Below are 57,671 nucleotides of genomic sequence, written 5' to 3'. Positions count from 1 at the left end.
GCGCTCGCCTCCATGCTGTCGCCCGCGATCCAGCCGGCGCTGGTGACGAAGAAGGCGGACGGCACGCTCGCCGCGCTGGATCACAAGGAGTTCTACATTCCGGGCTCGGTGCTGAGGGCCTCGGTGGATCCCACCAAGCCGCTGGCCTATGGCATGGCGCCGGAAGTCGACCTCTTCTTCGACGAAAGCCAGTCGTTCACGCCTGCCGCCGGCCTCACCCCGATCGTGACCTACAACAGCGCGACGCCGCTGCGCAGCGGCTGGGCGGTCGGCCAGGAGAAACTGAAGGGCACCGTCGCCGTGGCGCAGACCGATCTTGGCAGCGGCAAGTTGTTCGCGATGGGCCCTGAAGTAACCCAGCGTGCGCAGCCCTATGCGTCGTTCAAGTTGCTGTTCAACGGCATCCTCTACGGCCCGGCAAGCACTGGCGTGAAGTAATCGTCCGACCCGTGTCACCCCTCCCTTGCGGTGGGGTGACACTGGCCAGTCTTATTCCGCTCGGTCGCAACATTTTGCTGTCGTTGCGACCACAAGATGACGCGCGCCCGCCGTCGCCCGCTGTTCTTGCGCGCGCCCAATCACACGCAATATCAATGTCGTGCGTTGCCATCTTCGCAAGATGAGCCAGCGACGGTCGCGCGACGGCGCCGGGCTCGTATCTTTCCGGCACCCTGTAACATTTTTTTCACGTGGGCTGGTGAGGGGCGCTGTTGCGTCCGCGTCTTGATCCTTGAGCCGCCCGACACGAGGCGGCGCTTCAAGGGAAAGACACGCCATGCACAAGCGCTTCGTGCTTCGCACGCTTTTGTTCGCCGGCAGCGCCGGCACCGCGCTGATCGCCGCACAGGCAGCGGCGCAGGTTTCGGTTCCGACGGAGGAAAACCCACCCGCCGCCACCGCCCAGGCGATCGCCGAAGCGCAGGATCCCGCCGGTCCGCCACCGGCGTCCGAGGACATCGTCGTCACTGGCAGCCGCATCGCGCGGCCCGATTATGTCGCCAATTCGCCGATCGTCTCGGTCGGCACCGCCGCCATCGAGAATACCGGCCGCGTCACCGTGGAAAGCACGCTGACCCAATTGCCGCAGTTCGCCGGGTCGTTCGGCCAGGGCAACACCGGCAGCACCTCGACCGGGCTTAACGGCGGTCAGGCCTATGCCTCGCTGCGCGGCCTTGGATCGAAGCGCACGCTGCTGCTGCTCGACGGGCGGCGTATTCAGCCGTCCAACCCCGATGGCTCCGTCGATCTCAACATCATTCCCGAAGCGTTGATCGAGAATATCGAAGTCATCACTGGCGGCGCTTCGACCACTTACGGCTCGGATGCGACCGCGGGCGTCGTCAACTTCCGCCTGAAGCGCCGCTTCTCCGGGCTGGAGCTCGCCGGGCAGACCGGCGTCAGCGATTACGGTGACGGCAAGAGCTATCGCATCACCGCCACCATGGGGTCGAGCTTCGCTGACGACCGCGGCAGCGCCGTCCTGTCGGTCGACTACACCAATCGCGGAACCGCGCTGCAAAGCGCACGTGATTATTATGCGTTCCGCACCTCGACCCCCGGCCTGTCGACCATTCCGCAAGGCACGGTGCTGTTCGGTGCCAATCTGCCGACGCTGGCAGCGGTCAACAATGTCTTCGTCGGCCAATATGCCACCCGGCCGCTCACTGGAAACGCCGCCGGCCGCTATACCGGCCAGATCGGCTTCAACACCGATCAGACTTTGTTCTCCACGTCGGGCGTGCCGGTCCTGAACTTCCGCGATCCCCAGACGGACGAGGCCTATATCGTCAATTCCGGGGCGAACTCGCAGCAGGTCAATTTCGGCTACAACGGCGGCACCGTTCAGTCCGATCTCGATCGCTGGTCGGTGTTCGGCAAGGTCGATTATGACGTCAGCGATGACGTGAAGGCGTTCGTCCAGGCGACCTATACCAGCTATTCCTCGCTCGGCATCACCAACCCGACCTTGGCCTCCAACGTCTATGGCCTGAGCGTTCCGGTCTCCAATCCGAACATTCCGGCCGCATTCCGCACCATCCTCGCCTCGCGCCCGACCCCCGGCGCGGACTTCACTTTCTACAAGGCCTTCAACATCCTCGGGCCGCGCTATCAGCAATATGATTATGAAGTCTGGCAGATCACCGCGGGGCTGTCGGGCAAGCTCGGCCTGGGTGACTGGACCTGGGACGTTTATGGCTCGACCAGCCAGGCCAAATTCTCGAACGAGCAGACCGGCGGCGCCAGCGCGAGTGCGCTTCGCAACCTGCTCTATTCGCCGACCGGCGGCACCGAATATTGCGCGGGCGGGTTCAACCCGTTCGGCAACGTCTCGGCATCGCAGGACTGCGTCGATTATATCTCCCGCCGCACGCTCAACACCAACGAGCTGAAGCAGCGCACCGTCGAGGGCAATCTCCAGGGCGCCTTGTTCGCGCTGCCGGCGGGCGACGTGCGGCTCGCGGTTGGCGCGGATTACCGCTACAACGAATATAGCTTCAATCCCGACAGCGCGCTCAACCAGGCGGGCGGGACCAGCGACATCCTTGGCTACAGTGTGCTGCGGCCCGCCTCCGGCTCCGTCAACACCAAGGAAATCTACGGCGAGCTGCTGGTGCCGGTGCTGCGCGATCTGCCGCTGATCAAGGAGCTCGAGTTCAACCTCGGCTATCGTTACTCCGACTATAATTCGGTCGGCGGCGTCCACGCCTATAAGGTCGACGCCAACTGGCGCGTGTTCGAGCCGCTGCGTCTGCGCGGCGGCTATAACCGCGCGATCCGCGCGCCAAGCGTCGGTGAGTTGTTCGCGCCGGTTTCGACCGGCTCGGTGGGCATCGGCACGGCGACACCGACCACCACCAACGGCGATCCGTGCGACGTGCGTTCCTCCTATCGCCAGGGCGCCAACGGCACGCAGGTGCGCGCGCTGTGTCTGGCGCAAGGCGTGCCGACCTCGATCATCGACAGCTATCAGCTCGGCACCGCGCAGGTGTTCGCGCTGACCGGCGGCAATCCGGAGCTTCAGGAGGAAACCGCCGACACCTATTCGGCCGGCGCGGTTCTGCAATCGCCGTTCTCGGGCATGTTCCGCAACATGTCGCTGTCGGTGGACTTCTATAAGATCAAGATCACCGATGCGGTTGGCCCGCTCTCCATCGCACAGGCATTCCAGTTCTGCTTCAACTCGGGCGGCAACAATCCCGCTTATGATCCGAACAATTATTATTGCTCGCTGATCACGCGCAACGGGGCCTCGGGCGTGCCGCTCAACCCCACGCAGCCGCTGCTCAACCTTGGCACCTACAACGTCCAGGGCATCGACATTCAGTTCGACTGGCGCTTCGACCTCGATTCTCTTGGCCTTGGCGGCGATTCCGGCACGATCGCGCTCAACACGGCGGTCAGCTATCTCGACAAGTTCGAGATTCAGGCACTGCCGGGCGCCGCGACCTATGATTATGCCGGCTCGATCGGTGTGGGCGTCGAAACCACGGCGGGAACGGCGCACCCGCGGTGGAAGGCGATCACTTCGCTCAACTACACGCTGGGGCAGGCGAGCATCGGGGTGCGCTGGCGCTATATCGATAGCATGATCAACTCGGCAAAGGTCGTGTCGCCGGCCAGCACCACGCGCGGCGTGACATCCTACAACGTGTTTGACCTCAATGCGCGGTTCGACGTGGACGACAACACCCAATTCCGTATGGGTGCCACCAATCTGTTGAACCGCAAGCCGCCGCAGGTGGGCGACACAGAGGGCAATTACGATGCGCAGAACTATGACGTGATCGGCCGGTATTTCTTTATCGGCGCCACCAAGAAGTTCTGAGCGAAGAGGGGGAATGACAATGAAGCGACGCACCATGATCATTGCCGCAGCGCTGGCGTCGGCGACGCCTGCGTTCGCGCAGAGCCTGCCAGCGGCTGACAGCCAGCAGATCCTGAGCAACGTCACCGCCAACGAAAAGGCGGTGGGTGATACCGCGCTCACGATCTGGAAATATGCCGAGGTCGGTTACAAGGAAACGCAAAGCTCCGCGCTGCTCCAGTCGAAGCTGAAGGCAGCCGGGTTCACGGTGAAGGCCGGCGTCGCTGGCGAGCCGACCGCCTTTGTCGCCAGCTTCAAGAACGGCGCTGGCCCGGTGATCGGGGTGCTGGCGGAATTCGACGCGCTGCCCGGCCTGTCGCAGCTGGCCCAGCCGACCAAGGCGAGCGCCGGCGGCGCGGCCGGCCACGGCTGCGGCCACAATCTGTTCGGCGCTGCCAGCACCTATGCCGCGATCGCCGTGAAGGACTGGATGGTGAAGAACAAGGTCGGCGGCGAGATCCGCCTGTACGGCACCCCGGCCGAGGAAGGCGGCTCGGGCAAGGTCTACATGGTCCGCGATGGCCTGTTCAACGATGTCGACACGGTGCTGCACTGGCATCCCGGCAACTCGAACTCGGCCGCGCAGGGGCCGTCGATGGCGAACATCTCCGGCAAGTTCCGCTTCCACGGCAAGTCCGCGCACGCCGCCGGCGGCCCGGACAAGGGCCGCTCGGCGCTGGACGGCGTCGAGGCGATGGACGCGATGGTCAACATGATGCGCGAGCACATCCCTGACCGCACCCGCATCCACTACGTGATCACCAAGGGCGGCAAGGCGCCCAACGTCGTGCCGGACGAGGCGGAGGTCTATTATTACGTCCGCCATACCGATCCCAAGATCGTCAAGGCGACGTGGGACTGGGTGACTCAGGCGGCGCAGGGCGCGGCAATGGGCACGCAGACCAAGGTCGATTGGGAAGTGACCGGCGGCGTTTATTCGCTGCTGCCCAACGAAGCGCTGATGAAGGTGATGGACGCCAGCCTCCAGACCGCCGGCACGATCACCTGGACCCCGGAAGAGGTCGCCTTCGGCAAGAAGATCCAGGAAACGCTGGTCAACCCGCCCTCGGTGGAAACGGTTGGGCGGATCGAGCCGGCGCGGATCCTGCCGGATGCGATGGGCGGCTCCACCGACGTCGCCGACGTCAGCTGGACCACGCCGACGGTTGGGTTGTCGACGGCCACGTTCGTGCCGGGCTCGGCCGGGCACAGCTGGCAGAATGTCGCCGCGGCAGGCTCCAGCATCGGCGTCAAGGGCGCGGTGCTCGCCACCAAGACGCTGGCCCTCGCGGCGGCGGATCTGTTCCGCAATCCGGCGACGATCGACGCGGCAAAGAAGGAGTTCGTGGCGCGGCGCGGCGCGGACTTCAAATATGAGGCGATGCTCGGCAACCGGCAGCCGCCGCTCGATTATCGCGACGGCGCGGTCGAGTGATCGACTGACCATCCGCCGACCCGGGCAGAACCGCTCCTCTCGGTTCTGCCCGGGGATTGCCCTTGAACCAGGGGTGCGGCTGATCGACGAACAAGCGCGGGCGCTGCACGGATCGTGCGGCGCCCGTTCGCTTTAGCGGGCGAGCGTCACGCTCTGGTCGGTGCGCGAGACCACGCGTGCCACGCCTGTCGCGGTCAGGCCCGTGACCAGCGCATCGGCGCCACCCTGGGCGGTGAAGGAGCCGCTATACGGCTGCCGCGCCAGCGCCGCGTCGGCGATGACGATCCGGCGCGTGGCATAACGGTTGAGCGCATCCGCCACCTCGCCCAGCGGCACGGCCGTGAAGTCCAGCCGCCCGGTCCGCCAGGCGACGCTCTCCTCGGCGCTTGTTCTCACCGCAACGGTGCCATTGCCGGCCCGCAGCGTCTCGCCCGGGCGCAATGTCCGCGTGCCCGCCGGCGTCTCGACCCGCACCGATCCCTCGATCAGCGCGACCATCGTATCGCGTCGCCCCAGCTCCACGCCGAACTGGGTGCCAAGCGCCGTGACCTTGTTCCCCCGCGCACTCACCACGAACGGCCGTGCCTTGTCCTTGGCGACCGTGAACACCGCGCGCCCCTCGTTCAGCGTCACGGCACGTACCGGACCAAGCGCCACGGTGGCGGCGGAACGCGCGTCGAGATACAGGGTCGATCCGTCGGCGAGCGCAATCGTCCGCGCCGACGCGCCCGCGCTATACTGCTGGCGCGCGGCCGCAACCGCAACCGCGGATGGCGGCGCCTCGACACCGCGAATGGCGAGCGGCAGCCCGACCGCCGCCGCCAGCGCCGCGGCCAGCCCAACCGCCAGCGGCCAGCGCCGACGCCCCGCATCCGCCGCCGGCACCGCTGCCACCGCCGCCCCGCGCGCCTCGCGGCGCAGCGCCATGATGGCGGGATCCTCGCTCACCTGGCCAAGCAGCGCGTTCAGCCGCCCGACCCGGTCCCAGGCCGTGGCATGTTCCGCATCCGCCCGGATCCACGCATCGAGCGCCGCCTGCTCCGCAGCCGTCATCTGCGCGCCCTGGGTGCGCGCGTACCACGTCGCCGCCGCATCCTGGGCGGACGGCTTCAACTGTTGCTCGATCATCAGTCGATGACCGGCGTCAGAATGCGGATGGCCTTCATGATGTGCTTCTCGACTGCGCTGACCGATATACCCAAATGCCGAGCGATCGCCGCGTAGCTCATCTCCTCGAACCGGTGAAGTACGAACGCCTGGCGAGTACGTTCCGGCAGCGCACCGATTGCGGCAACAAGCCTTGCAAGATCCTCCTTGCCTTGCAGGACGCGCTCGGGCGAGCAAACCTCAACGGGGTGGTGATTATCTTCCAGCGTCAGGTGCGCCGAGCGGTGCCGCACCTGGTTGCGCCGGGCATGATCGGTGACCACGCTGTGCGCCACCTGAAACACATAAGCGGCCGGATTGTTGATGCTCCCGCCGGCGCCCCGGCTGTGCAATCGCATGGCGACATCCTGCACCAGATCGTCGAGGTCGGCGGCGGCAACACGGCGGGCGAGGTAACGGCGCACCGTCGGCAGCAGCCGGGCGATCTCCATATCAGGCGCAACGCCTGGTGCTTCGCATACGTCGGCCTTGGGCAGCAACGATCGTCCCCCACGCAGCTTGGTCGCTGTCCTCTCCCCCATGCCCTTCTGTTTCCGGGGCAATAGCGCAATCGATCAGTTTGGCGGCCCGTCGTCAACCCGGCCGAAAGCGGATCATTATGGCTGGGCCTGGGCGGTTGTGCGGCCCGGCAATCACCGGCATGTTGGCGCCGGGGACGAATATTGGCGAACAAGGGCGCGGGCGATCGATCGATGATCCTGGGGGCGGCGGCGGCGTGCACGTTGCTTGCCCAGCCGGTCGCCGCTCAGACCGCCGGCCTTCAGCATGCCGTCGCGCCAGGCTCGCTTGACCATGTGCTTCACGCCATCGGGGCCGAGGGCGGTGTCCAGCTGCTGTTCGATCCCGCCATGGTCGCCGGCCACCGTGCGGAGGCGATTGCGCGGGGAACGCCGGTCCTGGACGCCCTCGATGCGGCGCTGACCGGCACCGGGCTGCGCGCCCGCAGCGTCGGGCCCGGCGTGATCGTCGTGGAGCGGCTGGCGACCTTTGAACGCGCGGCCGCCATTCCGGACAGCGACATCGTCGTCACGGCGCTTCGCCGGCCGACGCTGCTGCGCCAGACCGGGATGAGCCTGACGGTGGTGTCCGGCACCGCCATCAACGAACGGCGCACCCGCGACGTGCGCGGCCTCAGCCGTCTCGCGCCGGAGCTGAACGTGATCAACACCGGCCCGCTGCAACAACGCCTGTCGGTGCGCGGCGTCGTCGGCACGGGGGAGAGCACGGTCGGGATCTACTTCGGCGATGCACCGGTCAGCGCGCCGTCCGGCACCGGCTTCGATGCCGGCGCGATCACGCCGCATGTCGATCTCATCGATGTCGACCGGGTCGAGCTGCTCCGCGGCCCACAGGGCACGTTGTATGGCGCAGGATCGATGGGCGGCACGTTGCGCACGATCTTCAACGCCGCCGACCCCGGTGGCGCGACGGCCGACACCAATGTGGAACTGGGGATCACCGCCCATGGCGCGCCCAGCATGGCGGCGGAGGCGACCGTCAACCTGCCGCTGATCAGCGATCGTCTGGCGGTGCGCGGGGTGGTCGGGCGACGGCGCACGGGCGGCGTGATCGACAATGTCACCCTTGGCGTCGACGACACCGATCGGGTCGTTCGCGAAAGCGAGCGGCTCCTCGCCACCTGGATCCCCGGCGATAGCGTGCGGGTGGAGGCAACCTGGCTCAGCCAGCGCAACAGGATCGACGATGCCGGCGTGACGGATGGCGCGGCCCCGCGCCTGACGACCTTGGCGCCGGTCCGGGCACCCAATCGTGAACGGCTGTCGCTGCTGACGGCCACCCTGAACTGGGCGCCCGGCGCGATCCGGCTGACCGCCACGGCATCCCGCTACGTCTGGCGGATCGCCAAGCAGATCGATTATACCCGTGTCCTCGCCGCGCAACGCGACAGCACGGCGGCATGCACTCGCTTCAGCGTTGCCGCCGGCTCATCCGGGTGCAGCGAGGCGCAGCTCGCCGCCTATCGATCCTGGCTCGACACCCGGCTGCCCGGCGCGCTCTACCAGCCGATGATCGTCAAGGGCACCAGCGGGGAGCTTCGCCTCAGCAGCGTCGGCGGCGGCCCGAGCGGGTGGACCGCTGGCCTGTTTCTGGAACATCGCACCGATGCGGTATCCAGCTATGCCGTGCGTGCCGACCCCGACAGCGGCAAGATCGTCCAGCCGCTCGACGTCACCGGCCTGCGCCTGATCGACACCTCGCTCGACCAGCAGGCGCTGTTCGCGGAATATCGCCGCAGCATCACCTCGCGCCTCGCCCTCACGCTGGGTGGGCGCGTCTATCGCTACCACCGCACCGCGCGCGGCTCGACGCCGGTGCCCAACATCATCACCGGCACGGGCGCGATCACCAGCGGCGCCTTTCGCACCACCGAGACGGGCGGCAATGCGAAGGCGGAACTTGCCTGGACCCATTCAAACGGGCTGATGATCTATGCCCTGGCCGCCGAGGGCTTCCGGCCCGGCGGCGTCAACATCACGCCCGAGCTGGATCAGCGCCGGCGCAGTTATCGCGCCGATCATCTCTGGAGCTATGAGGTCGGCGTGCGGACGCCCTCCTTGGCTGGCCCGCTCACGGCCGAGCTGGCCGCCTATCACATCGACTGGCAGAACACGATCTTCGCCGCGAACAGCGCCAATGGTGCGTTCATCTACAACACCAACCTGTCCAGCGTGGCGATCGACGGGGGCGAGTTCCGGCTGCTGTGGAACGGGCCTCGGCTGCGCGCAACCGCGACGGCGGCGCTGGTCGATGCGCGATTGACCGCCGACACCTTGCTCGGAACGGGCGAGGGCGTCGGCCGTCGCGGGGACCGGCTGCCCAACGTCCCGCGCGTTTCCTATACGCTGCTGTGGGATTGGCGGCTGGGCAGCGGTATCGAGCCTGCCGCCTGGACGATCGGCGGCGCAGTGAGCGGCAATGGTCCGGTGCGATCGACCTTCAATCGTCAGAGCGCCTTTTACGAACGAACGCCCGGGCGCGTGCTTGCCGATGCCTATCTGCTCTACCGCAGCGGTCAGTGGAGCCTTCGCGTCGGCGTGGAAAACCTGTTCGACGCCTTGGCCCCTTCGCGAACCAGCTCCAGCATGTTCGGCCTGCGGCAAGGCTATCCGGCACGGCCGCGCACCGCGACATTGAGCATCGGGAAACGCATCCCTTAGTAACGGTCATCGGGGCCGTTCGACAGGAATGACAAAACTGACATTCCTGTGGCAGGAGGGAGCCGCTGGCGCGGGGGGTCGCGCCGGCATTGCTAACGGCCAGGGGGATCAGAACTTGCTCAGCCGTCGCCAGATCATCGCCGCCATGGGGGCCGTACCCGCACTGGCCGCCGCATCACGCGCGTTGGCTGCCCCGCCCACACCAATCACCGAGGTGCTGGAGCAGTTCATTCAAAAGGCGATGCGCAATTCGCCGCAGCTCCTGACGCTGATGGGCGCCGACAGCGGCCCCTTTGCCAAGGCACGAACCCAGCTTGACGATCGCTCACCGGCCGGCGTCGACCAGATGCGCACGCTGCTGTCCGAATTGTCGACGGCGCTGGACGCTTATGATCCGAAACAGCTGTCGGCGAGCGACTGGGTCAATCATCAGTCGGCGAAATATCTCGCCGCGACGAACCTCGACAGCTTCGGCTTTCCCTTCGGCGATCCCAATGTCGGCATCGCGGTGCCCTATACCGTCAGCCAGCTGACCGGATCGTATCAGAGTATTCCGTCGTTCCTGGCGACGCAGCACCGCATCGCGTCGGCGGACGATGCCGATGCCTATCTGTCGCGCCTCTCCGCCTTCGCCGTGGTGCTGGATCAGGAGACGGAGCGCTCGCGCGCCGATTATGCCCGCGGCGCCATTCCGCCGGCCTTTGTCCTGCGTCGCACCCTTGCGCAGCTCGACGCGCTGCTGGCGCCTGCGCCCGAGGCGTCCGAGCTGGTCACGAGCCTGGTGGAGCGCACCGCGGCGGAGAAGATCGCGGGTGACTGGCGCGTCCGCGCGGCGGCGGTGATGACAGGGGAGGTGAAGCCGGCCTTGTTGCGGCAGCGCGGCTTGCTTGCCGACGCGCTGCCGCGCGCAGGCGATGATGCGGGCGTCTGGAGGCTGCCGCGCGGCGGCGAATATTATCGCTACGCAATCCGCGCTGCGACCACCACCGACATGGCGCCGGAGGAGATCCACCGTTTCGGGCTGGAGCGGGTGGCCGAGCTGACCGGGCGGGCCGATGCCATTCTAAAGGCGCAGGGGATCACGGGCGGGACGGTGGCGGCCCGGCTGGCGCGGCTTCGCCGGGATCCGCGTCATCTTTATCCCAACGACGATGCCGGCCGAACTGCGCTGATCGCCGATCTCAACAAGCGGATCGACCAGATCAAGCCAAGGCTCCCCGATTACTTCGGGCACCTGCCGCGCGCCGGCGTGGAGATCCGCCGCACCCCGGCATCGGTGGAGGCAGGCGCGCCGGGCGGCACCTATCAACCGCCCAGCCTCGACGGCAGCCGGCCGGGGCTGTTCTCGATCAACCTGCGCGATCTCGCGGAATGGCCCCGGTTCGACTTGCCGACCCTCGTCTATCATGAGGCCATTCCCGGCCATCATCTCCAGAACGCCTCGATGATCGAGGCACCCGATGTGCCGACGCTTCGCCGATTGCCTTTGTTCTCCGGCTATTCGGAAGGCTGGGGCCTTTATGCCGAGCAGCTGGCGCAGGAGATGGGGGTCTATGCCGATGATCCCTTGGGCGAAGTGGGCTATCTCGCCTCCATGCTGTTCCGCGCGGCAAGGCTCGTGGTGGATTCCGGCCTGCACCACATGCGGTGGACCCGTGAGCGGGCGATCCGCTACATGGTCGACACGCTCGGCGATGCCGAAAGCACCGTCACCCGCGAGGTCGAGCGCTATTGCGTGCAGCCGGGGCAGGCTTCCAGCTACATGCTCGGCTGGCGCGTCTGGACCAGCGCGCGTGATCGGGCACAGGCTCGGCTCGGCGACCGCTTCGACATTCGCGAATTCCACAATCGCGGGCTGCTCGCCGGCTCGATTCCGCTCGACGTTCTCGCACGGGTGATCGACGACTGGCGATAGTGGCCGGGCGGTAACGCATGGAGGCCGCAGGGCGGCCGAAATGCGCCGGCAGGCGGCCGGGGGATGCCAGGTAACGGCCGCCAGTGCCCCGGCCGTCACGCCGGTTTTTCGCGCGGCGGCCGTGCCCGTTCCCGTATTCCACGCGTTCCATCCGGCCACAGGAGCCGTGCATGCCGGACCGGAACAGCGAAGCGAGCAGCGATCAACAAGAGGCCGAAGAACGCAGTGCCCCATCCGCCAGGGTGGTGCATGCAGCGGTCCTGGAACAGGGCGAGGACGAGCTGACCCGGCCAAGCTCGTCGCTCTTCTGGTCGGCCTTCGCGGCCGGAATCGCCATCACCGCCTCATTATGGGCGAGCGGCGCTTTGCACCATTTCCTGCCCGAAGCGACCTGGGCGGAGGCGGTCGCCGATCTCGGCTACCCCATCGGTTTCCTGATCGTTATTCTTGGCCGTCTTCAACTATTTACCGAGCACACCGCCGTCGCGGTTCTCCCCGTTATCCGCAAGCCCGGCGTCGCCGCGGCGGGGCGCCTGGCGAGGCTTTGGGCGATCGTGTTCGTGGCAAACATGCTGGGGGCTGCCGCCGCTGCGGCGCTGGTCGCTTATGGCCATGTGCAATCCGGCGAGACCCTGCGGGGAATGATCGCGGTCTCTACCAAATTGCTGGAGCGAACCCCCGTCGAAACAATGATGCAGGCAATCCCCGCCGGGTTCCTGATCGCCTCCATCGCCTTCATCCGATCCGCGATCGACGGGAGCGGTTTCTGGGTGGTGTTCGCGATCACCTACACCATCTCCCTCGCCGGTTTCGCGCATGTCGTGGCGGGCGCATCCGAGGCGTTCCTGCTGGCCTGGCTTGGCGAAGCAAGCTGGACGTGGGCGCTATCGGGCTTCGTCCTTCCCGCGCTGCTGGGCAATATCGTCGGCGGAACAGGGCTGTTCGCCGTCCTCGCCCATGCGCAGGTGAAGGACGAGATATAAAGCTGAGAATACAGCGAAGTTTTCGGCTCCCCTCCGTGGCGTCTACCGTCTTTCCTTCGAGAAAATGGTGAGTGTTACAGCTTTGTTAGGTCGTTGCGGTGCTTGGTAGCCATGAAGGATGGACATGGCCCATTGCGATGAAGAAGCGCGGCTGGACGCGTTGTACCAGCTGAACCTGCTCAACACGCCGCCGAGCGAGAGCTTCGATCGAATCACGCGAATGGCCAGCCAGCTGTTCGGCCTGCCCATTTCCGCGGTGTCGCTTACCGATCGTGATCGCCAGTGGTTCAAGTCGCGCGTGGGGGTCGAGCATAGCTCCATCCCGCGAGAGAAAGCGCCATGTGCTCAGGTGGCCGAGAGCGTGAAACCAGTTCTCATCCCTGACCTTTTGGCCGACGAATGCTATGCGGACAGCCTCCTCGCGGGGCAGGGGATCCGCTTCTATGCCGGCGCGCCCCTGACCACCCGTGACGGCTTCGGCCTGGGGGCGCTCTGCGTGCTGGGCACCGAACCGCGTGAAGCCACGGATGTGGAAATGGCCGCGCTGCACGATCTTGCGCAGATGGCGATGTCGCAGATCGAACTGCAACATGCGTTCGGCCGCGTCGACCCGCTCAGCGGGCTGCCGAACCTCACGCAGTTCCTCGACGATCTCGACGACCTTGGCCGTGACGAACCCGGCCGCGACCGGCTCGCGGTACTCATCGAACTCGCCCGCACGGAACAGATCAGCGCCGGGGTCCGCGTGCTGGGCACGGCCTTTTTCGAAGACATGGTGCAGGATGCCGCGCGGTCGCTACGCGCCGGCCTTGGGCCGCATCGCCGCGCCTATCACATCGCACCCACCCAGTTCGCGTATCTCGCGCTGCCCGAAAACAGCGGCGAGCCATATCTGCAGCAGTTGTCGGCCGGGCTGCAGCGGCCGCGAACCGGCCCCACGGCCCAGTTCCTGATGAGCGCCACCATCGGTGTCGCGCCATTCGTTACCGGGCGCACGCCACCCCGCGACGTCCTTCGCCATGCCCACAGCGCCGCGCTGGACGCGCGGGAGTCGCGGACCGGCGTCAGCCTTTATTCCGCCTCGGCAGACGCGGCGCACCGCCGGCGCTTTGCCCTTCTTCGCGATTTTGGCGCCGCGCTCGACTGCGACGATCAGCTCAGCCTGGTCTATCAGCCGCGCATCGATCTTCGTTCCGGGCGGTGCGTCGGCGCGGAAGCATTGCTGCGCTGGGCCCATCCGGTGCTCGGCGCGATTTCCCCGGCCGAGTTCATGCCCCTGGTGGAGCAAACCTCGCTGGCGCGCGCCACCACTGCCAAGGTGCTGGACACCGCATTGTCGCAACTCGGGCGGTGGCAGCGTGCAAACCTCGACATTCAATTATCCGTGAACGTCTCCGCCACCAACTTGAACGAGGACGATTTCTCCGGCCGGGTTCAGCTCCAGATGCTGAAACACCGGATTGTCCCGGCCAATCTCGAACTGGAAGTGACGGAAAGCGCCATCATGGGGGAAGCGGGCGCCGCAATCGCTCAGCTTGACGAGATCGCCGCGACCGGCGCCCGCCTCGCCATCGACGATTTCGGGACCGGGCACAGCAGCCTGGCGTATCTGCAGCGGCTTCCTGCCCATGTCGTGAAGATCGACCAGTCCTTCATTCGTGGCCTGGATGATGGCGAGCGGGAGCGCACTTTGGTGCGATCCATGATCTCGCTGTCCCACGATCTGGGGTATCGGGTCGTCGCGGAAGGCGTGGAAACCGCCGCAATCGCGGATTTGCTATGCCAAATGGGCTGCGACGAGGCGCAGGGCTTCTATTTCGCAAGACCTCTCTCGCCCGACGCCTTTGATGAATGGATGGCGACCCACAACCCGGCGCAAGCAGCCGCCTAGCGCTGTCGGCTGGGCAGGCGTGGGCCGGTGACAGGGCGGCGTGATCGGGCTCCCACGAGAGGTGCCCTCAGCTGCCGGTATCCTGCGCGCCCGACCCCGAGCTGATCGCCCGCTCAGCGCCCCTTCCCGGTGAACGTCGCAATCCGCTCCCGCATGTCGGGGCCGACACCTTCGTTCTCCATCACTTCCCATTGCAAGCCGGCATCGAGCGCCTGACCATCGGTGGCGTCCAGCAGGCGCTTGTTGGCGGCATGGCTGAACCCGGAATTGGCGGCGATGCGGCCCGCAAGCGCCGCGATCTCGCTGTCGAACTGATCAATCGGCACGACCGTTTCGACAAGGCCGATGCGCAGCGCTTCCGCTGCATCGAACATGTCGGCGGTGAACATCAGCCGCTTGGCCGTGGCAACGCCCACCCGGCGCGGCAGCCGCTGGCTCATGCCCCAGATCGGCGTCAGCGCCCATTTGGCATGGGTGTCGCCGAAGCGTGCATTGTCGGCCGCGATGATGAAGTCACAGGCCAGCGCGACCTCAAGCGCCCCGGTATAGCAATGGCCGTGAACCGCCGCGATGACCGGCATCGGCAGTTTTTCCATCAGCCGCAGAGTTTCGCTGTGCCAACCGCGCGATGGCACCTCCTCGCCGGAGGCGATGTCCGCCAGATCGTGCCCGGCGGAAAAGCATTTGCCCGCGCCGCGCAACACGACGCAGCGCACGTCCGAAGCGCGCTTCAGGTCGGCGACATGCGCACGCAGCTCGCGGAAGACATCAACGGTCAGCGCGTTCAGCTTCTCCGGCCGGTTCAGCGTCAGCAGCACCCAACCGTCGCGGTTCTCCCGCACCACGAGTTCGCCCATCATGCCCTCCCCATTGTTGTCGCCATTGCTTTCCCCCGACATGCCGCAGCGGAAGGCGCGGGTAAAGGCAACGGCTTGGGCCGCCCGGCGAACGATCGCCGCGCCGTTTGCGGCCGATCCCGGCTCTGCAGGGCTCAGCGGATGGTGAAGCGTACGTCGTCCAGGATCGTGCCTGCGGCATCCACCAGCCGGAGGCGGTGAAGACCGGGCGCTGCCGCGATCAGCGGCCGAGCGTCGGCAGGGCCGAGGTCGCGTTCATCAAGACGTAGGCGCGTCGCCGTCAGGTCGCCGGCCACTGCCACGGCGAAGCGCTGGCGGGCGGGCGGGATGTCAGGATCAATGGCGAAAACCGTGCCCGGCACCGGGCTCACGATACGGGGACGGCGCGCAACGGCCGGCGCTGCGGCGATCAGCCGCTGCCCGGTGCCGGCGAGGAAATATTCGCGGCGCGGCTGTTCGACGTGATTGGCGAAGGCGACCTGGCGCGCCTCGATGCCCGCAGGGACCGGCGGCGCACGGCCCGGTGCGCCGGCGTGGAGGGCAAGCATCAAATCCCGCCACACGGGCGCCGCCCCGCTGGTCCCCGACACGGCACGCATCGGATCACCCTCCAGGTTGCCGACCCAGACGGCAACGGTGAAGCGGTCGGAGAAGCCGATGCACCAGTTGTCGCGCATCGCCTTGGACGTACCCGTCTTCACTGCGGCCCAAAATGGTAGCCGCAAGGCCGAATCCAGCCCGAACGTGGCCGCGCGGGCGGTCGGATCGGCCATCATGTCAGCCACCAGCCAGGCGGCGGCGGGGCTGGTGACTGGCCGCGACGCCGGGCGAACGTCGGTTGCGAGCAGCCGCAGCGGAGACCAACGGCCGCCCAGCGCCAGGCTCCGGTAAGCGGCCGCCTGTTCGAGCAGCGTCACCTCGGCAGAGCCCAGCGCGAGCGAAAAGCCGTAATACTGGCCGTCCTCGGTCAAACCGCGATAGCCAGTGTCCCACAGGCGATCGCGAAAGGGATCCGTGCCGACGAGCAGAAGCGTGCGGATAGCAGGTATGTTGAGCGACCCGGCAAGCGCGGTTCGCGCGGAAACCGGGCCGTTGAAACCGCGATTGTAGTTCTGCGGGACGTAAAGGCCGGAGGCGGTGTCGAGCTGAATGGGAGAATCGTCGAGCATCGATGCAGGCGTCAAATAGCCGCGCTCGATCGCCTGGGCGTATAGGAATGGCTTCAATGTCGAACCAGCCTGGCGATAGCTGTTCGCGCCATCGACGGCAGGCGCAGTGGAAGCCCCGCCTACGCCGCCGACATAGGCCAGCACGTCGCCGCTACTGTTGTCGACCACCAACACGGCGCCATCGCGGGCGCGGGTGCCGCCCAGCCCTTGAAGCTGGCGCCGGAGGGCAGCGACCGCCAGCCGCTGGATCCTGGCGTCCAGCGTGGTGCGGACGTGCGCGCCGGCGGTGCGGAGCAACCGTTCGGACAGATGCGGCGCAAGCCCCGGATCAAGCGCGAGGCTGCGCGCCGGGCCGAGCATCGATGCTGCCCCCGCTTCTAAGCGTCTGCAATCGCTGGCGTGACTGCGCCGACACGCACGAGCGGCGACGCGGGCAGGGGAGGCTTGCGGATCGGGCAGTAGCGCGGCGAGCAGGATCGCGTCCTCGCGGGAAAGCGCGGCAGGGGTCTTGCCGAACAGGCCAAGCGCCGCGGCCCCGACGCCCTGCGCCTCGCCGCGGAACGGCGCGAGGTTGAGATAGGCCTCCAGGATCTGCTGCTTGGTCCAGCGGCTCTCCAGACGGCGGGCGGCGCGCATCTGGCGGAGCTTGTCGCGCCAGCTGCGCGCGCCCGGCGGTGCCAGCTCGGGATCGAGGAAGCCGGCGAGTTGCATGGTGATCGTGCTCGCGCCGCGTGAGGGCTGGCCGGAAAGGCGGGCCCGGAGCGCGCCGGCGAGCGCAAGCCAATCGACCCCGCCGTGCTGGGCGAAACGGTGATCCTCGGCGGCGATGATGTTTTCGCGAACAGCAGGCGCGATCTCGTCCAGCGGCGTCCAGGCGAGGCGCCGCTTTTCGAAGTCGACGCGGGAACTGTCGATCAACACGCCATGGCGATCGTAGAGCCATGCCTCCGACGGATGGTACGCACCGCGGGCCGCCGCATGGTCCGGAAGCGGCGGCGGATAGGTGGCGTAATCGATCGTGACGAAGGCTGCCGCGATCGCCAGTATCACCGCCATTGCCACCCGGACGTTCACTGGGGCGCGACCACCACGGGGGCATTGGGAACAGCGGCGCGGATCGCCGGCGAATACATCGCCTCCACCCGGCTGGGCGGCAGGCTGAACCGCCCTGCGCCGTTCAGCCGAAGCGTGTAGGACACGGTGAAACGGCCGCGCGGCACCCAGGCGAAATAGCCGCGCCAGGCGTCGCGACCACGCTCCACATACGCCGGCTGCACCCCGTCACCATCGCTGGCCTGAAGCATGGCGGATTGGCCGCCGAGATCGCCGATGATCGTTGCGCCAGCGGGGATCGGATCGTTGACCACCACCCAGTTGCGCTCCGCCGAGGCCTCAACCGAGATCGTCACCTTGAGGACGTCGCCACGGGTGAGGCGCCCGGGCGTCCGCGCCTGAACCACCGAGACCTGGCGAGTCATGCGATAACCGGCGGCGAGCGGACGGGTCAGCGGAACCGCCGCGGAGACGGAGACGGTCGCCCAGGGGCCCGCACCGCCCGACTGGGCAAGGCGCAGCGGCATGGGCGTGGGCGCCAGCGGAAAGGCGAGACTGCGCTGCTCGCTCGCGAGTGGCCAGTCCCGGGCGGTCCGGCGCGCGCCATAAGCGAGCATCGTGGTGCCGGCGACCGCGTCCGCAGGGTAGAGGGCGGCGAACCTGCGGGCCGCAATGACGCCCCAGGCGTTGGCCGTGGTCGTATCCCAATGGCCGCGCGACTGGCGCAGCGCCGTGCCCATCATCATCCGCGCGCTGTCATCCTCCCAGCCGGGACGGCCGAGCGTGACGAGCGTGGCCTTGATCGCAGCCTCGTCGCCGGAGGACATCAGCCACCAGGGTTGCGCCGCCTGATCGGAAAGGTCCAGCCGCGTGCCCTCATAGACGAGACGGGTGCGCAAGATGCGCTCGCCCTCGGCGCGCAGGGCAGGAGCGTTGCCAAGGCCGGGAATGCGATCAAGCGCGGCGAGATAGTCGGCCAGCGTGGCGGTAGGCATTTCGGCAAGCGGCAGGCCGATCTGACCAAGCATGGCGGGGGTTGCAGCGCCGGCGCGCGCGAGCGCGGTGAGCGCGGCGACACGCTGGAGACGCACATCGCCATAATCCTCGCGACGCAGGCGCCCGTCGAGCACGGCCTTCATCGCCTCGATCATGCGGGTCCGTGCCGTATCCGGGATGGACAGCCCCGCTTCGCCCGTGATCGACAGGACGTAGGCCGTGAGCGCTTCCGACCCGCTGAGCTGGTCGCCCGGGAAGTAGCGCAACAGGCCGTCGGGCGCCTGATAGGTGGGAAGCTCGGCCGCCAGCGTCGCCCAGCCGGCGGCGTCGCCATGAACGACGATCCGCGACAGGCGCTGTTCGAAACACTGGTAGGGATAAGCGGCCATATAGTCCCGAACACCCTGCAGGGGCGGTGCGAGGCTGTCGTCGAGACGGATCGAGACGCTGCCCCGGCCCGGCAATGCGCCGCTGGGTGGCGCGATCGGGATCTGTGAACCCGCGCCAATGCGGGTGAGCGTCGCCGCCCACACCTCGACGGGGACGGCCGGGATCACATCCTGCGTCACCGTCAGCCGATCGGCAGCGCGGCCATCGGCAGCGCGGGCGCTGACTTGCCAGCGCAGGCGATCGTGCCCCTCGGGCGCGATAAGGTTCCAGGCCACCGCCTTGGCGCCGCCCGCCGGGATCGTCACGGTAAGCGGCCGGCCGACTGCGACCCGCGGGAACACGTCGACATTGGCCGTAACCGTCATCGGCTTGGCGGAACCGTTGTGCAGCGTGAAGGCGGCCGCGTAGCTGTCGCCGCTGCGCACCATCGGCGGCAGTCCCGCATATAGCGACAGATCCTGCGCGGTGCGGATGGCTGCGGTGCCGGTGCCGAACAACTGCGCACCATCCGTGGCAATCGCCACCAGCTTGAACGACGACAGCGCGTCCGACAGCGGAACGGGCAGCCGCGCCTTGCCCGCCGCGTCCAGCGCAACTCGGCCGCGCCATAGCAGCACCGGTTGGAAGTTCTCGCGGTTCAGTCCCGAGGCGTCGCCGCCGCCACCGCCGGCCTCCACCGCCTTGCGGCCATAGTGGCGTTTGCCGACCACCTGAGTCTGGGCCGTCGCGGTGAGTACGGAAAGCGGACGCTCGCCCATCATTGCGGTCAGGACATCCCAGCTTTCGTTGGGGGCAAGCTGCAACAGCGCCTGATCGACCGCGGCGAAGGCAAGGTCCGCGGTGCGGGCGGGACTGCCATCAGGCTTGCGCACCTGCACCGCCACTTGCGCCACGTCCCTCGGTGCATAACGCTCCCGATCGGCGCTGACCGCGACCTGGAGCTGATGCGCTTCCCAGCCAACCTTTATCTTGGCGATACCCATCCGATAGGCCGGTTTGGCGAGGTCAACCAGCGCGGTCGGCTCCTGCGCCTCGTCCGGCGTGTTCGACAGGCCCAGCGTGCGCGCGATGCGATGGACCCAGGTCCAGAAGCCACTTTCGACACGGCCACGGACGACCATCACCGAAACGAACACGTCGGGCGCATACATGCCCTGCAGCGGCACGGAAACGACCGGATCATTGCCCGACAGTTGCGTGACGAAGCTCGACATCACGCCTTCGCGCTCCACCGTCACCAGCGCGGTTGCCTGGCGAAATGGCATGCGAACCTGGAAGCGGGCGGTGTCGCCGGATTTGTAGGCGAGCTGTTCGGGCACGACATCCATGCGGTCGCCATTGTCGCCGCCGAACCACCAGTCCTCGTCACCCGCCAGCCACACGCTGCGCACCGCGCGGGCGACATTGCCGTCGCCGTCGGTCGTCGTGGCGACGGCATAGACCTCCCCGGCAACGCCGGGATCCACGCTGCATTGCGCCAGGCCCTGCGCATCCGTGATGGCGGCGCATGACGCGGTGAGCCTGGTCGTGCGCAGCTGATTGTCATAGGCGTAAAAGCCGCCGATCAGCCGCCGGCGCGCGGTCAGGATTTCGCGGCTGTAGAGCGCAACCGCGATCTTCTGGCCCTTGATCGGCTTGCCCGCGGTGTCGAGCGCGACAAAGCGCAGGCGCAGGTCGTCCTGCTTCATCAGCCAGCCATCGGTGCGAATGCCGAGCTGCACGCCCGACGCAAAGATCGGGATGGTGCGCGACGCCGTCAGCGTTTCGCCATTGGCATCCTGATAATCCATTTCGACCTGCATGTCGGCCGTGCCGTCGAGCGATCGCGGCACCTGGATCGTCTGCCGCGCGGTGCCATCGCCGCCGAGCCGCGCCGGCAGCATCTGCGTTGGTGGCAGCTCGGCGCGTTCCTCCTCGCCATCGCCGTTCAGCGGGCGTACGCCTTCGCTGACGGCGCGGCCGCCAAAGGTGAAATTCTCATAGCCGCTCGGCGCCGACTGGCGCGCGAACCACCCGATGCGCACATCCACCGGCAGGTTGGAGGCGCCGCCCCCCGAAAGATAGCCGACATAAAGGTCGAGGGGCAGGCTGGTCGGGCGGATCGCAGCCGCCTTTGGCCCGGTCACGGTCGCCCGCATCGTCGGTAGACGGTATTCGTCGACACGGAATGACTGGCTCAGTTCGATCGTGCGGTTCTCCGCGACGATCGACAGGTCGTAATCGCCCATCGGAGCACCTTGCGGGGCGGTCCAACTATTCTCCCCGATACCATTGGCGTCGATCGCCAGCGGAAGCTCGAACTCCGTGTCCGAGCCGCGATGCGACAGCTTCAGCACGCCCCTGACACTCGGCGCCAGCGCGAAGCCGGTGCCGACCGGGCGGCGCAGGATGTGCTTCATGTGGATCGTCTCGCCCTGACGAACCAGCGCGCGATCGAAGATGGTGTGAACGGTCTCCGCCCGTGCCGAATAGCCATAGGGCAGCTCGAAATCATACGGGCGGATGCCTTCGCCCCATTCGGTCAGCGTGAAGCTGTAATCGTCGCCGCGCCGCGCCGAGATCATCAGGGGATGCGGGCTGCCGTCATAATCGCAGCTGCCATAGGTTTCCGGTTCGGGGAGACCCGCGGGGACGAACAGCCCGCCGCTACGGTCGGTGACGCCGCGTGCCAGCAACTTGCCCGTGCAACTATCCGTGATGCGGACCTCGGCATTGGCAGCGGGCTTGCCGTCGGACAATTGCGTCACCCATGCGAGGCTGCGCTCGCGGCCCCATTTGAAATGGACCGCCATGTCGGTAACGAGCGCTGATGTGGCGACGTAGCGCGGCGTGTCGCGACCCAGCAGCGCGCGGCCGAGCATCGGGCTGGCGAGCTCGACGACGTAAAAGCCGGGCTTGCCGAGGGGAATGCCCACCACCTCGAAATCCTTGCCCTTGCCCGGCAGATCCACCTTCATCGCTTCGCCGGCGCGCGGCCCCAGGATCGGCTTCTCGCCGGTGCGATTGATGCGGATCGTCCGGTTGCCGCGGGTGATCTCTTCGATGTTGGTGCGGTCCGCCGCGGCCACGGTGCGGAGCCATTTGGCCACGTCCGCGTCACTTCCGGCCACGCGCACACGCTGCCCGGCCACACCCAGGTTGCGCCCCTGAATCGCCGGCTCGACGTTGCGCACGGTGACCGGCAGCACGCCGCCCTGCTTCGCCTCCAGGATGCCGAAGCCAGCCGCGAACTTCACCAGCGGCGGCGCCTGGTCGAAGCGGACGTCCAGCGGGAAGCGCTCGCCGTTGGCGAGCACACGGCCGCTTTCGTCCTTGATCCCCTGAGGCATGACGAGCCGTGCGCTCGTCGCCGCAGGAAGCGGCGCGGCGAAGGTGACATCGGAAGTGGTCGCCTTGCGCCGGTCGCCCTCCTCGAACGTCGGTGCAATCGATTTCCCGTCTGCCGTTTCAATACGGATCTTTGCCGCTTCGCTCATCGGCACCGGGGCGGTGAAGCGCACATACGCTTTCTCAACCGGATTGCAGCCGGCCTGCGGACCAACGCGGCCGCATTCAAAGCGCGCCGTGAAGGGCTTGCGCACGGTATAGTCGAAGCGCTGGTCGGCGCCTGCGCGCTTCCCACCCGCACCGGCGATCCCAGCGCCCCAGACAAGCGCCATGTCCCGGCCGGGCGGCAGCGGCCGGCGGCACTTCAGGGCTGTGACACCGGCAAAGGCCTCGCGACGATCGGCAGCTTCCGCAGGGACCGCGGTGGGCAGGCCGGCGTTTTCAAGGAAGTTGCGCACTTCCCACCGATCGGCACCCATCTTTGCCAGCAACTCGCCCGGCATGTCGGCCGGCAGCACGTCAACGGCGATCTTCTCGCCGATGCCGTCGACCGCGCAATAAGCATTGGCAGCGATCGATTGCGGGGTGGCGGGCATGTTCGCCGCGACCAGGAACACCTGGTCCTCCTCGATCTCCTCATGCGTGCCGGGCAGGACCGCACGGGCGGTCGGCCCGCCGGCGCTCACGGTGAAGCTGCGCGCATCCTGCAGCGCATAGCCGCCAGCGCTTTTCAGCCCCTCCCGGGTCTTCACCTCGCACGTGGTTCCGCCGGGAAGCGCGCTGGCGAATTCCCAGACATAGGTCTGCTGATCGACCCAGCGTCCCTCGCCATTGACGCTGCAGGTGACGTTGATGGGCCCGGTCGCACGCGGATCGCCGAGCGCGACCATCGCCTGGCTGAAGCGGATGGTGAACCGTTCAACCGCCCCGCCATTGCCCCCCGGCGTAGCCAGCACGACCTGCGGGCTGCTGTTGCCGGCAACGGTCGTGGGAATGAGGAGCAATGCCAACAGCGACAGACCAACTGCCGGCTTCATTCACACACCCCGCGATCTGCCCCGTTACGGATTAATCCAGGCTAATGTCGATGGCGGCTGTGTCCAGCACGTTGCGCCATCACGGCGCAAAGTGAGCCTTTGTCAGTGATGGCGGCAATGCTTCCGCTCAGTGTGCCCTGACCCGCCAAATGGCAGGCGCGGCGATCAGTAATGCCACGACAGGATGACGCCGTAGGTGGCGGGCATGCCGGTATAGCGCCCGAGAATATCATTCGTGTGGACCGCCGACGTCCAATACCATTCGTTGGTCACGTTGCGCCCATAGGCCTGCAGCCGCCACGGCCCACGCTCGATCCCGGCACGCAGATCCAGCAGCGTCCGGCCAGGAACGCGAAGCAGGTCGCGCGGCTGTACCGGGTTCGGACCCTGGTCGTAGAAGAACGTCCGGGTAAAGCTCTGATAGTTCACCGTCGCGCCCAGGAAGGCGTTGATATCGGCGGTCAACGGCCATTCATATTGAAGATCGGCATAGGCCTGCCACGGCGGCGAGCTGGGGAATGGCTCGCCGCGGAAATTCACCGGGACAGGCGAGAAGGGGTCGAAGTTGAAATAATCGCCGCGCACCTTGCTCTTGGCGTAGCTGGCACCTGCCGAAAGGGTGAGCCTTTGCGTCGGGCGAGCAACCGCGGACACTTCAAAGCCGATCACTTCCGACTTGGGGACGTTCACCAGCGCCGGCAGCGCGCCGAATACCGGGTCGTTAAGGCTGCCGAGGATCTGCTTGTCCTTGTAGTCATAATAGAAACCGGCTGCGTTCAGCTGTAGCCGGCGGTCGAAAAGCGTCGACTTGGCGCCGATTTCGTAGGCCGTCAGCTGCTCCTGCACCGCCGGTTCGAGCTGGGTGAACGAGGAGGTCGCCACCGTCGGGAAGCCGCCTGCTTTGAAGCCGCGTGACACGTTGGCGTAAACCAGCGTGTCCGGCACAACCTTCCAGTCGACGCCGACGCGGAAGGAGACATTGTCCTGGTTCAGCTGGGACCGGAAATCGGGAACGGCTGGGTTGAAGGTCGGGGCGGGGCCAGTGGTGGCGCAGGCGCCCGGCCCGACATTGATGCCCGGCCCCTGGCCTGCGGCATATTGCGCCGGGGTGATGAAGCCATTCACCAGAGCGAGCAGGTTCTGGATCGCCTGCGATGCCGCCGACCACGTGCCGTCGCCGGAATCATGGGCGCAGCCGGCGTAATCCTTGTCGACCTTCGTATAGCGAGCGCCGGCGTGAACCGAGAGGCTGTCGGTGATGGGGAATTCTGCATTGGCGAACACCGCGTAGGTGCTCGTCTTCTGCCGATTGCGCGGGTTGGTCGGTCCCAGCAGCACCCCCAGCGTTGGCACCGCGGAGGAGCCGCCATAGCTCTGAAGGAAATTGTCGTACGTCCTGTCACGCTCGTAATTGGCGCCGACGATCCAATTGCCCCGCCCGCCGAAATCCCCGCCGAGCCGCAGTTCCTGGTAAATGCTCTCAATGAACCCGCGCTGCTGGGATTCGTAATTCTGATAGATGATGCCGTCCCCCTCGACCGGCTGGTCGCGATCATAGCGCTCGAACGCGCTGAGCGAGGTAAGGGTGATGCCTTCGGTCAGATCATATTCCATGCGCAGCGAGGCGGCGTAGAAGCCGATGTCCCGCGCCAGGGTGGTGCAATTGTCCGCCGTGGTCGGTCGCGGATAGCCGTAAGGCGGCGGGATTTGGTTGAAGGGCTCGTTGAATGGCGAGTTGTTGATGCAGATGCTGCGATCGGCCGCGCGCGGGTTATGCGGCGCGAGCGGGTAGTTGAGGATGCGCGGATCGACGCCGTTCACCGGATTGAGCGCGACCACACCGAACAGCTGCGGCACGGGGGTGTCGCTGCGATCACGCCAGCCGTTGACGTTCAGCAGCGCGCGAAAGGAATCGGACGGCTCCCATTCCAGCAGCAGGCGGCCGATCCAGATGTCCTGCTGACCCGCAGTAAGCGGCGTGGTGTAGCCCCGCTGCCAGTCGCTCATCGACTGGCGCCGCACCGCGAAGCGGAAGCCCAGCGTCTCGCTGATGGGCGCAGAGACGAAGGCCTGCAGGTCAAGCTGATCGAAGCGCCCGTAGCTGATCGACACGCCCGCCTGAAAATCCGGTGTCGGCCTGTTGGCGATATAGTTGATCGCGCCGCCGGTGGCATTTTGGCCGAACAGGATGCCCTGCGGCCCCTTCAGCACTTCCACCCGCTGAACATCCAGCGCGGCGCCCAGCGTCATGACCGAAAAGGGCAGGGGCACTTCGTCGGTATAAACGCTGACGGTCGGGCTGGCTGCTAGCGAGGTATCCTGAAAGCCGACACCGCGGATGGTATAGATCGGCGTGCCATAGGCGCTGGGTGTGAAGTTCAGGCCGGGCGTGACCTTCGCAAGGCTGGCGGTATCGGTGATGCCAAGCTGGGTCAGCTGTTCACCCGACTGCACCTGGATCGACATGCCGACGTCATTGATGCGCTGTTCGCGCTTCTCGGCAGTAACGATGATGTCTTCCAGGGCGCTGGTGTTGGCGGCCGCGGCGTCGGGCGCCTGTGTCGTTCCGTTGGGGGAAGATGGCGGTGGTGATTGTGCGGCCTGACCGCTGGCGCTGTTTGCGGTGACGATGGAACAAACGGATGCGCCAAGCAGCGCCCAATCGCGAGCCTTCATCGGTCCTCCCCTGCCGTCTTTGACGGCGGTTCCGACCAGTCTGGCGCTCCGCTTTGCGAAATCGTGCCCGACATGACCCGTTTGCGCGGGCTGTGCCGGCTATCCACCTGTGTCGGTTAGGCAAGTCTAACCCGAGTCGTAAATTATCGCAACCATCCCGAAGTGTTAGCCGGCACTTGGTGGGTATGCTTTTATCCTGGCGCGACGGGTGCCTAGGTGATTGTACTGCCAATCACCGCAACTCGACTTGTCGATAAAGCTGGTGGGGATCTTGTTCTGGCAGTCTGGCCTTCGCGGAAGATTGAGTTCTTCGCGTAATGTCATCCCCCGGCAGGAAGCGCCGGCGCGCCTGGTCGCGCCGGCGCTTCACCCGGTCAGGCGAACAGGAAGTCCGCCGACGAAAGATGAGCCGCGCTCAGCGTGCCCGACGGGTCGGCCAGGTGAATGGAGAAGGTCGCACCGCTCGACGTGACAACATCGAGCGCGACATCGCCATTAGCCAGATCATGCGCGAACACCGTGCCCGGTGCCCCGCCGCTGCGGAACGCAGTGACGCCCAGCTTTTCCAGCACGATGCGGTCGATGCCATCCTGGAAGTCCATGATGGTGTCGCCGCCATCCAGCGCCCCGGCGCCCTTGAAAACGAACCAGTCCGCGCCGGCATCGCCCCACATCTGGTCAGCGCCCGCTTCCCCGAACAGCTTGTCGGCCCCCACGCCGCCGTGCATCCGGTCCGCCCCGGCGCCGCCCAGCATGTAATCGTCGCCGGCATCACCGAACATCTGGTCGTCGCCGGCCTCTCCGTTCATGTTGTCGGCGTCATTGCCGCCTTCGAGATAGTCGTTGCCGGCGCCTGCCTGCATATTGTCCCGGCCGTCACCGCCGAGCAGGACGTCCACGCCATATTCGGCGGAGATGATGTCGTCGCCGCTGCCGCCTTCCAGCCAATTGTCACCGTCCCCCCCATCGACGCGGTCATTGCCGTTGCCACCATAGACCTTGTCGTTGCCCGACTGGCCCTTCAGCTTGTCATTGCCGTCTTCGCCGTAGATCGTGTCGTTGCCGGCACCGCCGCCAACCGCCATTGTCGTCAGCTTGCCGGTGGCCGGGTTGATCTCGTTGAGGAACCCGTCATCGCCCGCGCCGGCATAGATGACGTCATCGCCATAGCCGCCGTCGAGATAGTCACGGCCGTCGCCGCCATAGATGATGTCGTTGCCGGCATCGCCCAGGATCTGGTCGTGGCCCAGCCCGCCCTCGATCGTGTCGCCGTCCTCGCCGCCGGAGATGATGTCATTGCCGTCCGCGCCGATCAGGCGATCAGCGCCCCAGCCGCCGTCGAGCCGATCGTTGCCGTTCTCGCCGTAGAGGAAGTCGATCCCCGCGCCGCCGAGCAGGAAATCGTCGCCGTCGCCGCCATAGATGTCGTCATCACCGTCGCCGCTCTCAACCCGATCCGCCCCGGCCAGCGCACGGATGAGATCGTTGAGATTGGTCCCTCGGATGGTGTCGTCGTTCGTTGTACCGCTGTTCGTTCTGGCAAAAGTACGCATTAGTCCCTGCTACCCTGATACTCGAATTTATGTTCTTATCAGGCGAATCGTGCCCGACGCCGCAGCCCCTCGCGGCTCGACGGGCGGTGAACCATCGTCTTTCGACCGCCGGAGTGCCCGGCGAGCCAGGCCGCGCGCGTTGAGCCCGAGTATTGTCGCGGTTTCATGAACTTGCGCAGGAGCGGCGTTACTTGGGGATGCAGGAGGACTGCTGGCGCGCGCTCCACCAAATAGCGGATGGCCTTTGCAGTACCGTCCGCTTCACTGCACGCCAAAACGCCCGGATCGTGGACCGGACAGGACATCGGCAGACATCCTACTTCTGAAAGACGCCACAAGTGAGCTTATTGGGGTAAGACTTGTCGACGGAATAGTGGATATAGCGATAGTCGTAATCACACCCATTTACACAGACGGCGTACTTTCTCGCACCGAGCTTATTATTCATTGGCGTCTGGCACTTCGACCGAAGGGTCATCCTCGATTGCGAAGCCCCCCGTGTCACTCGATCTTCTCCTCGCGCTCCTGCTAGTGTCCGGAAGCGAGCAACCGAGCACCTCGCGGGATCACGATGCCATGCTGAGCATCATTTGCGTCCGCGTCAGATCGCACGGCTGATCCGTCATCTTTCCGAAAGTCTTGGACGGAACGTCGACAGCCTGATCATCTGCCGAGCCCCTGGCTTCGAAGGCGGCGCAGCGATGGATGCTCTCCATCGGCACTATTCACGGGATCAGCACCGGCCGCCCACGAATCCCGCCTGCGGCCAGGGCCTGTTGTGCCGCCGCAACCTCGTCCAGCGGGAACTCGCCTGCAACGCGCAGCCTGATCGTGCCGTCCTCCGCGAAGGTGCGCAGCGCGTCGAGCCAGTCGGTTCGATCGAGTACCTTGCTCACCCAGACCGGCTTTACCTGAATGCCGCGCTCGCTGTCCTTGGCCCATCCCCGCACGGGAAGATACACGCCGCCGTCGCGAATGGCCGCAAACCCGCGCTCGCCCAACAAAGCGGTGTCGAGCAGGGCGTCGGCGCCGTCCGGAAACTGCTGCCGCACGGCGCCGGCGAAGTCGTCACTTCGCGCCACGACTGTTGTTGCGCCATAGCTTCGAACCAGATCCCGCTCCTCGGGCTTCGCGTCCGCCACCACGGTGATGCCGCGGCGGTTGGCGATGGCGATGGCATAAGAGGCGAGCAGACCCGCACCGCCGCTGACCGCCAGAACCTGTCCTTCAGACAATCCCGCATTCTCCAGCGCGTGAAGCGCGGTCAGGCCGTTCATCGGCAAGGTCGCGGCGGCTTCGATGGACGTATCGGCGGGGATTTTCACCACCGACGCTTCGGGCACGACGATATAGGTCGCCTGTGCGCCACCCTCCGGTCGGGCCGGAAGGACGGCGGCCATGACCTGATCTCCGATCGCAAGGCGAGACACGCCGGGGCCGACAGCCTCCACGATGCCTGCCGCATCCATGCCGGGCGTGAGCGGCCAATGCCCATCGGGGCGACCAGGATCGCGCCACGCGATGTCGGTCGGGTTCACCGCCGCAGCCTGTACCCTCAAGCGCACCTCGCCGGCGGCGGGCGGGCGAACCGTGCGGTTGGTGATCGCGATCACTTCGGGTCCACCGATGCCGGAATAGCTGACCGCCCTGGCTGCCACCGCCGGAGCATCGCCGGGCGTGCCATTGTTGGTTGAGGGCATGCTTCTCTCCATTTGGTAGCCGCCAGCCTTGTTTCGGCTCGCGTGATCCGCGAACTCACGTACCGAACATAGGCATCGAAGAAGACACCAAGCCAGCCGGTTTCTTCACATGCCCGACGCCTCGCCGCGGGAATGAGACCAACGCCCGCGACTGCCGGCCCGATCTTATGGACCGGCGGATGCCCGCCGACCCGTCAGCGACGGGCGAGCGCGCGAATTTCCGGCACGTGATGCACGTACACGCCTGGCGCAGTGTGGGTTGCGAGCTGAGCGATCGCCGCGGCGACCACGTCCGCGTCCACGGCGCCATAGCGGGCGAGCGGGCCGACGAGGAAAGGGTTGAGCAGCGGCGCCAGCCGCTGCCCCAGGAACTCCGCGGGGCGCCGATCAGCTCGCGGCCCCAGGAGGAGGCTCGGCCGCATGATGTCCACCCGATCGAAGCCAAGCGACCGGATGGCGCTTTCGGTGTCGCCCTTGGTGGCCAGGTAAAGCCCGCTGCCACCCGCGCCGACCGAACTGACGAGAATGAACCGCTTCGCGCCGGAACGACGCGCCAGCTTCGCGAACGCGACGACGAAGTCGTGGTCGACGCGGCGGAACGCGTCCGGCGATCCCGCTGCTCGGCGGGTTGTACCAAGACAGGAGACGCCAACTTCCGCCCGTCCGCTTTCGATCGCGCTACCGTCAGCAGCCAGCGCATCGAAATCGATCCTGCGCTCGCACGGCAGCGTCGGCGATCGCACCAGGCTGTCCAGTGCAACGTCGCTACGCCGCAGAAGACGGCGGGTGAGGAGGCCGCCGATCAGCCCGGTGCCGCCAGCCATGAGGATGCGGATGGTCATGTGCCAAGGTTAGCCACCGCGCCGGCGCCTGTCATCGAACATGATGCGCAAGCCGAGAGGTCACTGACCCTCGGGACTTTACGAAGTGCGGCGCCCATGCGCGGGTGCAAAGAACAGCGAATGCGAAGTCTTCAGGCCCATACCGAACGGCACAGCGTGGAGCGTATCGGTTGGCTGCGCGCGGCCGTGCTCGGCGCCAATGATGGCATCGTCTCTACGGGCAGCCTGATTGTCGGCGTGGCCGCGTCCGACACGGGCAGCGCGGGCGTACTGCTCGCCGGGGTGGCCGCGCTGGTTGCGGGCGCGATGTCGATGGCAGCCGGGGAATATGTCTCGGTCAGTTCGCAATCCGACAGCGAACGAGCCAATCTGGCGACCGAACGCCGCGAGCTTGCCGAACAGCCAGCGTTCGAGCGTGAGGAGCTGGCGCAGATCTATGTCGGGCGCGGGCTTGATCTGGAGCTGGCGCGAAAGGTCGCGGACCAGTTGATGGCCAGGGACGCGCTTGGCGCTCACGCCCGTGACGAACTGGGATTATCCGATCTGTCGATGGCTCGCCCGCTTCAGGCAGCACTGACGTCTGCGGCGACCTTCAGCGCCGGTGCCGCCGCACCGCTTCTGGCGGCTGCGTTCGCGCCGGAGCGGCTGCTCATCGTGCTGGTGTCCCTGGTCTCGCTGCTCTGTCTCGCCGTGCTGGGCGCGCTTGGTGCGATCGCTGGAGACGCATCGCCGTGGCGCTCGGTCGTGCGGGTTACTTTCTGGGGCGCGTTGGCGATGACGGTGACCGCCGGCATTGGCAGGCTGATCGGTACGTCGGTTTGAACGCGAGGGCCGGCAACGCCGTTGAAGCAGCGCCGACGTGCCTCCGCCGCCCTGGGTTCAGCCGGGCTTTGCCTCGTGGAAAAGCTGCCGCGCCGTGTCGATCAGCACCTGTCCCGCGCCGCGATCGCCTTTCACGATCGAGGACATGAAAGCCTTGGCCTGCTCGAAGGTCAGGTGCGGCGGGAAGGGGGCCACTTCGGGATCGACCTTTACCTCCAGCACCACCGGCCGATCCGCCGCCAGTGCCTCCGCCCATGCACCAGCGAGCGCATCCGGCGTCGCGACATAGATGCCTTGCAGGCCGATCAGCTCGGCGAACCTGGCATAAGGCACGTCCGGCAGGTCCTGCGTCGTCGCAAAGCGCGGATTGCCCTCCATCACGCGCTGTTCCCAGGTGACCTCGTTCAGGTCCTGGTTGTTGAAGACGCAAACGATGAACCGCGGGTCGGCCCAGCGCTGCCAGTATTTCTGCACCGTGATCAGCTCGGCCATGTTGTTCATCTGCATCGCGCCGTCACCGACCAGCGCAACGACGGGCCGCGTGGGATGCGCAAACTTCGCGCCGATCGCATAAGGGACGGCAGCACCCATGGAGGCGAGACCGCCCGACAGCGACGCTCGCTGCCCCGCCTTCACCCGGTAATCGCGCGCATACCAATTGGCGCAGGAGCCGGAATCGGATGTGACGATCGCGTCGGCCGGTAATTGCGGCGACATTTCCCAGACCACGCGCTGCGGGTTGACCGGGTTGGCCGGCGCCATCGCGCGATCCTCCAGCGTTTGCCACCATGTGGCCACGCTCGCTTCGATCCCGTCGCGCCATTCGCGATCCGCCTGGCGCTGCAGGAGCGGGAGCAAGGCGCGCAACGTCTCGGCGGCATCGCCGTGCAGGTTGACCTCGACGGGATAGCGAAGCCCCAGCATCTCGGGCGCAATGTCGATCTGCACCGCCCGCGCTTGCCCGTCGGGCGGCAGGAACTCGGCCCAGGGAAAGCCGGTGCCGATCATCAACAATGTGTCGCAGCCGCTTATCATGTCCGACGAAGGCTTGGTGCCGAGCAGGCCGATGGCGCCGGTGACGAACGGCAGGTCATCGGGCAGAACGTCCTTGCCGAGCAGCGCCTTCGCAATGCCCGCGCCCAAGGTTTCGGCGGCCGCAATCACCTCATCGGCCGCGTCTCGCGCACCGGCGCCGATCAGGATGGCGACCTTGCGGCCGGCGTTCAGCACCTCGGCGGCGCGGCGCAGGTCGCTTTCCTGCGGGACCACGCGGGGACGGGAATAGCCGGGGCCGGAGCGCGTGAAGCCATGTGCGACCTTTGGCTCCTCCCACGGCTCGTCCTGCACATCCTTGGGCAGCACCAGCGCGGTGACGCCGTTGCGCGCGATCGCCACGCGTATGCCGCGGTCGACGAGGTGGCGCAGCTGCGCCGGCGATGAACATTCCTGCGTGAAATCCGCGACATCGGCAAACAGCCGGTCGAGGTTCAGCTCCTGCTGGTAGCTCGCGCCGCGCACCGTGGTCTCGGCCTGGCCGGCGATCGCCAGCACCGGCACGTGATCGGCCTTCGCATCGTAAAGGCCGGTCACGAGGTGAGTCGCGCCGGGGCCGCCGGTGGAGAGGCAGACGCCGAGTTCGCCGGTGAACTTGGCATGTGCCACTGCCATGAAGGCGGCCATCTCCTCGTGCCGGACCTGGATGAATTCGATGGCGTCGTCGGATCCTTCGTCCCGCTGAAGTGCGCCCAGCACGCCGTTGATGCCGTCGCCGGAATAGCCGTAGATGCGGGTGACGCCCCACGCCTTCAGCCGCTCGACGAAGAAGTCGCTCGTCATCTTGCTCATCGCATCGCTCCCGCAAAGGGTCAGGCGGACGGCTCCAGCTTCACCTTGATCCAGCCGGGCTGCCGCTCGTCGAATGCCTTGTAGGCCTCGATCGCCCCGGTCATCGGCTCGACTTCGGTCAGGATCTTGGCCGGATCGAGCCGGCCGGAGCGCACGTGGTCGATCAGCACGTCATAATAACGGCGATGGTTCGCATTCCCCATGCGAAGCGTCAGGTTCTTGTTCATCGCCTGCCCGATCGGGAAATGGGTGTCGGTCGGCGGATAAACGCCGATGATCGCCAGCGTCCCGCCTTTGGCGACTGCCTCAACCGCCCAGTTCAGCACCTGATTGGGGCTGTTGCCGGCGATGAAGTGCTTGCCCAGCGTCCTGGCGGTAGGTTCGATCAGCCGCTGCTCGACGGCATCGGCCACCTTGCCGATCAGGCCGGGCTTGGCGGGTCCGCCATGGGCATGCTCTGCATCGACGCCGACCGCGTCGATGATCCGCCGCGCGCCATCGCCATTGGTCAGCTTGCGAATGGCCTCCACTGGCTCGACCTCGTCGAAGTTGATCGTCTCGGCTCCCTGTCGCTTCGCCATCGCCAGGCGATCGGGCAGGCGGTCCACCGCGATCACCTTGCCACCCATCAGCCTGGCCGAAGCAATCACGAGCTGGCCGACCGGGCCGCAACCGAACACCACCACATGGTCGCCTTCCTCGATCTCGGCGAGGTCGGCGCCGAACCAGGCGGTCGGCAGGATGTCGCTCATCAACAAAGCGGTGTCGTCGTCGATCTCGTCGGGGATCGGCACCAGGTTGGTATCCGCCCAGGGCACTCGTGCCTTCTCCGCCTGAAGGCCCTTGTAACCGCCAGCGGCGGCCGGGCCCCCGAAGAAGGACGTACCGGCCAGCTTTCCGCCGGGATTGGCATTGTCACACTGCGCAAAAAAGCCGTTGTCGCAGAACTGGCAATGGCCGCAGCCGATCGTGGAAGGGATGATCACCCGCTGCCCGACCTTGATCGTCGTCACTTGTCCGCCGACGCTTTCGACGATGCCAACGCCTTCATGGCCAAGGATCTGGCCCTTTTCGACGCCGGAGAAGGTGCCCCGCACGAAATGCAGGTCGGTGCCGCAGATTGCGCTGGCGGTCAGCCGAACGATCGCATCGGTCGGCGCTTCGACCTGGGGCTCGGGCACGTCCTCGACGCGAATATCACCAATGGCGTGGAAGACGACTGCTTTCATGGGGTAGCTCCTTCAGGCGCGGCTGGAATGCGGCTCCGGGATCGGGCGGCATGTCCCTGCGCCTTCAACCCAGAACGGGCGCGTCGGTTCACAACAGAACGACGGTCGTCGTGAGGCGAGGCGAAGGGCTGGAGAGGGGCCGCAGCGCGCATCCGGTCGGGACGCCGCAGGGCGCGACCGACTGTTGATCCGGCGCCGCCGTTCAGCTTCCACGCGTCGCGCGCCACACCATCGGGAACGTTGACGCACCATTTGGGGTTTGCCTATGCCGGCGACGGCGAAGACCTGGCTGAAGTCACGCGCCCGGCAACAACCTCTTGCATGGCATCGCGCGCATGACCCCATCGCTACGGCCATCGCTGGTAAATGACCGCTTCGGCGATCCCGCCGTGTTCGTCGAAGTCGCGCATGAGCGCGGCGCCGTGCTGTTCGACCTTGGCGACCTGTCCGCGCTGAGCGCGCGCGACTTGCTGCGCGTACGCGCCGTCGGCGTGTCGCACATGCACATGGACCATCTGATCGGGTTCGACACCTTGTTGCGGGTCAACGTCGGCCGGGCCGCGCAGATCGATCTTGTCGGGCCGGCCGGTCTTGCCGAATGCATCGGTCACAAGCTGGCCGGCTATACCTGGGATCTCGTCGGGCGCTACGACACCGAACTGCTGTTCACCGTGCGGGAACTGGTGGCGCCGGGCACGACCGCGGAAACCCATTTCCGCTTCTCCACCGGCTTCGCACCCGAACCCCGGGGCGAAAGCACAACAAGCGACGGCATCATGCTCGAAGGCCCCCACTGGCGCCTGCGCGCCGCGATCCTGCAACATCATGGACCGTGCCTCGGCTTCGCGCTGGAGGAGGCGTGCCACGTCAACGTGTGGCGCAATCGCGTGGAGGAAGCGGGCCTCACGGTTGGTGCATGGCTCAAGGATCTTAAGGCCGCCGTTCGCGAGAACCTTCCCGACGATACCGCGATTGATCTGCCGAACGGCACGGCCGCCCCGCTCGGCCAGTTACGCTCGCTAGTCAGCGTCGAGCGCGGGCAGAAGATCGGGTATGTCACCGATGTTGCCGACACGCCCGCCAATCGCCGGGCAATCGCGTCCCTGTGTCGCGAGGCCGACCTGCTCTTCATCGAGGCCAGCTTCGCATCGGAGGATGCCGCCCGTGCCGCCGCGCGGGCCCATCTGACCACCACGGCGGCCGGTGAGATCGGGCGCGAATGCGGCGCCCGCCGACTGGAGCCCTTTCACTTTTCGCCGCGCTACGAGGAACAGGAAGACCGCCTCCTCGCCGAAGTGGCGCAGGCTTTCGCCGGCTGATCCCAAGCGCGCCTTGTCGGCGGAAACCACGGCACGGTTATTCGCCGAACGGATAGGTTTCCGGCATCCCGCGGTGATGCTCCGGCCCCAGCGGCGTCACCGCCTTGGTTTCGTCGAACCACAGATAAGCGTCGAACTGCTCGGGCAGCACCGCCTGGCTGTAATGGCTCCAGAGTTCGGTATCGGGCCGGTAGATGACGCCTATGAAGCGCTCCAGCCGCGACTCCGTCAGCGCGCGTCGCAGTGCCTCGTGCCGGCCAGGGGAGAGATCGAGCAGGAACCGGCCTTGGCCGCTGTCGTGGAACAGCCGCTCGTAACTGTCGCGGCGGGACGGGTTGACGCGCTTGACCTCCATGTCGCCATCCCAGTCGGTGGCGGCCGCGACGGTGCCGGTGTGCGTGCCGAGACCGACGAGCGCGACCTGCTTTCCCCATTCCTCGCGGCAGAGCTGACCGATGTTGAGCTCGTCGCGCATCAGGCCCATGTCAGTGTGGCGCGCATCGCCGATATGGCTGTTGTGGGCCCAGACGACCGCTTTCGCATCTGGCCCGCGCGCCTCCAGAAGGTTGCGGAGCGTCTCGAACATGTGAGTGTCACGCAGGTTCCAGCTTTCCGCGCCGCCATAATACATGATGCGATAATATCGCTCGGCCGACGCGATCAGCCGGGCGTTTTGCGCCGCATCGAGAAACGCGTCTCCGTCGCCGCCGGCATAATCTAGCTGCTTGCGGAGCAATTCGCGGCATTGGTCGATCACGACCTGCTCACATTGCGCATAGCCGCGGTTCAGGGTCGCCCGGCCGTAGGTCGCGGGATCGTTCTGCCACGGCGTCAGGCAACCATAGCGTTCGCGCGCGATCCCGGCCGCCTCCGGATCGACCCGGTCGAGATAGTCGAGCACTGCCTCGATCGATCCGGACATGTTGTAGATGTCTAGGCCGTAGAAGCCCGCGCGTCGCTCCATCTGCGGAATGGCGGCATTGTGATCGTGCAACCAGTGGATCAGCGCCTGAATGTCGGTGTTGCGCCACATCCAGGTGGGGAAGCGCTGAAACGGCTTTTCGGCGCCGCTGCGCGGCTCGCGATGACGGACATAGCGATCCACCGTCGCTGCGTCTGGCCAGTCGGCTTCGACAGCGACAATGGTGAAGCCATGATGCTCGATCAGGTGACGGGTGATCGCGGCCCGCGCCTGGTAGAACTCGCTGGTGCCGTGGCTTGCCTCGCCGAGCAGGACGACGCGGCGGTCGGCAAAGCGATCGAACAGCCGGCCAAAGGCAGGATCATCGAAATCGGGAAGCGGCTCGGCAGCGTCGGCGATCAGTTCGGGCAGGCTTTGCTTGCGCGCGGCGCCCGGGCGGTGGTTGCTCGCGGCCCGGCTGCCGTCCTCCTGCCAGCCCTGCTGGCCGACCAGCGGCACGAAGCTCACCGCGCCCAGGTCCTGCCGCTCGATGCCATCGCTGGTGCGCGTCAGCTTGCACAAGGATTGCTGATCCGGCGGGCCGACCGGGATGATCAGCCGGCCGCCGATCGCCAGTTGATCCCGAAGCGCCGCCGGAATGTCGGGGCTGCCTGCGGCCACCAGGATTGCATCAAATGGCGCGTCATCAGGCGCGCCGAGCGTGCCATCGCCTTCGCGGATGCTGACATTGGCATAGCCAAGCTCCGCCATCCGCTGCCTGGCCAAGGCGGCGAGTTCGCTGCGGCACTCGATGGAAATGACCTCGGCCGCGATCTCGCCCAGCACTGCCGCCGCATAGCCGGAGCCGCCGCCCACCTCGAGCACGCGGTCCTCCGGGCCGATCTCCGCCGCCTCGGCCATCGCCGCCACGACATAGGGCTGGGAAATGGTCTGATCCGCTTCGATCGGCAGGGGCGAATCCTCATAGGCGAACTCGACCAGCCGCTCGGGCACGAAGCGCTCCCGCGGAACGGTGCGCAGCGCCTCCAGCACCGCTGCGTCGCGGATACCGCGCCGCGCGATCTGCACATCCACCATGCGGCGGCGCGCCTTCAGGAAGTCAGCCACGACCCGGTCCTTCGCGGCACATCGCAGGGGTGCCATGCGCTCGACGCGGGCATGGTGCGCGGGCCGCTGGCTCGGCTGGCATGTGACCTCTCCGCATTATTGCCTGCCGTCAACGCGTCGGGCGTGCGCTGGTGCCGCAGAAGCGGGCCGGGCGCGAAACGCCGGCCGAGCGCACTTCGCTCGGCCGGCGCATGTCAGGCCGTCCGGATCATTCCGCGGCGACCGCGGCTGCCTCCGCCTTGTCCCAGCCCATCAGGGCTTCGTAATTGCGGCGGTAGAAATGATCCTTCGCATCCTCATCGAGGTCGCCCATCGACTTCTCGAACTTGCCGATCGGATCGCGCGTCCCTTCGGGATGCGGATAGTCGGACGTGAACAGGAACAGCTCCGGCCCTGCATCCTTGATCATGATGCCGACATCCTCATCGGGGAAGGGCGAAACCTTGATCGCGCGGCGGATATATTCCGACGGTGACAGGTCCATCTGCTGCAGGCTCGGGTCGGTCTTCTTGAACGACTTGTAGCCATGGTCCAGCTGGCGCAGGAAATCGGGCATCCAGCCAGCGCCTGCCTCCAGCACTGCGCCGCGCAGCGTCGGGTGGCGCTGGAACACGCCGTCATAGACCATCGCGGTAAGGAACATCTGGGGCGCATACCAAAGCGTCAGATAATCCGGGAAGCGCAGGTTCTCGCCACCGCCGTGGAGGTCGGGCGCCCGTTGGCGGCCATTGTTGTGATAGGCCGTCGGCTGCTTCATCGTGCCCGGGCCGATGTGGATCACGAACGGCAAGTCGTGGTCGGTGAGCTTTTGCCAGAACGGGTCGAAATCCGGGTGGCCGGGCGAGCGTTCGTTGCCCGGCGGGTTGGAGCCGACCATGACGGCGCCAGCGCCCAGCGCGATCGCCTTGTCGAGAATGTCGAGCGCGAGCGCCGGATCATCGAGCGGGGTGAACGCAACAAAGATCATGCGCTTGTCCGCGCTGCAGAAATCCGCCTGCGCCTGATTCAGCGCATGAACCGCCTTGTACAGGCTGGCCGTATCCTTGGCGCGCTTGACCAGCCCAAGGCCATAGGTCGGGAAAACCAGCTGGCTCTTGAAGCCAAGCCAGTCGAGCGCCTTCACCCGTTCTTCCTTGTCAAAGGCGCCATAACCGCCCCAGCCCTTGGCCCCCGAAATGATGTTCTCGCGCGCGGCGGCATCCTTTTCGGCGTTGATCTTGCGCTGACGGGCGTCGTCGATGATGCTGAGGATCCGCTTGCCCGGGTCCGGCGTGCCGTACAGCTGGCCCAGCTGCTCCTTCAGATCATCGTCCAGATAGGGCGCGAGCCACTCGTTGGTTTCCATCGTGTGGGCGTCGGCATCGTGAATGATGCGGCCTTTCGAATAGGTCATGGCAAATCCTCTTCTCGCGTCAGGTCAGCAGTCGCAAAAACGATGTGCTCACGATCGCTGCCGCACGAATATGGAATCGTTATGGTGCGCGAGTCAAATCTAATCTCGCCCTGTTCAGCCCGTGTTCTTTGCGCAAGGGCGGAACGTTGGACGGCTTGTGGTGGCCGCTCCGCACACCGGGTGCAGGGCACAAGGAAACGGCCCGCGGCCGCGCCCCTCTCGATATAACTAGAGCGTCAGTCAGGAGTCGCCAGCGCTGAACCCTTGTCACCGAAAGCGTCACCCTGCATGGCTTACCGCCTCTTCAGGGCTTACAGATGACCAATCCGACCGGCAGCTCGCGCGAGGAAGCGCGGGCACCCCGCAAGAAGGCCTCGGATCGCGTGGCGGAGATGCTCGACATCGTCGACGCGAGCCTCAACGCCGGCCGCACCGCGAACTTCTCCATGAGGGATATCGGCACCGCCGCGGGGGCGAGCCGCGCGCTGGTCTATGCCTATTTCGACGATCAATTTCAGCTGCTGGATGCCGTGCTGGATCGTCATGTCGAGTTGCTGTGCACCGCCGGGCTCGAGACCGCCGTATCGCAGGGAACGCTGACGCAACGCTGCGCCAAAGCGGGCGAGATCTACCTGCGCCATGTCGCGGCGCATGGCATGGCGCTCGAGATCGTGCTGCGCGAAAAGCCGGTGGCGCGGCAGCTTTCCGGCCGGGCCCGCCCGTTTCGCGCTGCGATCCTGCGCCGCCTCGCCACCATGGCCGCCAGGGAATTGGCGATGGGCACGAACGAAGCGCTGACGCTGGTGCAATTGCTGGCGGTGATCCCGGGCGACGCTGGCCGGCTGGTCTATGAAGGCACGCTCTCGCTGGACGATGGCCTGGAGCTCAACGAGCGGCTGATGGCGGCCAGCATCGATTCACTGCGCCCCGCCCCCGCGCCGCCGGTCCGAGCCGACAGGCCGCATTCTCAGCCGTAATCCGGCTGGGAAGCGGGCGCGTTGCTGCGCGCGCCGGCGATCACGATCGGCAGGCACAGGCGCTCGGCGGTGGCAAAGCTGATCTTGCCCGCGGCGAGCAGGCCGCCTGCCCGAAGGCAGATCGCCGTCAGCACCGCATTCGTGCCCATCGCACGCGCTTCGGAGATCCCGTAGCGCGCCACCATCGAATCCAGCACTGGCTGGCGTGCCGCGCGCGCCATGGTGGCGCGTTCCTCGCGCAGCGCCGCACGCACGCCGGGCACCGTCAGCAATGCCTGGAGCAGGGGGCCACGCGCCTGCGCATCGTGCAGATAGTTGATCGTGGACAACACCACGCGCGTCAGCGGGTTCGATCCGCGGGACACCGCCCCCCGACGGCTCGCCTCCACCTGCGCCACTTCGCGGCGGGTCAGCTCGACGAGCAGGTCGATCCGCTTGGCAAAGCAATTATGCGCCTGCGCCTCGCTGATCCCGACTTCACGCGCCAGGCGCTTCATCGTCACTTCCTGCGGCCCTTCGGCGACCACGATCAGGGCCGCGGCATTCAGCAATTGCGCCCGGCGATCATCAAGCGACAGGCGCGTGCGTTCGCGGCGCGGCTGTGGCCGCTCGCTCAGGATGATTTCCTCATCCACCCCCGCTGGGGCGGGCGGCAGCGCGGGCCGCAGCGCGGCGCGCTCCTCCGGCGGGAGCAGCCAGTAACTGCGCTTGGGCCGCGGGATGTCGAGCCGGTCGCACAGCTTGGCAAGGCCGTTGGCGCTCATCCCTACCTCGCCCGCTACCCGGGCGAGTGGGTCATTCCATACCCGCTCCAGCAAGGATGCGCGGGTGATACTGCTGGCATGATCGGCGCGGCGCATGGTGAACTGGTGTCACACCGCGCCGCGCATCGCAATGAAGTCGCACGTCCTCAGGCGATCTTCGCCTGTTCTCAGAAGCGACCTTCCAGCTTCAGGCCGACGTGACGGAAGGAATCCGGGCTGAAGAACTGGATGGAACCGCTGGGGTTGATCGCCGGGGTGGGGGAGGGGCTGAGGTTCGCCGCCCACACCTTGTTCAGGATGTTGCTACCGTAGATCGAGACGCGCCAGCTGTTGTCGTCCGCACCAACGCCGATCTGCCCGCCCAGCAATCCATAACCTTCCTGGAAGGTGAGCGGATTGTTGTTCGCTGAATAATAGACGCTCGTCCGGTAGGACCAGTCCGCGTTCACGAAGCCGGTGAAGTTGCCGAACAGCGCCTTCGGCTCCCAGCCGGTGCGCGCATAATATTGGAACTTGGGGGCGTTATCGACGCGGTTGCCGCGCACGTTGACGAGCCCGCCGACGCATCCGGGCTGCGGCGTGGTGGCCGTCGGGTTGGTCGGCGTCGGGGTATAGAGCGTGTAGCAGGATACGCCCGGGAAGTTGCCGAACTTCGCCTTCAGATACGTGCCACCGAAATCGAAGAACACGTCGGGCGCCGGACGGGTGGTGATGGCGAACTCGACGCCCCGAACGAACACTTCGCCGGCATTTGCAATGCGCGACACGAACTGCCCGTTCTGCGGCGTCGTGACCTGCGCCTGGAAATTCTCGTAGCGCGTGCGGAAGGCCGCGATGTTGAACGAAATACGGCGATCGAACAGGTCGCCCTTGGCGCCGACTTCCAGCGAATAGGGGATTTCCGGCGCGATCCGCTGATCCGCGGTGCCGTTGATGATGTTGGTGGGCAGGATCGAAAGGCCGCTGAAGCCAGGCCCCTTATACCCGCGTGACCATGTGCCATAGACCATGACGTTGGACGTCACATCCGCCTTCAGCGTGGCGCGGTAGGAGAAGTTTTCCGCATCGTTCGATTGGCGGATCGCATCGAAGCAGTTCGGATAGGCGGGCCGGGCCGCTTCGCGTACGCACGGCGTCACATAAGGACCGTCGAAGCCGATATAACCAGTCGACGGGATCCCGGTCGCCGGATAGCCGAAGCGGAGCGGCAGGCTGGGATCGAGGAACGAACCCGAACGGAACTGCAGGTTCAGCCGGTCAACCGTATAGCGTCCGCCCAGCTGCAGCTCGATCCGGTCGGTAAGGTGCAGGTTTGCCTGCCCGAAAGCGGCGTAATTGTTGTTCGTCACGACGGATCGGCTCGCGCTCGTCTGCCGCACCGCGTTGGCGGGCAGGGTGGTGGGTGCCAGCGCCGGCGAATTTGGAAAATACCCGGTCGAGCCGATAATGCCGTCGTTCTTGGACCAGTAATAATAAAGCCCGGCGACGAAATCGACAAAGTTGCCGGTGGGGGAGGTGATCCGGGTTTCGGCGCTGAAATTCTGGTTCCTGGTGTCGCCGCCGTTGCTGTTCACATAGTTATAATCGATGAAGTCGGCGTCGTAGAAATTGCGCTTGTGGCTCTTTCGATAGGCAAGGATCGTCGTCCAGCCATAATCGCCCAGGCCCACGTCGGATGTCAGCGACAGGCCGCCGGCGCGGCCAAATCCGTCGCCCCGCGCATCGACTGCGTTCTTGAAATTCTTCGGCCCTGCCTCGATGCCGTATTTCGCATTGACGATCGCCGCAGCGCTGCCCGCCCAGGGCACGGTGCGCAGCACTTGCTGGCAGCAGAATTTGTCAGTGAAGTTATAGTCGCCCGACAGCAGCAGCGACACGTCGCTCGACGGCTCCCACAGCAACTTGCCCGAGAAGCCATTGTTGTCGATCGGGTTCAGGTCTTCCTTCAACACGGGGCTGTACACCCAGCCGTCCAGATGGTTGTGAACCGCGGTCAGGCGCACCGCGAGATTGTCGGTGATCGGCGCGTTCAGGATGCCTTGAATGATCCGCTCGTTGTTTTCGCCAAGCGAAACGCGCGCCTGCGCCTCCACTTTGTCGAACCGCGGCTTGTGGGTGTAGATTGCCACCACGCCGGACGATGCGTTCTTGCCGAACAACATGCCCTGCGGACCGCGCAGGATCTCGATCCGCTCCACGTCGGTCAGCGATTGCAGCGCCGAGGGATCGCCGAACACCACGCCGTCCACCACCGTCGACACGCTCTGCTCGATGCCGGTCGAGAAGCTGGACGTGCCGATCCCGCGGATCGCGAAGGCAGAGGAGCCCGCCCCGGTGCTGACGCGGAAGTTCAGGCTGGGGTCGATCGTCTTCAGGCTTTGCAGGTTGACGATGTTCTGACGGTCGAGCTGCTCGCCCGAGGTTGCGGATACCGCGATCGGCACGTCGTTCAGGCGCTCCGCCCGGCGTGACGCAGTGACGATGATGTCACCGCCCGCCGTCGTCGGCGCGCCGCCGCCCGATTGAAGCTCCGGCGCCGTCCCTGCCTGGGCTGCCGCCGGCTCTGCGGGATCGGTTGCGCCCGTCGCGCTCCCGGCGCCCTCCGTGGTGAGGGGCGCACGCTCCGCCACTGGCTGAAGGTCCGGCGCGCTGGTCGTATGGACGGCCGCGACATCGATGTGGCCAATCGACTCCGCCGCGCTCTTCGCCGCGGCCGATACCAGGCCAAAGGTTTCCGCTGCAGCGCCCGGCGAGGCCAGAACTGCCGCCAAAGCGGCCGAGGCCGTCAGCGCGGCGCGCTGTTGAAAACCAAATCCCATCGGGGTCCTCCTCCTAATCAATCGGCTCGCTATCGCGATACTCACGAGCTCTCGTGCCTGTGAGTAGTGCGTGCGTCAATTTGTTTTATGCATGAGGCAAGGCTTCTGAAGCCCACAACGCCCCGTAAGTCGCTCGACTTGATCCCCAAGCACCCGATTGCCAAGCAAACGCCATTATCGTATTGGTGCGCCTATCAAGGCGTAAAAGCGCTGAAGGGGGGAGAGGTCATGCGGCAGACAGGCGAACAGGCGACACCGCAATCCCCTGCCTCCCTCCCTTCCATCAACCCCGACGCCTTCCTCCCCCTCGCCGGGCGGGGTTTGCTCTTCTCTTGTTGGGCGCATCGCCAGCCTGAGCTGACCGCGATCCACTCCCCGCGTGGCAACAGGACCTTTGGCGAACTCAACGCCAATGCGAACCGGCTGCTTGGCGTCTTCCGGCAATCCGGCCTTTGTGTCGGAGACAGCGTGGCAGCGCTTTGCGGCAATATCCCGCAGTTCATCGAAGCGATGCTCGCCTGCCAGCGCGGCGGATTGCGCTTCGTCCCGATCAACTGGCATCTCGCATCGGAAGAGATCGCCTATATCGTCGCGGATTGCGAAGCCGAGGCGATCGATGCCGACGCGGCCTTCGCCAAAAGCCTGGCATCGATCGACCTGTCGGCGGTGCGCTGTCGGCTGGCAATCGACGGCTTAAGCCCCGGCTTTCTCCCTTACGGCCCGGCGCTCTGCGACCACTCCGCCGACGATCCGGCAGACGCCACGCCGGGGCGCACGATGCTCTACACGTCGGGTACCACTGGCCGGCCCAAAGGCGTCACCAAGCCCGCAGGCCCGCCCATGATGCCACTGCGCGAAGGGTCGACGTTCGACTATCGCGACGGCGACGTGAACCTGCTCTGCGGGCCAGCCTATCACGGCGGGCCAATGGCCTTCGACCTGCTGTTTCCGTTGTCGTCGGGTGCCGCCATCGTGATGATGGAGCGGTTCGATCCCGAACAGGCGCTCCAATTGATCGAGCGGCACCGCGTTACCCACACGCACATGGTCGCAACCATGTTTCAGCGACTGCTGGCGCTGCCGGACGAAATTCGCCGACGCTACGACCTGTCGAGCCTGCGCATGGTCATCCATTGCGCCGCACCGACGCCGCCAGCGGTGAAGCGGGCGATGATAGATTGGCTGGGCCCGATCCTCTGGGAATATTACGCCGCGACCGAAATCGCGACCCGCATCAACATCACATCTGCCGAATGGCTGCGCAAACCGGGCAGCGTCGGCAAGTTGCCCGACACATCGGGTGTGGCGATCGTGGATGATGATGGCGTGCCGTGTCCCACGGGGACACCTGGGCGGGTCTGCTTCCCAAATACGGCGCAAACAGCGCGCTACCATAATGCGCCGGACAAGAATGGCGAAGTATTCAGCGGCGCGTACTTCAGCATCGGCGACATCGGCTACGTCGATGATGAGGGCTATCTGTTCCTCACCGGCCGCTCGGCGGAAACGATCATCTCGGGCGGGGTCAACATCTATCCCCAGGAAGTCGACAACGTCCTGATGCTTCACCCGGCGGTGGCACAGAGTTGCACGGTCGGCGTGCCCGACCTCGAATGGGGAGAGGCGGTGAGGGGCGTGGTCTCACTGGCGCCGGGATATCAGCGGTCCGCGGAGCTGGAACGCGAATTGATCGACTTCGCCCGCGCTCGCATTGCCCATTACAAGGCGCCTCGCCGGATCGACTTCGTAGCTACCATCCCTGAGTCGGTCGCAGGCAAGGTGCTGCGCGCCCAGGTCCGTCAACGGTACTGGCAGGATCATGACCGTGCCATCTGAACGGCCAGCTGTTGGCCGCGCAACGCGCGGGTCCTCACCGCAATGGTTCGCCGCGTGATCCATGCCGAAGTCTTCGCGGCCGCGGTTTCGCGCTTTGCCCGGGCGGGAATGGTTTTGACGGCCGCTTGGCGCGGGCGACGTCATGCCGTGGTGCTCACAACCGGGCAGATCCTCGCGGCAGATCCCGCACCCATCATGGTGTCTGTCGACCGGCGGCATCAGATCTATTCTGCGATCATGCGCTCCCGCGCGCTGGCCCTCAACATTCTTGGTGACGATCGGACAGCACTCGCCGCCAACCAGCGCGAACATGCAGATGCGGATGAAGATCAGCTGTTTGCGGCCGGCGAATGGGGAATGTCAGAGGCTGGCCTGCCAACACTGGTCGACGCGGCGGCTACGCTCGAATGCCATGTCGAAACGACCACCGGCATAGGACCGCACGTCATCCTCGCTTGCCGCGTTGAAGCGATCAGGCTCGTGGAGGCCAACGCTGCCTTGCCGCAGGCCGGCTTGGCGTCGGTTCGGGCGTGACCGGGCCTTTGCCTCTTCATGTGCGATTGCCGCGCCATTGCAGCTGCGGCTGGCACTCGCACCCGCGCGCCGTACCGGCGCTTGCAGGCAAGCACGCCTCAGCACCCCAGCAACCACAGCGCGGCCGAGCCGCCCCAGTCAGGATGCCCTAATCATGGCCTCGAGAACGATCGAGCAATCAGTGGCGAACGATCGCGCGCCACCGCTTGCGCCCGGAGCTGCGATGGAGACTGCGCCGCCGCTCAGTCGCTTGCTGCGCGTCAGCTACGGGGTGGGGGCAATTGCCAATGGCGTAAAGAACGTCTCGTTTTCCGCCTATCTGATGTTCTTCTACAATCAGGTGGTCGGCGTTCCCGCAGCGATTGTTGCCGCGGCACTTGCGCTGACGCTGGTGATCGACGCGATCGCCGATCCATTCCTCGGCCGCTGGTCGGACATCACGCGCACCCGCTGGGGGCGCCGGCACCCGTTTATCTATGTATCCGCCGTTCCAACGGCCCTCTTCTTCGTCCTGGTCTGGATGCCGCCGAACGGGCTTTCCCCGGTCCAGATCGGCATGTGGGTGTTCGTGACCGCCATGCTTACGCGGGTCTCGATCAGTGCGTTCGAGATCAACACACAAGCAATGACGGCGGAACTCACCGACGATTATGGCGAGCGGACCCGTCTGTTCTCGCTCCGCTATTGGTTCCTCTACATGGGGCAATATGGGTTCAGTGCGATCGCTTTGCTGGTGTTTTTCGCCGCCACGCCGGAGTTTCCGCGCGGTCAGTTGAACCCTGACAGCTACGTCGGTTTCGCATGGCTCGGCGGCGGGATGATCCTCTTCTCGATGCTGGCGTGCGGGCTCGGCACCCACGAGCGGATCCCCTATCTGCGGCAAGCGGAAAGCCGGGCAGGGCGCATCCCAGCGAAGACTCATTTCCGCGAGATGTTCACCGCCTTTCGCAACCGTGCCTTTCTGGCGATCTTCGGCTTTGGCGTCTTCAAGTTCACTGCGATCGGGCTCTATGCGGCCACTGCGCTGTACTTCAACACCTATCTATTCGGCCTGACATCCGCACAGCTGGCGCTGTTGACGCTCGACAGCGTGGTGGCCGCTTCGCTGGCGGCGCCGCTCGCACCGGTGATGTCGCGGCGACTTGGCAAGCGGACCAGTTCGATGCTCTTCGCATTGGCCGGTGTCGCCCTAAGTCTGTCGCCACTCGTTCTCGCCTATCTCGACCTGTTCTTTGCGCGCGGCGATCCGCGCTTGCTCCCGACGCTTTTTGCGATCGGAGCCATCTACGGCGCGATGGTCGCGATCTCGCTGATCAACACCTCCTCGATGCTGGCGGACGTGGTGGAAGACAGTGCGGTTCGCACCGGGCGCTACGAAGCCGGCACGTTTTTCGCGGCGGCGAGCTTCATGCAGCAATGCTCCACCGCGATCGGCCTCGCCGTCAACGGGGTTATCCTGACCTGGGCAAGCTTCCCGGCCAAGGTGAAGATCGACCAGGTGAGCGATGCGATGCTCGACAGCCTCATCATTCACTATGTTCCCGTCTCTTTCGGTCTTTGGGCGATCGGATGCGCAATGCTGGTATTCTACCCAATAGATCGGGCGCGTCATGAGAGTAACGTCGAAGCGTTGAAGTCGAAGCGACATGCTGCGGGTTCGTCCCACCGTCCGCTCAAATGAGAAAGAATACAGCAGCGTCTGCAAAGAAGTCGGCTTCGGATGCACAGCTGCGTTCCCGATCAAGCCGCCGATGCAGGCCAACATCTACCCCGTTGTCGACGAAGAATACCTTCACATAGGCGCCGCACGGCGATCGCGCGTCGCGAGCGGAGCGCCGAAGTCCCGGCGCGTCAGGCGCCGGGAATCGCAAATCGTACTAACCTCGATCTAGGGGCGGAAACCAAGAAGGTCGGCAAGTATTTCAACGACATGCCGTCCTTCTCCTTCCACCTCTGTACGCCCGGAAACAGCCGCGCCATCCAGAACTGCCGGCATGAGTTCCCGGACCTCGGCGCCGCGATGGCGGAGGCCAATCGCATCGGCTGCAGCATGATCCGCCAACAAGCACCCAAGCAGCCGTGCCAGCTGCGCTCGCATCTCGACGTTCGTGATGAGGGCGAAGCTCTGGTGGCGCGGATCCTGCTGGCAGAGCTCGCCCACCAGATCTCCTGAAAGCCCCCTTATGACCGAGCCTGAGTCCGCGGCCGGGGAAATCCCCGTGCCGGCGCCTGAAGACGTGCCGTTCCCCGGGTGCATCGCCCTCCATGTCGACGCCCGCGATGTGGATCGCCGAATCCTTCGCGTGCGGGAAGTCATTCCGGTTGTGCAGCCGGGCATCCTCACCCTGCTGTTTCCCGAATGGCTGCCGGGCTATCACGCGCCGCAGGCGTCGATCGAGCTGTTTGCCGGTCTGACGATCAAGGCCGGCGAACAGGAGCTGTCGTGGAAACGCCATCCCGTGAAAGTTCACGCCTTTCATGTGGATGTGCCTGCCGGCGTGAAGGAGCTGGAGGTCCACTTTCAGTTCTTGTCACCCACCGACGACGCGCAGGGCCGCGTCGTTGTCGGGGCCGAGATGTTGAGCGTCCAATGGAACGGCGTGCTTCTTTATCCCGCCGGCCATTATGCGCGGCAGATCCTGTTCGACGCGCACCTGACGCTTCCCGACGGATGGCAGCAGGCGTGCGCACTTGCGGCGGTCGGTGCGGAGGACTCAACCGTTCGGTACGAGACGGTACCGCTGGACGTGCTGGTGGACTCGCCAGTATTCGCGGGCCGTTTCATGGAGCGGTTGGCGCTGGACGACGCAGCGCAAGTCCACCTCAACATCTTCGCCGACAGACCAGATCTGATAGCGCTCACCCCCGAGAAGGTTGCGCCCCACAAGATGGTCGTCACACAGGCGGAAAAGCTGTTCGGCCCTCCCGCCTTTGACCGCTACGAAGTGCTGCTCGCGCTCAGCGACGAGCTCGGCAGCATCGGCGTGGAGCATCACCGATCCTGCGAGGTGGTGACGCTGCCAACCTATTTCAGCGAATGGGAGAATACCTTCTCCCGGCGCGACTCTGTTCCGCACGAATTCATCCACAGCTGGAACGGCAAGCACCGGCGCGGAGACGATAGCTGGACGCCCAGCTTCGATCGTCCGATCCGCAACAGCCTGATGTGGGTCTATGAGGGGCAGACCCAATATTGGGATCGCGTGCTGTGCGCGCGCTCCGGCCTCTGGTCTGCCGATGTGGCGATGCAGGCGATCGCGTTGACCGCAGCCACGCACGAGGTGCGCGCCGGTAGCAGGTGGCGGCCGATGAGCGATACCACCCGGGACCCGATCATCGCCGCACGCGCCCAGCTCCCCTGGCCGAGTTGGCAGCGTAGCGAGGACTATTATTCCGAAGGCTCGCTCGTCTGGCTCGATGTCGACACGCGCATCCGGGAGCTTTCGGGCGACACGCGCTCGCTCGATGATTTCGCTTGCACCTTCTTCGCCGCGGAGCAGCCGGGCAGCGCGACGACAAACACCTACCGCTTCGACGATGTGGTGGCGGCGCTCCAGAGCCTGGCGCCCTTTGACTGGTCGGGGTTCCTGCGCGACAAGATCGAACGCAAGCACCAGGACGCCCCGCTGCAGGGGATCGAGCGCGGCGGTTTCCGGCTGGTCTATCGCGAAAACCCCAGCGATTATCTTGCCAACGCCGAAAAGGTCGCCGGGAACGTCAACCTGATGTTTTCGCTTGGCCTTGTGGTTGATGAACAGGGCCGGCTGGAGGAGGTCCTTTGGGAAGGGCCGGCGTTCGATGCGGCGCTTACGGTGGGCATGACGATGCTGGAAGTGGAGGGCGAGCCGTTCTCAGCTAGGGCGCTGCGGGACGCAGTGGCAATGGCGAAAGGCCCGGACGGACGCGTGCGATTGAAAGTGCAGGCGGGCGCCCGCGAGAAAGCGGTGGAGATCCGCTGCACGCACGGCCATCGCTATCCGCATCTGGAAGCCTGTGATGGCGCCCGGCCGAGACTGCTCGAGATCCTCGCGCCGCGCGACTAGCATCTAGGTGACAGTCAAGCGCATCCTCGAACCAGGAAAGCACAACGCCTTTGATGCGGGCCGATTCGACGCCAGCGAACGATCGATCCCGCTTCGAGTTCAAGGGATTGATCGGGGCTGAGCCGGCTGGCGGAATGGTTACGGCCTTGTTCGGTGCGGGTGGAACGCGGACTGCGATAATCGACGCTTAGGGCGGCGGGACCGCATTGGGTTCGCTGGCGCAGTCTTCAGTAACAAGAATACCATGGCAAAACCATCATGGCGTTCACGTCACTGATAATGAAGACCGCCCCCGGTTATAACAATCGCTGCGAGTTGCCTCGCATTTTCCAGCGATTGGAAACCGTTCATCATGCCTAGGAACATCATCGCGAGCCTTGTCGCCGCGACCGCAACCTTACTGCCCGGCGCCGTAATCGCGCAGACTGCCGGGATGCAGCACCACACCGATCCCAACACCCGGGTGACGCTGGCAGAGTGGACCCAACGCATGCAGACGGAGCTTCAGCGTCAGATGGTCGCACCCACAGGAGTCTATGACCAGCTGTCGGAGGGCGCGGTCCGTATCAAGTTCAACTGCTCGGAAGATGGCCGCCCCAGCAAGGTCACGCTGCTCAAGAGCTCCGGCCGGCCTGCGGTTGATCGGGCTGCGCTGCGTGCCGTCCGCTCCATGGCCTCGCTTCACCCACTCCCGACCGGGTTCACGCCGGAAACCCGCTACGAAGCGATCGTCCTGTTTGCGAACGATACCTGGGACCGCCGCATCGCCCTGAACGATGCCGAGCGGATCAAGCGCAACAGCTGGTATCACGATCCTGTGAGCACGCCGGCACAGGTTCAGGTGTTGGACCGGTAGACTGCCTGCTCTGAACCCAAGGAGCCGCTAGCAACCTCTTCCATCGCCGTCGCCACAGATACCGCGCGCGACGGCGATGGCCACCATGTGGCAACGATTATGTGCGGCGAGCTTCATCTTCATATGGCCGATATAGCTTTCCACCGTATGCGGCCTCAGCCCCATGTCGCAGGCGATCTGCTTGGACGACTGCCCTGCACACACTCCGGCCAGTACCTGGAGCTCGCGGTGAGTCAGATGGACGTCATCACGCGACGGCGGCAAGATAGGGGAGGCGACCATACACCCATCCACGTCGTGAGAGGGTCACGCCCTTGCGGCGGTCGTACCGACTCGAGCCTCATGGGCACCCGTTCTTACCATGTTTGTCGGGCGGCGACATAGGGGAGAAACGCGCGGCGGGAGACCGTCGGACCGTTTGGACCCGAGTGTGGGTGCCGTGCACGGCGACGATCTCGAGCTGCGGCGCCCATGCCGGTGCAACGGTTGGCATTGCTTCTGGTTAGACCCCTCGCAACGCACAGGCTGCTGAAATCGCGCGCCAAGGTGGTAAGGGCCGCGCGAACGACCGACCATGACCAAGGACCATGAAGCACTTCCGTCTTGATGCCTGTAAGAATGCGGTTCCCTGCTCGCGAGAGGAATGGGCTTCCATGTTTCGCGATTTCGCAGGCCGCATGGTTGCCGAGACGCAGGTCGCGCCGGGCATTTCGGTGAGGACCATGTTCATCGGGCTCGATCACGACCATGACAAGGAAGGCCCGCCGGAAGTCTTCGAGACGATGGTTTTTGACGGGTACCGCAATGCTAGCACCTTCCGGCACCGCAGCTGGGCGGAGGCGGAGGAGCAGCATGTTAAGTTCCGCCAGCAGCTACAGGCAAAGCACGGTCGCAGCCAAGATCGCTGACGCGGCGCACTTCGTCCGCAGGGGCGATCTTGCGGTTCGCGGTTCGCGCAAAGGCGCCGTATAGGAATCCAATGACCGATCGCCTGAATGTCCTCCTGCAAAATCTGCTGCCGAAACAGAAGCTGACCATTGCCGCCGGCCGCGTCGCGGGCGCGCGGGGAGGGGCACTGACGACCCTGCTGATCCGCTGGTTCGTGCGCAAATATGGTGTCGACATGAGCGAGGCGGCGAACCCGGACCTCGCGAGTTACAAGAGCTTCAACGACTTCTTCGGCCGCCCGCTCAAGCCGGGCGCTCGCCCCTTGGCGGCCGCTGATTTCGTTTCCCCGGTTGATGGCGCGATCAGCCAGCTCGGCGCGATTGACGATCACCACATCCTGCAGGCGAAGCACCACCGTTTCACCACGACCGAGCTGGTCGGCGGCGACGCAGCCCTTGCCGCCGAGTTCCGGCATGGCAGCTTCGCCAATCTTTACCTGTCACCCAAGGATTACCACCGCCTCCACATGCCGTGTGACGGCAGGCTGACGCGCATGATCTACGTCCCGGGTGCGCTATTCTCTGTGAACCCGGTCACTGCGCGGGGCGTGCCAAATCTGTTTGCCCGCAACGAGCGCATCGTCTGCGTGTTCGACTCCCCCGAACATGGCACGTTCGTGATGGTGCTGGTCGGGGCCACCATCGTCGGCAGCATGGCCACCGTCTGGCACGGCGTGGTCAACCCGAAGCGTACCGGCGTCATCAACGAATGGACTTATGCAGACCAGGATATTGTCCTGCGACAGGGCGAGGAAATGGGCCGGTTCCTGCTCGGCTCCACGGTGGTGATGCTGTTCAAACGCAACACGATCACCTTCAATGAAGACTGGACGCCGGAGCGGCCGGTGCGCCTCGGCGAGAGAATGGGCCAGCGTCCCGCCTGACGGCCTCGTTGCGCGGGGGAGAAGTCGCACGAACAAACTGGAGCGGCGCCGCACAATCGATAATAAGTGTTATGTTAAGCGCAACGCTTCGCCGTCATGCTGCCGTGTGTGAACAGCCCAGGTCGGGCGGCGGCGGCGGTCGCATGAAAAGTTTCGGTGTCTCCGGCCGCGGCTTCGCCAGCTCCCCTGATCGCCCGGCGGGACGAGCATTCGCCCTGTCTCGCCGGGCTGCCCTTCAGAAGCCGTAGCTCAGGCGGACGTAACCGAACCGTCCCGGCACGTCATACGTGGTCGGATCGTAATTGTTGAGGCTGCATGAGAAACAGGCCGGCGGGTCGGTGTCGAACACATTGTTGACGCCCAGTGTCAGCCCAAGCCTGTTTTCCATCCAGCTCGGCCGGAAAGTTAATTGAACGTCGCCGTAGAAGCGGCTCTTCAGCTTGTTGAAGACCCCAGGGCTCACCGTCTCGGTGACGTCATCAATGTAGCGGCCAGTGATCGCCGCCGCGACCGGACCCAGATCCCAGTCGAGCGTCGCTTGGCCCTTGAAGTGCGGATACGCCTGGTCGGGGCTGCCGCGCTCCGTGCCGCGATAGTCGGTGCTGGTGAAGCCGTCTGTCGCCGGCACGATTTCCTCATATTTCAGTAGGTAGTTCCCGGTTACTGAGAGCCCGAACGAACCAATTCCGGTCTCCCTGCTGCGCACATTGAACGTCACGTCGATGCCGCGGGTGCGGATCCCGCCGGTATTCAGCAGCACCCCGTTGATGGACGTGATGAAGCCGCTGGCCGTGCGCACCACGGCGCCGCAGGAAAGAGCATCCCCCGTCTGCGCACAGCGATCCAGCAGCACCGCGGCGGGTATGGACGCGATCGCGCCCTCCACCTTGATGTCGTAGTAATTGACCTCAAGGCTCAAGGCACGGGCGAAGCCCTCGCGTGCCCAGGCAGGACTGTACACGCCGCCAAACAACCATGTCTTGGCCGTCTCGGGCTGCAGGTCGGCATTTCCGCCGGTCAGGATCGAGATTTGCCCGCCCTGCGGCTCCACATAGCTGCCGTTGGCCGGCACGCCATTGGCGATGCAGTTCGTGCGTACAGTCGCGTTGCTCTGAAACAACCCGCCGGCCGCGCTCGTGCAGGGATCGTTCAGCGCCGCGTCGAAGCGCGATTGTGCGCCATAAAGCTCCCCGATCGTCGCCGCGCGGAAGCTCTCCGCATAGGAGCCGCGCAACAGCAGGTCGGCCACTGGCTTCCACAGCACACTGCCGGACAGGGTCGTGTTGCCGCCAAACGTCGAATAATCGGAATAGCGCGCCGCACCTGACAGCTCGAGCGAGTCGAGAAGCAGCACGTCCTTCACCAGCGGCAGGCGGATTTCGCCATACACCTCGTCCACCTTGAACGAACCTTGGGCGAATTGCGCCGGAATGTCGGCGCCCAAACCCGCCTGGATCGTCGGGTCGGGGGTGAAGCTCCCCTGCTGATAACGATGTTCGTAGCCGACAGCGACGCCGACCGGTCCACCAGGCAGGTCGAACAACTCACCCGACACGTTGAAAGTGAAGTTCGACAGCCGCTGCTGGCTGCGCGACCGCTCGTCAAAGGCGATGAAATCGAGCATCTCCGGCGTCACGGAGCCGACGCCGCCAAAGAAATTGAACGGCACGCACGGGCCGGTGCACTGGCTGACCGGGCCCAGCGCCTGTTGAAGGCGGGCCGAATTGATGTTCCCGGTGAACAACTGATGCGCGTCGTTCCAGCCGAACGAAGCATTGGCGTCGTAATACCAGTTTTTACCGAACAGATCGAAACGGCCATCGACCGTGCCGGTGACAGACCAGGTGTCCACCGTCTGGTTATAGGTGCGTTGGCCATTCTCGATCAGGCGCCGGAAAATGCCGGTGTAATTGTCTCCCGGGACCAGTGTCACGCCGAACGGATTATAGGGGTTCGTTGCGTCCACCGAGATCGTGTCGAGCAGATTGCCATTGCCGACGTCCGGCCCGATCCCCAGCGGCAGGAACGCGGCGCGGTTCTGGGATTCCCGGTGATTCCAGATGGTTCGAACGCGAACGTTGAACAGGTCTGAGAATTCGGCGCGAACGTTGGCGAAGCCGCCATAGCGCTCGTTGGGCGTCAGGAAGTAGTTGAGCGGCGCGAAATTGTAGCGGTCCGCGCTGGTGAAGGCCTTGAAATCACCGCCAGCCAACGTCGGATCATATACCGGCACTCGCCCGATCACTGGCCCGCGGAGCGTGAGGTTCTGCCTGTTGACGAGAAAGCGGCCCAGCGGCGTGAAGCTGGAACAGCCGCCGATCGGATCGGAACAGCTCGTCTGCCCGGGATTGGGGAATTGCGAGATTGAGCGATCCGCGGCGCTCACCGGATCCTGCTTGGTATAATAGGCACCAACATCCAGTGTCAGCGCGTCCGTGCCCCCGCCCCAGCTCAGCTGGTAATTCTGGGTCTCGCCGTCATTCTCACCAAGATACTGGCCGTATTGCGCAATCGCGCGAAAGCCCTTTCTGCCGGATTTGGTGATGATGTTGACGACGCCGCCGATCGCGTCCGATCCGTAGAGCGCGGAAGCGGCGGATTGCAGCACTTCAACGCGGTCGATCATCACGTCGGGAATGGAATTCAGGTCAACCGTGCCGGGAATACCGCTGGCGCTGGCGCCATTGACGTAGCGCAGGCCGTCGACGAGCACGAGCGTCCGTTTGCCACCGAGATAGCGCAAATCGATCTGCGCCGAACCCGCGCCGACGCCCCCGCCGTCGGGCGGGTTGCCGAGGTTGCCGGAGTTGTTGAATTTTGTGTTGAGGCCGCCCGAGGAAGACGGAATACGCTGAAGCACGTCTGCCACTGAGGACAGACCAGTTTTGGCGATCGCCTGGTCGTCGACGGTGAGCACCGGCGAAGGGTTGTCGAGCGGATCGCGTCGAATGCGCGACCCGGTGACCACGATATCCTCCCCGGCCTGTGCCGCGGTGTCGGCGGGCGTCTGCTCAGGCGCAGCCTGGGCAGCGACGTGGCTCGGGACAACAGCAATTCCGGTGGCGAGGGAAAGAAGGCTGGTGGCAAGGTACGATCGCTTCATTTCGGATCCCCTGTCGTGATTATGTAGCCGCGCCCCTTCTTTTGCCCAAAGCTGCTCCTAAACGTGCGGCAAGTGCAATATGCCGCTGCGTTGAACACGTCGCCCGCAAGCGATTCCGAAATGTTGTGGCTTTGATGTAACTATCCGCCTCTCGCACGCCAGTATGGGCGGGAGCTTCTATACTTTGGCTCTATTGCGCTGCTGCAAGCCAGCGCTTATGGTTTTGCTGTGATCTGAACAGCGTGATCCGCAGCTTGACATTGCAGAGGCAGGTTTTCGTCAGAAAGCCGGATCACTGGGGCGTGGCTGCTCCAGCACTGGAATCTCGATGCCCCCGCTCAGGCGGGGCCGCCTGACCCGACTTGGTGCTTCGATCCTTACGAGGACGATGCGCGAACCAGTCGTTCCAGCGGGAGCGAATGGCCGGCGGGGGTTGGTCCAGTAAGTTGCGGGTCCAGCTCGCCAGCATTGATGGCGGCCTCGAAGGCATCGAGCATAGGCCCAAGCGTATCTGCCTCCCAGAAGGTGACGGACTGGCCCCCAATGACGAGCTGCTGGCCATCCGGACGGGTCGGCGCAAACGCGATCTTTCCGTTTTCGCCGGGGGTGATCCAGTTACCGCCGGGATGATCGCCTCCCTCGCGGTTCTCCTGATACGCCTCACGAGCGTGGCGCAGCTTGCTGAGCATGGCGAGGCGCTCAGGAACTGGGTCCTGGGTTGCGCCAACTGCCTCTTTGATAGCGTCTGTCAGCGACACGGTACGACCTCGTCTTGCTGGTGGGGTCAGCTGTTCAACCAAGCAGCCATTCCGCTGGTTCCTCACGAGACAAACGCTTCCCCGGATGCCCGATTGACCAGCGGCTGCCTCCCCGCTGCTTGATATCGTCAGCGGGTGTCTGCTTCAGGCCCCACCTCTACTTACAGTCACTTACATACATAATATCAAACGTCGTTGTAGGAGTTCCGCCACCGTAAACAGCGCCGGCTGCTTGATTTCGGCGCGAAGGGACGAGGGCTGCGGTGCGTTCTGCCGCGCAACAGGCTACACGCTCGGCTTCACAGGAAGCCGTCCGCGCAGGAGAAGCGCGATCCGATACGGCTGTTCGTTGCCGTCGTTTCAGCGCACCAAGAGGAGCCGACACCCAGCCCATGCCCGCCCCGATCCGCCCGATCCTCTACAGCTTCCGGCGCTGTCCTTATGCGATGCGCGCCCGCCTCGCCCTGGCAGTCAGCGGCACGCACCATGAGCTTCGGGAGGTCAAGTTATCCCAGAAGCCGCCGGCGATGCTGTCCGCCTCACCCAAGGGGACCGTTCCCGTCCTCCAATTGGCCAACGGGACGGTGATCGACGAAAGCTTGGACATCATGCGCTGGGCTCTGAACCGACGCGATCCCGAGGATTGGCTGCTCCGCGACGACCCTTCGCTAGTCGCGTTCAGTGACAGCTCCTTCAAACGCGACCTTGATCGGTACAAATACCCGGAACGTCATGGCGCCGACCCCGTTGACCATCGTGACAGAGCTCTCCCGTTCCTGCGCGACCTCGACGCGCGGCTCGCTGCCTCCGGCCAGCTCTGCGGGCCGAGCCGTGGCCTGGCTGACGCTGCCATCATGCCCTTCGTTCGACAGTTCGCCGCGGTGGACCGCTCGTGGTTCGATGGCCAGCAGCTCCCTCACCTCAAACGTTGGTTGGCAGACCATCTGGCCTCCGATCTCTTTCAATCGGTCATGCTGCGCCTTGATCCATGGGCGCCGGGACAGCGCCCCGTCATCATCGGGCCGGACGGATATACAAGTGACTGACTGACACCCGGGTCGTTTCGATGATGGCGGAGCCACCGACGGAGTAGAGACGCTCGCGCCGTATAAGGCGGGCTCGCAGCTTTACCTCGCAAGTCCCTGTCAATATTCGGATAGCTGCCCAGGTCAGTGCGCGCTGACTGACTCCGCCTGCGCCTCGTCGTTCAACAACAGGGAACCGGCACCTTCCTGACGGGGACGGCAATTTCTCCGCAGGCCGGCATCGGCTCCAGATCTCGCCCTGCTCTCGGGTGCGCGCAAAGGCATACCCGATTAGCAGCGATCCATTTGGCATGATCTCGGCGACGGAGTAGCTACCGCGGCCTGGCATAAGTCCTCGTCATCTAGTTGATTTCGAACGTTTGTCTATCGGGAGCCTTCAGCTTCTGATCGGCAACCCGCGCCGGCGCGTAGCCCCGAGGTGCGACGCGGCTC

The 57,671-nt window shown here is 65.4% G+C and carries 37 protein-coding genes (1 of these 37 running past the window's edge); 19 read left to right on the top strand and 18 right to left on the bottom strand.

Features of this window, described 5'->3' with window-relative positions:
- The 3 genes from LK535_RS12875 to LK535_RS12865 all read left to right on the top strand — a co-directional run.
- A protein-coding gene (locus LK535_RS12875) for a M14 metallopeptidase family protein (protein WP_227772327.1) crosses the window boundary here: on the top strand, positions 1 to 438 show its 3' end. Its footprint begins 2,337 nt before the window's first position; 438 of the gene's 2,775 nt are visible here — the last part of the coding sequence; its start codon lies off the left edge, out of view; its stop codon occupies positions 436 to 438.
- Between the two features lie 337 nt (positions 439 to 775).
- Positions 776 to 3,826, top strand: a complete 3,051-nt coding sequence (locus LK535_RS12870; protein WP_227772326.1) for a TonB-dependent receptor domain-containing protein — start codon at positions 776 to 778, stop codon at positions 3,824 to 3,826.
- Positions 3,827 to 3,839: 13 nt separating this feature from the next.
- Positions 3,840 to 5,300, top strand: a complete 1,461-nt coding sequence (locus LK535_RS12865) for an amidohydrolase (protein ID WP_415837136.1) — start codon at positions 3,840 to 3,842, stop codon at positions 5,298 to 5,300.
- A gap of 132 nt (positions 5,301 to 5,432) precedes the next feature.
- Here the strand turns inward: LK535_RS12865 and LK535_RS12860 are convergent, their stop codons facing one another.
- Positions 5,433 to 6,413: a FecR family protein gene (locus LK535_RS12860; RefSeq protein ID WP_227772324.1), complete on the bottom strand. Its 981-nt coding sequence runs from the start codon at positions 6,411 to 6,413 to the stop codon at positions 5,433 to 5,435.
- Positions 6,414 to 6,427: 14 nt separating this feature from the next.
- Positions 6,428 to 6,988, bottom strand: coding sequence for an RNA polymerase sigma factor (locus LK535_RS12855; RefSeq protein WP_227772323.1), 561 nt, complete (start codon positions 6,986 to 6,988; stop codon positions 6,428 to 6,430).
- A 141-nt stretch (positions 6,989 to 7,129) separates the two neighbouring features.
- Here LK535_RS12855 and LK535_RS12850 point away from each other — a divergent pair, with 141 nt between their 5' ends.
- The 4 genes from LK535_RS12850 to LK535_RS12835 all read left to right on the top strand — a co-directional run bounded on the left by LK535_RS12850 (position 7,130) and on the right by LK535_RS12835 (position 14,435).
- Positions 7,130 to 9,646 carry a TonB-dependent receptor domain-containing protein gene (locus LK535_RS12850; RefSeq protein WP_227772322.1) on the top strand — a complete coding sequence of 839 codons (2,517 nt, stop codon included), beginning with the start codon at positions 7,130 to 7,132 and terminating at the stop codon, positions 9,644 to 9,646.
- 28 nt (positions 9,647 to 9,674) lie between these two features.
- On the top strand, positions 9,675 to 11,561 hold the full coding sequence (locus LK535_RS12845) for a DUF885 domain-containing protein (protein WP_227772321.1): 1,887 nt from the start codon (positions 9,675 to 9,677) through the stop codon (positions 11,559 to 11,561).
- A gap of 170 nt (positions 11,562 to 11,731) precedes the next feature.
- Complete coding sequence (locus LK535_RS12840) at positions 11,732 to 12,544, top strand: formate/nitrite transporter family protein (protein WP_227772320.1); 813 nt, start codon at positions 11,732 to 11,734, stop codon at positions 12,542 to 12,544.
- A 124-nt stretch (positions 12,545 to 12,668) separates the two neighbouring features.
- On the top strand, positions 12,669 to 14,435 hold the full coding sequence (locus tag LK535_RS12835; RefSeq protein ID WP_227772319.1) for a GGDEF and EAL domain-containing protein: 1,767 nt from the start codon (positions 12,669 to 12,671) through the stop codon (positions 14,433 to 14,435).
- A gap of 113 nt (positions 14,436 to 14,548) precedes the next feature.
- On the opposite strand, the gene LK535_RS12830 is transcribed toward LK535_RS12835, so the two are convergent.
- The 7 genes from LK535_RS12830 to LK535_RS12800 form a co-directional block, all read right to left on the bottom strand.
- The gene (locus LK535_RS12830; RefSeq protein ID WP_227772318.1) at positions 14,549 to 15,295 is read right to left on the bottom strand and encodes an enoyl-CoA hydratase/isomerase family protein; all 747 of its coding nucleotides are present in this window, start codon (positions 15,293 to 15,295) and stop codon (positions 14,549 to 14,551) included.
- Between the two features lie 131 nt (positions 15,296 to 15,426).
- On the bottom strand, positions 15,427 to 17,517 hold the full coding sequence (pbpC, locus tag LK535_RS12825) for a penicillin-binding protein 1C (protein WP_227772523.1): 2,091 nt from the start codon (positions 17,515 to 17,517) through the stop codon (positions 15,427 to 15,429).
- A 14-nt stretch (positions 17,518 to 17,531) separates the two neighbouring features.
- The gene (locus LK535_RS12820) at positions 17,532 to 23,264 is read right to left on the bottom strand and encodes an alpha-2-macroglobulin family protein (RefSeq protein WP_227772317.1); all 5,733 of its coding nucleotides are present in this window, start codon (positions 23,262 to 23,264) and stop codon (positions 17,532 to 17,534) included.
- A 165-nt stretch (positions 23,265 to 23,429) separates the two neighbouring features.
- On the bottom strand, positions 23,430 to 25,940 hold the full coding sequence (locus LK535_RS12815; RefSeq protein ID WP_227772316.1) for a TonB-dependent receptor: 2,511 nt from the start codon (positions 25,938 to 25,940) through the stop codon (positions 23,430 to 23,432).
- Between the two features lie 374 nt (positions 25,941 to 26,314).
- The gene (locus LK535_RS12810) at positions 26,315 to 27,493 is read right to left on the bottom strand and encodes a calcium-binding protein (protein WP_227772315.1); all 1,179 of its coding nucleotides are present in this window, start codon (positions 27,491 to 27,493) and stop codon (positions 26,315 to 26,317) included.
- A gap of 725 nt (positions 27,494 to 28,218) precedes the next feature.
- Positions 28,219 to 29,193: an NADP-dependent oxidoreductase gene (locus tag LK535_RS12805; RefSeq protein WP_227772314.1), complete on the bottom strand. Its 975-nt coding sequence runs from the start codon at positions 29,191 to 29,193 to the stop codon at positions 28,219 to 28,221.
- Positions 29,194 to 29,387: 194 nt separating this feature from the next.
- Positions 29,388 to 30,035: an NAD(P)H-binding protein gene (locus LK535_RS12800; protein WP_227772313.1), complete on the bottom strand. Its 648-nt coding sequence runs from the start codon at positions 30,033 to 30,035 to the stop codon at positions 29,388 to 29,390.
- A gap of 120 nt (positions 30,036 to 30,155) precedes the next feature.
- Between LK535_RS12800 and LK535_RS12795 the strand changes: the two genes are divergently transcribed.
- Positions 30,156 to 30,857, top strand: a complete 702-nt coding sequence (locus LK535_RS12795; protein WP_227772312.1) for a VIT family protein — start codon at positions 30,156 to 30,158, stop codon at positions 30,855 to 30,857.
- Between the two features lie 57 nt (positions 30,858 to 30,914).
- Here the strand turns inward: LK535_RS12795 and LK535_RS12790 are convergent, their stop codons facing one another.
- Together LK535_RS12790 and LK535_RS12785 are read right to left on the bottom strand one after the other, a co-directional pair.
- On the bottom strand, positions 30,915 to 32,702 hold the full coding sequence (locus tag LK535_RS12790) for a thiamine pyrophosphate-requiring protein (protein WP_227772311.1): 1,788 nt from the start codon (positions 32,700 to 32,702) through the stop codon (positions 30,915 to 30,917).
- A gap of 20 nt (positions 32,703 to 32,722) precedes the next feature.
- Positions 32,723 to 33,931 carry a zinc-dependent alcohol dehydrogenase gene (locus tag LK535_RS12785; protein ID WP_227772310.1) on the bottom strand — a complete coding sequence of 403 codons (1,209 nt, stop codon included), beginning with the start codon at positions 33,929 to 33,931 and terminating at the stop codon, positions 32,723 to 32,725.
- Positions 33,932 to 34,266: 335 nt separating this feature from the next.
- Between LK535_RS12785 and LK535_RS12780 the strand changes: the two genes are divergently transcribed.
- The gene (locus LK535_RS12780) at positions 34,267 to 35,250 is read left to right on the top strand and encodes a ribonuclease Z (protein ID WP_227772309.1); all 984 of its coding nucleotides are present in this window, start codon (positions 34,267 to 34,269) and stop codon (positions 35,248 to 35,250) included.
- Positions 35,251 to 35,287: 37 nt separating this feature from the next.
- Here the strand turns inward: LK535_RS12780 and LK535_RS12775 are convergent, their stop codons facing one another.
- Complete coding sequence (locus LK535_RS12775; RefSeq protein ID WP_227772308.1) at positions 35,288 to 37,279, bottom strand: protein-L-isoaspartate(D-aspartate) O-methyltransferase; 1,992 nt, start codon at positions 37,277 to 37,279, stop codon at positions 35,288 to 35,290.
- A gap of 208 nt (positions 37,280 to 37,487) precedes the next feature.
- Positions 37,488 to 38,672 (bottom strand): amidohydrolase family protein, encoded by a 1,185-nt coding sequence (locus tag LK535_RS12770; RefSeq protein WP_227772307.1) that lies wholly within the window; start codon positions 38,670 to 38,672, stop codon positions 37,488 to 37,490.
- A gap of 317 nt (positions 38,673 to 38,989) precedes the next feature.
- On the opposite strand from LK535_RS12770, the gene LK535_RS12765 reads away from it, so the two are divergent.
- A complete protein-coding gene (locus tag LK535_RS12765; protein ID WP_227772306.1) occupies positions 38,990 to 39,649 on the top strand; it encodes a TetR/AcrR family transcriptional regulator in 660 nt (219 codons plus the stop codon).
- Here LK535_RS12765 and LK535_RS12760 read toward each other — a convergent pair.
- Positions 39,640 to 40,509, bottom strand: a complete 870-nt coding sequence (locus LK535_RS12760) for a TetR/AcrR family transcriptional regulator (protein WP_227772305.1) — start codon at positions 40,507 to 40,509, stop codon at positions 39,640 to 39,642. The two genes, LK535_RS12765 and LK535_RS12760, sit on opposite strands and share 10 nt — an antisense overlap.
- A 71-nt stretch (positions 40,510 to 40,580) precedes the next feature.
- Positions 40,581 to 43,232, bottom strand: a complete 2,652-nt coding sequence (locus LK535_RS12755; protein WP_227772304.1) for a TonB-dependent receptor — start codon at positions 43,230 to 43,232, stop codon at positions 40,581 to 40,583.
- Between the two features lie 228 nt (positions 43,233 to 43,460).
- Here LK535_RS12755 and LK535_RS12750 point away from each other — a divergent pair, with 228 nt between their 5' ends.
- The 6 genes from LK535_RS12750 to LK535_RS12725 all read left to right on the top strand — a co-directional run bounded on the left by LK535_RS12750 (position 43,461) and on the right by LK535_RS12725 (position 50,501).
- Positions 43,461 to 45,068, top strand: coding sequence for an AMP-binding protein (locus LK535_RS12750; RefSeq protein WP_227772303.1), 1,608 nt, complete (start codon positions 43,461 to 43,463; stop codon positions 45,066 to 45,068).
- 54 nt (positions 45,069 to 45,122) lie between these two features.
- A complete protein-coding gene (locus tag LK535_RS12745) occupies positions 45,123 to 45,602 on the top strand; it encodes a flavin reductase family protein (protein ID WP_227772302.1) in 480 nt (159 codons plus the stop codon).
- 154 nt (positions 45,603 to 45,756) lie between these two features.
- A complete protein-coding gene (locus LK535_RS12740) occupies positions 45,757 to 47,283 on the top strand; it encodes an MFS transporter (protein WP_227772301.1) in 1,527 nt (508 codons plus the stop codon).
- Between the two features lie 39 nt (positions 47,284 to 47,322).
- Positions 47,323 to 47,775, top strand: coding sequence for a DUF6894 family protein (locus tag LK535_RS12735; protein ID WP_227772300.1), 453 nt, complete (start codon positions 47,323 to 47,325; stop codon positions 47,773 to 47,775).
- 10 nt (positions 47,776 to 47,785) lie between these two features.
- Positions 47,786 to 49,645, top strand: a complete 1,860-nt coding sequence (locus tag LK535_RS12730; RefSeq protein ID WP_227772299.1) for a M61 family metallopeptidase — start codon at positions 47,786 to 47,788, stop codon at positions 49,643 to 49,645.
- 352 nt (positions 49,646 to 49,997) lie between these two features.
- The gene (locus LK535_RS12725; RefSeq protein ID WP_227772298.1) at positions 49,998 to 50,501 is read left to right on the top strand and encodes an energy transducer TonB; all 504 of its coding nucleotides are present in this window, start codon (positions 49,998 to 50,000) and stop codon (positions 50,499 to 50,501) included.
- Positions 50,502 to 50,528: 27 nt separating this feature from the next.
- Here LK535_RS12725 and LK535_RS17005 read toward each other — a convergent pair whose 3' ends face one another.
- The gene (locus LK535_RS17005) at positions 50,529 to 50,783 is read right to left on the bottom strand and encodes a helix-turn-helix domain-containing protein (RefSeq protein WP_227772297.1); all 255 of its coding nucleotides are present in this window, start codon (positions 50,781 to 50,783) and stop codon (positions 50,529 to 50,531) included.
- Between the two features lie 371 nt (positions 50,784 to 51,154).
- Between LK535_RS17005 and LK535_RS12715 the strand changes: the two genes are divergently transcribed.
- Together LK535_RS12715 and asd are read left to right on the top strand one after the other, a co-directional pair.
- Positions 51,155 to 51,409 (top strand): hypothetical protein, encoded by a 255-nt coding sequence (locus LK535_RS12715; protein WP_227772296.1) that lies wholly within the window; start codon positions 51,155 to 51,157, stop codon positions 51,407 to 51,409.
- Between the two features lie 71 nt (positions 51,410 to 51,480).
- A complete protein-coding gene (asd, locus tag LK535_RS12710; RefSeq protein WP_227772295.1) occupies positions 51,481 to 52,332 on the top strand; it encodes an archaetidylserine decarboxylase in 852 nt (283 codons plus the stop codon).
- Between the two features lie 235 nt (positions 52,333 to 52,567).
- On the opposite strand, the gene LK535_RS12705 is transcribed toward asd, so the two are convergent.
- Together LK535_RS12705 and LK535_RS12700 are read right to left on the bottom strand one after the other, a co-directional pair.
- The gene (locus LK535_RS12705) at positions 52,568 to 55,435 is read right to left on the bottom strand and encodes a TonB-dependent receptor domain-containing protein (RefSeq protein WP_227772294.1); all 2,868 of its coding nucleotides are present in this window, start codon (positions 55,433 to 55,435) and stop codon (positions 52,568 to 52,570) included.
- 377 nt (positions 55,436 to 55,812) lie between these two features.
- A complete protein-coding gene (locus LK535_RS12700) occupies positions 55,813 to 56,124 on the bottom strand; it encodes a hypothetical protein (RefSeq protein WP_227772293.1) in 312 nt (103 codons plus the stop codon).
- Between the two features lie 461 nt (positions 56,125 to 56,585).
- On the opposite strand from LK535_RS12700, the gene LK535_RS12695 reads away from it, so the two are divergent.
- Entirely contained in the window at positions 56,586 to 57,239 is a 654-nt protein-coding gene (locus LK535_RS12695; RefSeq protein WP_227772292.1) for a glutathione S-transferase, read from the top strand.
- Positions 57,240 to 57,671: the final 432 nt, after the last annotated feature.

The organism is Sphingomonas sp. IC4-52, assembly GCF_020707225.1.
Taxonomy (GTDB): domain Bacteria; phylum Pseudomonadota; class Alphaproteobacteria; order Sphingomonadales; family Sphingomonadaceae; genus Sphingomonas.
The sequence above is the reverse complement of the archived record's forward strand: the minus strand, read 5'-3'. Positions and strand labels throughout refer to the sequence as shown.

Coding starts and splice junctions, on each gene's coding strand:
- LK535_RS12790 (WP_227772311.1), bottom strand. CDS start 32,702: ATGAGCAAGATGACGAGCGACTTCTTCGTCGAGCGGCTGAAGGCGTGG.
- LK535_RS12715 (WP_227772296.1), top strand. CDS start 51,155: ATGTTTCGCGATTTCGCAGGCCGCATGGTTGCCGAGACGCAGGTCGCG.
- LK535_RS12780 (WP_227772309.1), top strand. CDS start 34,267: ATGACCCCATCGCTACGGCCATCGCTGGTAAATGACCGCTTCGGCGAT.
- LK535_RS12705 (WP_227772294.1), bottom strand. CDS start 55,435: ATGAAGCGATCGTACCTTGCCACCAGCCTTCTTTCCCTCGCCACCGGA.
- LK535_RS12845 (WP_227772321.1), top strand. CDS start 9,675: ATGACAAAACTGACATTCCTGTGGCAGGAGGGAGCCGCTGGCGCGGGG.
- LK535_RS12700 (WP_227772293.1), bottom strand. CDS start 56,124: ATGCTCAGCAAGCTGCGCCACGCTCGTGAGGCGTATCAGGAGAACCGC.
- LK535_RS12755 (WP_227772304.1), bottom strand. CDS start 43,232: ATGGGATTTGGTTTTCAACAGCGCGCCGCGCTGACGGCCTCGGCCGCT.
- LK535_RS12740 (WP_227772301.1), top strand. CDS start 45,757: ATGGCCTCGAGAACGATCGAGCAATCAGTGGCGAACGATCGCGCGCCA.
- LK535_RS17005 (WP_227772297.1), bottom strand. CDS start 50,783: ATGGTCGCCTCCCCTATCTTGCCGCCGTCGCGTGATGACGTCCATCTG.
- LK535_RS12695 (WP_227772292.1), top strand. CDS start 56,586: ATGCCCGCCCCGATCCGCCCGATCCTCTACAGCTTCCGGCGCTGTCCT.
- LK535_RS12815 (WP_227772316.1), bottom strand. CDS start 25,940: ATGAAGGCTCGCGATTGGGCGCTGCTTGGCGCATCCGTTTGTTCCATC.
- LK535_RS12765 (WP_227772306.1), top strand. CDS start 38,990: ATGACCAATCCGACCGGCAGCTCGCGCGAGGAAGCGCGGGCACCCCGC.
- LK535_RS12730 (WP_227772299.1), top strand. CDS start 47,786: ATGACCGAGCCTGAGTCCGCGGCCGGGGAAATCCCCGTGCCGGCGCCT.
- LK535_RS12835 (WP_227772319.1), top strand. CDS start 12,669: ATGGCCCATTGCGATGAAGAAGCGCGGCTGGACGCGTTGTACCAGCTG.
- pbpC (WP_227772523.1), bottom strand. CDS start 17,517: ATGGCGGTGATACTGGCGATCGCGGCAGCCTTCGTCACGATCGATTAC.
- LK535_RS12795 (WP_227772312.1), top strand. CDS start 30,156: ATGCGAAGTCTTCAGGCCCATACCGAACGGCACAGCGTGGAGCGTATC.
- LK535_RS12805 (WP_227772314.1), bottom strand. CDS start 29,193: ATGCCCTCAACCAACAATGGCACGCCCGGCGATGCTCCGGCGGTGGCA.
- LK535_RS12840 (WP_227772320.1), top strand. CDS start 11,732: ATGCCGGACCGGAACAGCGAAGCGAGCAGCGATCAACAAGAGGCCGAA.
- LK535_RS12870 (WP_227772326.1), top strand. CDS start 776: ATGCACAAGCGCTTCGTGCTTCGCACGCTTTTGTTCGCCGGCAGCGCC.
- LK535_RS12800 (WP_227772313.1), bottom strand. CDS start 30,035: ATGACCATCCGCATCCTCATGGCTGGCGGCACCGGGCTGATCGGCGGC.
- LK535_RS12725 (WP_227772298.1), top strand. CDS start 49,998: ATGCCTAGGAACATCATCGCGAGCCTTGTCGCCGCGACCGCAACCTTA.
- LK535_RS12855 (WP_227772323.1), bottom strand. CDS start 6,988: ATGGGGGAGAGGACAGCGACCAAGCTGCGTGGGGGACGATCGTTGCTG.
- LK535_RS12750 (WP_227772303.1), top strand. CDS start 43,461: ATGCGGCAGACAGGCGAACAGGCGACACCGCAATCCCCTGCCTCCCTC.
- LK535_RS12760 (WP_227772305.1), bottom strand. CDS start 40,509: ATGCGCCGCGCCGATCATGCCAGCAGTATCACCCGCGCATCCTTGCTG.
- LK535_RS12820 (WP_227772317.1), bottom strand. CDS start 23,264: ATGAAGCCGGCAGTTGGTCTGTCGCTGTTGGCATTGCTCCTCATTCCC.
- LK535_RS12865 (WP_415837136.1), top strand. CDS start 3,840: ATGACAATGAAGCGACGCACCATGATCATTGCCGCAGCGCTGGCGTCG.
- asd (WP_227772295.1), top strand. CDS start 51,481: ATGACCGATCGCCTGAATGTCCTCCTGCAAAATCTGCTGCCGAAACAG.
- LK535_RS12785 (WP_227772310.1), bottom strand. CDS start 33,931: ATGAAAGCAGTCGTCTTCCACGCCATTGGTGATATTCGCGTCGAGGAC.
- LK535_RS12770 (WP_227772307.1), bottom strand. CDS start 38,672: ATGACCTATTCGAAAGGCCGCATCATTCACGATGCCGACGCCCACACG.
- LK535_RS12830 (WP_227772318.1), bottom strand. CDS start 15,295: ATGATGGGCGAACTCGTGGTGCGGGAGAACCGCGACGGTTGGGTGCTG.
- LK535_RS12735 (WP_227772300.1), top strand. CDS start 47,323: ATGCACAGCTGCGTTCCCGATCAAGCCGCCGATGCAGGCCAACATCTA.
- LK535_RS12810 (WP_227772315.1), bottom strand. CDS start 27,493: ATGCGTACTTTTGCCAGAACGAACAGCGGTACAACGAACGACGACACC.